54 protein-coding genes (2 of these 54 running past the window's edge) are annotated in these 54,943 nt (G+C 67.3%); 35 read left to right on the plus strand and 19 right to left on the minus strand.

The genetic code is table 11. From position 1 onward, the window contains the following. Positions 1-1,531: the 5' portion of a YifB family Mg chelatase-like AAA ATPase gene (locus C8C94_RS19785; protein WP_121421927.1), read on the minus strand. It extends 14 nt beyond the left edge of the window; 1,531 of the gene's 1,545 nt are visible here — the first part of the coding sequence; it begins with the start codon at positions 1,529-1,531; its stop codon lies off the left edge, out of view. Positions 1,532-1,755: 224 nt separating this feature from the next. On the opposite strand from C8C94_RS19785, the gene C8C94_RS19790 reads away from it, so the two are divergent. The 10 genes from C8C94_RS19790 to C8C94_RS19835 all read left to right on the plus strand — a co-directional run bounded on the left by C8C94_RS19790 (position 1,756) and on the right by C8C94_RS19835 (position 10,931). Then, positions 1,756-2,487: a TorF family putative porin gene (locus C8C94_RS19790; protein WP_121421928.1), complete on the plus strand. Its 732-nt coding sequence runs from the start codon at positions 1,756-1,758 to the stop codon at positions 2,485-2,487. 46 nt (positions 2,488-2,533) lie between these two features. Further along, the gene (gene glnK, locus C8C94_RS19795) at positions 2,534-2,872 is read left to right on the plus strand and encodes a P-II family nitrogen regulator (protein WP_010466918.1); all 339 of its coding nucleotides are present in this window, start codon (positions 2,534-2,536) and stop codon (positions 2,870-2,872) included. A gap of 36 nt (positions 2,873-2,908) precedes the next feature. Beyond that, positions 2,909-4,447 (plus strand): ammonium transporter, encoded by a 1,539-nt coding sequence (gene amt / locus C8C94_RS19800; protein ID WP_121421929.1) that lies wholly within the window; start codon positions 2,909-2,911, stop codon positions 4,445-4,447. Positions 4,448-4,709: 262 nt separating this feature from the next. Beyond that, positions 4,710-5,846 (plus strand): glycolate oxidase subunit GlcE, encoded by a 1,137-nt coding sequence (gene glcE / locus C8C94_RS19805; RefSeq protein WP_121422999.1) that lies wholly within the window; start codon positions 4,710-4,712, stop codon positions 5,844-5,846. 47 nt (positions 5,847-5,893) lie between these two features. Continuing rightward, a complete protein-coding gene (locus tag C8C94_RS19810) occupies positions 5,894-6,694 on the plus strand; it encodes a YoaK family protein (RefSeq protein WP_055399803.1) in 801 nt (266 codons plus the stop codon). Between the two features lie 41 nt (positions 6,695-6,735). Next, positions 6,736-7,986, plus strand: a complete 1,251-nt coding sequence (gene glcF, locus C8C94_RS19815; RefSeq protein WP_121421930.1) for a glycolate oxidase subunit GlcF — start codon at positions 6,736-6,738, stop codon at positions 7,984-7,986. A gap of 132 nt (positions 7,987-8,118) precedes the next feature. Continuing rightward, positions 8,119-8,985, plus strand: coding sequence for a ProQ/FINO family protein (locus C8C94_RS19820; RefSeq protein ID WP_121421931.1), 867 nt, complete (start codon positions 8,119-8,121; stop codon positions 8,983-8,985). Positions 8,986-9,172: 187 nt separating this feature from the next. Continuing rightward, complete coding sequence (locus C8C94_RS19825) at positions 9,173-9,460, plus strand: DUF2798 domain-containing protein (RefSeq protein WP_121421932.1); 288 nt, start codon at positions 9,173-9,175, stop codon at positions 9,458-9,460. Between the two features lie 186 nt (positions 9,461-9,646). Beyond that, the gene (locus C8C94_RS19830; protein WP_121421933.1) at positions 9,647-10,135 is read left to right on the plus strand and encodes a GyrI-like domain-containing protein; all 489 of its coding nucleotides are present in this window, start codon (positions 9,647-9,649) and stop codon (positions 10,133-10,135) included. A gap of 61 nt (positions 10,136-10,196) precedes the next feature. Then, positions 10,197-10,931, plus strand: coding sequence for a YafY family protein (locus C8C94_RS19835; RefSeq protein WP_055399814.1), 735 nt, complete (start codon positions 10,197-10,199; stop codon positions 10,929-10,931). A 271-nt stretch (positions 10,932-11,202) separates the two neighbouring features. Here C8C94_RS19835 and C8C94_RS19840 read toward each other — a convergent pair whose 3' ends face one another. Beyond that, on the minus strand, positions 11,203-12,147 hold the full coding sequence (locus C8C94_RS19840; RefSeq protein ID WP_121421934.1) for a LytTR family DNA-binding domain-containing protein: 945 nt from the start codon (positions 12,145-12,147) through the stop codon (positions 11,203-11,205). A gap of 180 nt (positions 12,148-12,327) precedes the next feature. Here C8C94_RS19840 and C8C94_RS19845 point away from each other — a divergent pair, with 180 nt between their 5' ends. Then, complete coding sequence (locus tag C8C94_RS19845; RefSeq protein WP_121421935.1) at positions 12,328-13,533, plus strand: acyltransferase; 1,206 nt, start codon at positions 12,328-12,330, stop codon at positions 13,531-13,533. Between the two features lie 100 nt (positions 13,534-13,633). Here C8C94_RS19845 and C8C94_RS19855 read toward each other — a convergent pair whose 3' ends face one another. The 3 genes from C8C94_RS19855 to lplT all read right to left on the minus strand — a co-directional run bounded on the left by C8C94_RS19855 (position 13,634) and on the right by lplT (position 16,590). Continuing rightward, complete coding sequence (locus tag C8C94_RS19855; protein ID WP_121421936.1) at positions 13,634-14,122, minus strand: glutathione peroxidase; 489 nt, start codon at positions 14,120-14,122, stop codon at positions 13,634-13,636. A gap of 74 nt (positions 14,123-14,196) precedes the next feature. Continuing rightward, the gene (locus tag C8C94_RS19860; protein ID WP_121421937.1) at positions 14,197-15,093 is read right to left on the minus strand and encodes a DMT family transporter; all 897 of its coding nucleotides are present in this window, start codon (positions 15,091-15,093) and stop codon (positions 14,197-14,199) included. 192 nt (positions 15,094-15,285) lie between these two features. After that, positions 15,286-16,590, minus strand: a complete 1,305-nt coding sequence (lplT, locus tag C8C94_RS19865) for a lysophospholipid transporter LplT (RefSeq protein WP_055399829.1) — start codon at positions 16,588-16,590, stop codon at positions 15,286-15,288. A 135-nt stretch (positions 16,591-16,725) separates the two neighbouring features. On the opposite strand from lplT, the gene alr reads away from it, so the two are divergent. Together alr and C8C94_RS19875 are read left to right on the plus strand one after the other, a co-directional pair. Then, positions 16,726-17,841, plus strand: a complete 1,116-nt coding sequence (gene alr / locus C8C94_RS19870) for an alanine racemase (RefSeq protein ID WP_121421938.1) — start codon at positions 16,726-16,728, stop codon at positions 17,839-17,841. A gap of 128 nt (positions 17,842-17,969) precedes the next feature. Then, the gene (locus tag C8C94_RS19875; protein WP_121421939.1) at positions 17,970-18,854 is read left to right on the plus strand and encodes a hypothetical protein; all 885 of its coding nucleotides are present in this window, start codon (positions 17,970-17,972) and stop codon (positions 18,852-18,854) included. 125 nt (positions 18,855-18,979) lie between these two features. Here C8C94_RS19875 and C8C94_RS19880 read toward each other — a convergent pair whose 3' ends face one another. Next, positions 18,980-19,453, minus strand: coding sequence for a MarR family winged helix-turn-helix transcriptional regulator (locus C8C94_RS19880; RefSeq protein ID WP_055399835.1), 474 nt, complete (start codon positions 19,451-19,453; stop codon positions 18,980-18,982). Between the two features lie 68 nt (positions 19,454-19,521). Between C8C94_RS19880 and C8C94_RS19885 the strand changes: the two genes are divergently transcribed. Further along, on the plus strand, positions 19,522-20,343 hold the full coding sequence (locus C8C94_RS19885) for a siderophore-interacting protein (protein WP_121421940.1): 822 nt from the start codon (positions 19,522-19,524) through the stop codon (positions 20,341-20,343). Here the strand turns inward: C8C94_RS19885 and C8C94_RS19890 are convergent. Further along, a complete protein-coding gene (locus C8C94_RS19890; RefSeq protein ID WP_121421941.1) occupies positions 20,327-21,214 on the minus strand; it encodes a LysR family transcriptional regulator ArgP in 888 nt (295 codons plus the stop codon). The genes C8C94_RS19885 and C8C94_RS19890 overlap by 17 nt on opposite strands. A 77-nt stretch (positions 21,215-21,291) precedes the next feature. On the opposite strand from C8C94_RS19890, the gene C8C94_RS19895 reads away from it, so the two are divergent. Together C8C94_RS19895 and C8C94_RS19900 are read left to right on the plus strand one after the other, a co-directional pair. After that, entirely contained in the window at positions 21,292-21,900 is a 609-nt protein-coding gene (locus C8C94_RS19895) for a LysE/ArgO family amino acid transporter (protein WP_121421942.1), read from the plus strand. A 74-nt stretch (positions 21,901-21,974) separates the two neighbouring features. After that, on the plus strand, positions 21,975-23,555 hold the full coding sequence (locus C8C94_RS19900) for an ABC transporter substrate-binding protein (protein WP_121421943.1): 1,581 nt from the start codon (positions 21,975-21,977) through the stop codon (positions 23,553-23,555). Positions 23,556-23,630: 75 nt separating this feature from the next. On the opposite strand, the gene C8C94_RS19905 is transcribed toward C8C94_RS19900, so the two are convergent. From C8C94_RS19905 to hpaI, 3 genes are all read right to left on the minus strand, one after another. Beyond that, positions 23,631-24,254, minus strand: coding sequence for a glutathione S-transferase family protein (locus tag C8C94_RS19905; protein WP_121421944.1), 624 nt, complete (start codon positions 24,252-24,254; stop codon positions 23,631-23,633). 76 nt (positions 24,255-24,330) lie between these two features. After that, positions 24,331-25,308, minus strand: a complete 978-nt coding sequence (locus tag C8C94_RS19910; RefSeq protein ID WP_121421945.1) for a 2-dehydropantoate 2-reductase — start codon at positions 25,306-25,308, stop codon at positions 24,331-24,333. A 64-nt stretch (positions 25,309-25,372) separates the two neighbouring features. Further along, positions 25,373-26,203, minus strand: coding sequence for a 4-hydroxy-2-oxoheptanedioate aldolase (gene hpaI, locus C8C94_RS19915; RefSeq protein ID WP_121423000.1), 831 nt, complete (start codon positions 26,201-26,203; stop codon positions 25,373-25,375). 115 nt (positions 26,204-26,318) lie between these two features. Between hpaI and radA the strand changes: the two genes are divergently transcribed. The 7 genes from radA to C8C94_RS19950 all read left to right on the plus strand — a co-directional run bounded on the left by radA (position 26,319) and on the right by C8C94_RS19950 (position 32,676). After that, positions 26,319-27,695 carry a DNA repair protein RadA gene (gene radA, locus C8C94_RS19920; RefSeq protein ID WP_121421946.1) on the plus strand — a complete coding sequence of 459 codons (1,377 nt, stop codon included), beginning with the start codon at positions 26,319-26,321 and terminating at the stop codon, positions 27,693-27,695. A 49-nt stretch (positions 27,696-27,744) separates the two neighbouring features. After that, positions 27,745-28,164, plus strand: a complete 420-nt coding sequence (locus C8C94_RS19925) for a hypothetical protein (RefSeq protein WP_055399853.1) — start codon at positions 27,745-27,747, stop codon at positions 28,162-28,164. A gap of 127 nt (positions 28,165-28,291) precedes the next feature. Then, the gene (locus C8C94_RS19930) at positions 28,292-29,230 is read left to right on the plus strand and encodes a branched-chain amino acid transaminase (protein WP_121421947.1); all 939 of its coding nucleotides are present in this window, start codon (positions 28,292-28,294) and stop codon (positions 29,228-29,230) included. Between the two features lie 5 nt (positions 29,231-29,235). After that, complete coding sequence (locus C8C94_RS19935) at positions 29,236-29,442, plus strand: zinc-finger domain-containing protein (RefSeq protein ID WP_055399857.1); 207 nt, start codon at positions 29,236-29,238, stop codon at positions 29,440-29,442. A 3-nt stretch (positions 29,443-29,445) separates the two neighbouring features. Next, positions 29,446-30,261 carry a glycosyltransferase family 2 protein gene (locus tag C8C94_RS19940; RefSeq protein WP_121423001.1) on the plus strand — a complete coding sequence of 272 codons (816 nt, stop codon included), beginning with the start codon at positions 29,446-29,448 and terminating at the stop codon, positions 30,259-30,261. Next, positions 30,261-31,526 (plus strand): O-antigen ligase, encoded by a 1,266-nt coding sequence (locus C8C94_RS19945; RefSeq protein WP_055399862.1) that lies wholly within the window; start codon positions 30,261-30,263, stop codon positions 31,524-31,526. Before C8C94_RS19940 ends, C8C94_RS19945 begins: the two co-directional genes overlap by 1 nt. Before the next feature lie 175 nt (positions 31,527-31,701). Further along, complete coding sequence (locus C8C94_RS19950) at positions 31,702-32,676, plus strand: glycosyltransferase (RefSeq protein WP_121421948.1); 975 nt, start codon at positions 31,702-31,704, stop codon at positions 32,674-32,676. Between the two features lie 281 nt (positions 32,677-32,957). Here the strand turns inward: C8C94_RS19950 and C8C94_RS19955 are convergent, their stop codons facing one another. Further along, complete coding sequence (locus tag C8C94_RS19955) at positions 32,958-34,121, minus strand: nitronate monooxygenase family protein (RefSeq protein ID WP_121421949.1); 1,164 nt, start codon at positions 34,119-34,121, stop codon at positions 32,958-32,960. Positions 34,122-34,164: 43 nt separating this feature from the next. Beyond that, complete coding sequence (locus C8C94_RS19960) at positions 34,165-35,034, minus strand: LysR substrate-binding domain-containing protein (RefSeq protein WP_121421950.1); 870 nt, start codon at positions 35,032-35,034, stop codon at positions 34,165-34,167. Positions 35,035-35,232: 198 nt separating this feature from the next. Between C8C94_RS19960 and C8C94_RS19965 the strand changes: the two genes are divergently transcribed. Together C8C94_RS19965 and C8C94_RS19970 are read left to right on the plus strand one after the other, a co-directional pair. Then, entirely contained in the window at positions 35,233-36,426 is a 1,194-nt protein-coding gene (locus C8C94_RS19965; protein WP_233573613.1) for a YbfB/YjiJ family MFS transporter, read from the plus strand. 52 nt (positions 36,427-36,478) lie between these two features. Continuing rightward, on the plus strand, positions 36,479-38,386 hold the full coding sequence (locus C8C94_RS19970) for an ankyrin repeat domain-containing protein (protein WP_121421952.1): 1,908 nt from the start codon (positions 36,479-36,481) through the stop codon (positions 38,384-38,386). A 52-nt stretch (positions 38,387-38,438) separates the two neighbouring features. On the opposite strand, the gene C8C94_RS19975 is transcribed toward C8C94_RS19970, so the two are convergent. After that, positions 38,439-39,677, minus strand: a complete 1,239-nt coding sequence (locus C8C94_RS19975) for an ATP-binding protein (protein ID WP_121421953.1) — start codon at positions 39,675-39,677, stop codon at positions 38,439-38,441. 47 nt (positions 39,678-39,724) lie between these two features. Further along, positions 39,725-40,447, minus strand: coding sequence for a response regulator transcription factor (locus C8C94_RS19980; protein ID WP_055401574.1), 723 nt, complete (start codon positions 40,445-40,447; stop codon positions 39,725-39,727). 280 nt (positions 40,448-40,727) lie between these two features. On the opposite strand from C8C94_RS19980, the gene C8C94_RS19985 reads away from it, so the two are divergent. Both C8C94_RS19985 and C8C94_RS19990 read left to right on the plus strand, forming a co-directional pair. Continuing rightward, positions 40,728-41,408 (plus strand): response regulator transcription factor, encoded by a 681-nt coding sequence (locus C8C94_RS19985; protein ID WP_121423002.1) that lies wholly within the window; start codon positions 40,728-40,730, stop codon positions 41,406-41,408. A 13-nt stretch (positions 41,409-41,421) separates the two neighbouring features. Beyond that, entirely contained in the window at positions 41,422-43,335 is a 1,914-nt protein-coding gene (locus C8C94_RS19990; RefSeq protein WP_158603837.1) for a sensor histidine kinase, read from the plus strand. Here C8C94_RS19990 and C8C94_RS19995 read toward each other — a convergent pair. Continuing rightward, a complete protein-coding gene (locus tag C8C94_RS19995) occupies positions 43,217-44,635 on the minus strand; it encodes an AmpG family muropeptide MFS transporter (protein ID WP_121421955.1) in 1,419 nt (472 codons plus the stop codon). The genes C8C94_RS19990 and C8C94_RS19995 overlap by 119 nt on opposite strands. Before the next feature lie 130 nt (positions 44,636-44,765). Here C8C94_RS19995 and C8C94_RS20000 point away from each other — a divergent pair, with 130 nt between their 5' ends. Beyond that, entirely contained in the window at positions 44,766-45,617 is an 852-nt protein-coding gene (locus C8C94_RS20000; protein ID WP_055401567.1) for a M48 family metallopeptidase, read from the plus strand. Between the two features lie 138 nt (positions 45,618-45,755). Here C8C94_RS20000 and C8C94_RS20005 read toward each other — a convergent pair whose 3' ends face one another. Together C8C94_RS20005 and C8C94_RS20010 are read right to left on the minus strand one after the other, a co-directional pair. Further along, positions 45,756-46,820, minus strand: coding sequence for a GGDEF domain-containing protein (locus C8C94_RS20005; RefSeq protein WP_121421956.1), 1,065 nt, complete (start codon positions 46,818-46,820; stop codon positions 45,756-45,758). A gap of 299 nt (positions 46,821-47,119) precedes the next feature. After that, entirely contained in the window at positions 47,120-47,758 is a 639-nt protein-coding gene (locus tag C8C94_RS20010; protein WP_121421957.1) for an MBL fold metallo-hydrolase, read from the minus strand. 174 nt (positions 47,759-47,932) lie between these two features. Between C8C94_RS20010 and C8C94_RS20015 the strand changes: the two genes are divergently transcribed. The 4 genes from C8C94_RS20015 to C8C94_RS20030 are packed head-to-tail and all read left to right on the plus strand — an operon-like array spanning position 47,933 to position 52,057. After that, positions 47,933-49,663 carry a PAS domain-containing methyl-accepting chemotaxis protein gene (locus tag C8C94_RS20015; RefSeq protein WP_121421958.1) on the plus strand — a complete coding sequence of 577 codons (1,731 nt, stop codon included), beginning with the start codon at positions 47,933-47,935 and terminating at the stop codon, positions 49,661-49,663. Between the two features lie 12 nt (positions 49,664-49,675). Next, the gene (locus C8C94_RS20020) at positions 49,676-51,124 is read left to right on the plus strand and encodes a CheW domain-containing protein (RefSeq protein WP_121421959.1); all 1,449 of its coding nucleotides are present in this window, start codon (positions 49,676-49,678) and stop codon (positions 51,122-51,124) included. A 40-nt stretch (positions 51,125-51,164) separates the two neighbouring features. Beyond that, positions 51,165-51,662, plus strand: a complete 498-nt coding sequence (locus C8C94_RS20025) for a GAF domain-containing protein (RefSeq protein WP_055400728.1) — start codon at positions 51,165-51,167, stop codon at positions 51,660-51,662. A 20-nt stretch (positions 51,663-51,682) separates the two neighbouring features. After that, the gene (locus tag C8C94_RS20030) at positions 51,683-52,057 is read left to right on the plus strand and encodes a response regulator (protein ID WP_233573527.1); all 375 of its coding nucleotides are present in this window, start codon (positions 51,683-51,685) and stop codon (positions 52,055-52,057) included. 33 nt (positions 52,058-52,090) lie between these two features. Here C8C94_RS20030 and C8C94_RS20035 read toward each other — a convergent pair whose 3' ends face one another. Further along, positions 52,091-53,008, minus strand: coding sequence for a LysR family transcriptional regulator (locus tag C8C94_RS20035; protein ID WP_121421960.1), 918 nt, complete (start codon positions 53,006-53,008; stop codon positions 52,091-52,093). Positions 53,009-53,119: 111 nt separating this feature from the next. Between C8C94_RS20035 and gstA the strand changes: the two genes are divergently transcribed. From gstA to C8C94_RS20050, 3 genes are read left to right on the plus strand one after another with little or no spacing between them, the layout of a single operon-like run. Further along, positions 53,120-53,728 carry a glutathione transferase GstA gene (gene gstA / locus C8C94_RS20040; RefSeq protein ID WP_121421961.1) on the plus strand — a complete coding sequence of 203 codons (609 nt, stop codon included), beginning with the start codon at positions 53,120-53,122 and terminating at the stop codon, positions 53,726-53,728. 32 nt (positions 53,729-53,760) lie between these two features. Beyond that, on the plus strand, positions 53,761-53,988 hold the full coding sequence (locus C8C94_RS20045) for a 4-oxalocrotonate tautomerase family protein (RefSeq protein ID WP_121421962.1): 228 nt from the start codon (positions 53,761-53,763) through the stop codon (positions 53,986-53,988). Continuing rightward, complete coding sequence (locus C8C94_RS20050) at positions 53,985-54,362, plus strand: nuclear transport factor 2 family protein (RefSeq protein WP_121421963.1); 378 nt, start codon at positions 53,985-53,987, stop codon at positions 54,360-54,362. Before C8C94_RS20045 ends, C8C94_RS20050 begins: the two co-directional genes overlap by 4 nt. A gap of 144 nt (positions 54,363-54,506) precedes the next feature. On the opposite strand, the gene C8C94_RS20055 is transcribed toward C8C94_RS20050, so the two are convergent. Beyond that, a protein-coding gene (locus C8C94_RS20055) for a GspE/PulE family protein (RefSeq protein ID WP_121421964.1) crosses the window boundary here: on the minus strand, positions 54,507-54,943 show its 3' end. The gene runs 1,468 nt beyond the window's last position; 437 of the gene's 1,905 nt are visible here — the last part of the coding sequence; its start codon lies off the right edge, out of view; it ends in the stop codon at positions 54,507-54,509.

The following is a 54,943-nucleotide window of genomic DNA, read 5'->3' on the forward strand; positions in this document are numbered from 1 at the left end:
GCAACACGCGCCGGTATTGCACGGCCTCGGCCACATGGCCCACTTCGGTCGAGGGTGCACCCGTCAGGTCGGCAATGGTGCGCGCCACCTTCAGCGCACGGTGCGTGCTGCGGGCCGACCAGCCCAAGCGGGCGGCGGCGGTGTTGAGGAATTTGGCGGCGGCATCCTGCAGGTGCAGGTGGGTGTCGATCTCCTGGCCCTGCAGCGCCTGGTTGGTCTTGCCTTGCCGCGCCAGTGCAACGGCGCGGGCCTGCGCCACGCGTTCGCGGATCGCCTCGCTGGGTTCGCCCGCGGGTGCCTGCACCAGCTGATCGGCGGGCAGGGCGGGCACCTCCACATGCAGGTCAATGCGGTCCAGCAGCGGGCCGCTGAGCTTGGCTTGGTAGCGGTTCACCTGGTCGGGCGTGCAGCGGCACGCGCGCTGGGTGGAGCCCAGGTAGCCGCAGGGGCAGGGGTTCATGGCCGCAATCATCTGGAACCGGGCGGGGAAATCCGCACGCTGCGCCGCTCGGGAGATGGTGATGTGTCCTGTCTCCAGCGGTTCGCGCAGGGCCTCCAGCGCAGCGCGCGGAAACTCGGGCAGTTCGTCTAGAAACAAGATTCCGTTGTGCGCCAACGAAATTTCGCCGGGCCTGGGGGGTGATCCGCCGCCCACCAGGGCCACTGCGCTGGCGGTGTGGTGTGGCGCGGCTGTGGGCCTGTGGCCCCACTGGTCGGTGCGAAAGCGCCCGGCCAGGCTGGCAATGGCGGCGCTCTCCAGCGCCTCGTCCACGGTCATCGCGGGCAGCAGCCCCGCAAACCGCAGCGCCAGCATCGACTTGCCCGACCCCGGTGGCCCGGCCATGAGCACGCTGTGCCCGCCAACGGCAGCAATCTCGAGCGCGCGTTTGGCGCTGGCCTGGCCTTTCACGTCGCACATGTCGGGCCCTGCTGTGCTCGCCGCCATGGGGGTGGCCTGCAGGCGGGTCCAGCCGTCGTTGGCCACGTCGGCATCGCCCGTAGCCACGCTGCCCGGCGGCAGGAAGGCGCGCACCACATCCAGAAGATGCCGTGCGCGCACCACCTGCGCGGCGGGCACCAGGGCGGCTTCTTCAGCGCTGCCGGGGGGCAGCACCAGTTGCGCGGTGATCTGCTGGGTCTGCAGCGCCAGGCTGGTGGCCAGCGCGCCGCGCACGGGGCGCAGTTCGCCCGACAGCGACAGCTCGCCCGCAAACTCATAGCCCGCAAGACGGCTTGCGTCCACCTGCCCGCTGGCGGCGAGGATGCCAAGCGCAATCGGCAGATCGAAGCGCCCTGAGTCCTTGGGCAGATCGGCTGGTGCCAGGTTCACCGTGATGCGCTTGTTATGCGGGAACTCCAACCCCGCGTTCTGCAGCGCCGAGCGCACCCGTTCGCGGGCCTCCTTGACCTCCACCTCGGCCAGGCCCACCAGCGTGAAGCTGGGCAAACCATTGGCCAGATGCACTTCGACGGTGACAGAAGGCGCCTGCAGCCCCAGAAGGGCGCGGCTTTGCACCAAAGCAAGACTCATGAAGCGGTTTCTCCCCAGATGGGTGCGTTTTATGGTTTTTTAGCGCGGCCTTGTTGTGTAGTGCACCAACAAGGTGCAGCATGGTCCGCGCGCACACCGTCACTGTACTTGGGGATCGGTGTAACGCAACGCAACGGCGATGTGAGGGCGATGCAATGGTTGCACTGGCGTGGCACGGTCCGTGCTTAAAACGCTCGTCCCTACTTTGTCCAACCGGAGGAAACATGACCCGCGCCATCATCAAGACCCTGGGCGTTGCCCTTGTTGCAACCCTTCCCATGCTGGCCAGTGCCCAGCTCACCGGCAATGTCAGCCTGACCACCAACTACAAGTTCCGTGGCCAGGACCAGGACGTTTCCAAGTCCAAAGCGGTCAAGCCTGCACTGCAAGGCGGTTTTGACTACGCCTTCGGCGACACCGGCTGGTACGTGGGCAACTGGAACTCCAGCGTGGACTGGCTGGCCAACAACTCGCTCGAATCCGACCTGTACGGCGGCTACAAGTTCAAGGCTGGCGGCGCCGACCTGGACGTGGGCGCCCTGACCTACATCTACCCTGGCAACAGCAACGGCAACACCACCGAGTTGTATGGCGCGGCCACCATGGGCCCCTTCACTGCCAAGTATTCGCACACCATCTCCAAGGACTACTTCGGCTTTGCCGGCGCCAAGGCTGGCTCGGGCCTGAAGGGCCGCAACACCGGCTACCTGAACTTCGCGTTTGCGCAGGAAGTTGCCCCCAGCGTGACGGTGAAGGCCTCGGTCGGCTTCACGCGCTTTGCCAGCGACATCAAGGACCTGGGCGTGCCCAACTACATGGACTACAGCGTGGGCGGTGCCTACGACTTCGGCGGTGGCCTGTCGCTGGGCGCTGCCGTGGTGGGTGCCAACAAGAAGGCCTTCTTCGGCCACGTCAACAAGTCGCGCGTGATCGTCACGCTCACCAAAACCCTGTAAGCAAGTCTCAATGGGCGCTTGCTGCGCCCATGTCGGAGGAACCAAAATGAAAATGGTGACAGCCATCATCAAGCCCTTCAAGCTGGACGAGGTGCGTGAAGCGCTTTCGGACATCGGCGTGCAAGGCATCACGGTCACTGAGGTCAAGGGCTTTGGCCGCCAGAAGGGCCACACCGAGTTGTACCGCGGCGCGGAATACGTGGTTGACTTCCTGCCCAAGGTCAAGATCGAAGCCGCTGTGGCGGACGACCTCGTGGACCGCGTGATCGAGTCCATCGAGAGCGCCGCCCGCACCGGCAAGATCGGCGACGGCAAGATCTTCGTGACCCACCTGGAGCAGGTGGTGCGCATCCGCACTGGCGAAACCGGCAAGGAAGCGCTGTAAGGGCGCGGCCGTACTACATCCAAGAAGAGAAACGCCATGAAAAAACTGCTTGCTTCCTTCATTCTGGGGCTGGGTCTGCTGACCATGGGCAACTTGTCCCTGGCACAGGCGCCCGCCGCCTCCGAGCCGGCTGCTGCCGCGCCCGCTGCTGCCGCAGAAGCCCCGGCTCCTGCTGCTGCCGCAGCCCCCGCAGCGGCAGCAGCCGCCGCTCCCGCAGCTGCCGCCGAGGCACCCGCTCCTGTCCCCAACAAGGGTGACACCGCCTGGATGATGACCTCCACCATCCTCGTGATCCTGATGGTCCTGCCCGGCCTGGCGCTGTTCTACGGTGGCCTGGTGCGCAGCAAGAACATGCTGTCCGTGCTCATGCAGGTGATGGTCACGTTCTCGATGATCGTGGTGCTGTGGTTCATCTACGGCTACAGCCTGGCCTTCACCGAAGGCGGCGCGTTCATCGGTGGCTTTGACCGCCTGTTCATGAAAGGCATCTGGGACAACGCCGCAGGCACGTTTGCCAACGCGGCCACGTTCAGCAAGGGTGTCGTGATTCCTGAAGTGGTGTTCGCCGCCTTCCAGGCCACGTTCGCCGGCATCACCTGCGCCCTGATCGTCGGTGCGTTCGCAGAGCGCATCAAGTTCAGCGCCGTCATGATGTTCATGGTGCTGTGGTTCACCTTCAGCTACCTGCCTATTGCCCACATGGTGTGGTTCTGGATGGGCCCTGATGCCTACGCCTCCAAGGAAGTGGCCGACGCCATGACCGGCAAGGCTGGCCAGATCTGGCAGTGGGGTGCTCTGGACTTCGCTGGCGGTACCGTGGTGCACATCAACGCTGCTGTGGCGGGCCTGGTGGGCGCGTTCATGGTGGGCAAGCGCATCGGTTACGGCAAGGAAGCCATGGCGCCTCACAGCCTGACGCTGACCATGGTCGGTGCCTCGCTGCTGTGGGTGGGCTGGTTCGGTTTCAACGCCGGCTCTGCCCTGGAAGCCAACGGCTTTGCCGCCCTGGCCTTCATCAACACGCTGGTGGCCACCGCCGCTGCCGTGCTGGCATGGTGCATCGGCGAAGCGCTGATGCGTGGCAAGGCTTCGATGCTGGGTGCAGCATCGGGTGCCGTGGCCGGCCTCGTGGCCATCACGCCTGCCGCTGGCAACGTCGGTATCGGCGGCGCCCTGGTGATCGGCCTGGTGGGCGGTTTTGCCTGCCTGTGGGGTGTCAACGGTCTCAAGAAGCTGCTGGGCGCGGACGACTCGCTCGACGTGTTCGGCGTGCACGGCATCGGCGGTATCGTGGGTGCCCTGCTGACCGGCGTGTTCAACGCCCCTGGCCTGGGTGGCCCTGGCTACGTGGCCGACTGGGTGACGGCAACGATGGTGACATCGGCCGACTACTCCATCGCCGCGCAAGTCTGGACACAAGCCAAGGCTGTGCTGCTGACCATCGTGTGGTCGGGTGTGGTCTCCTTCGTCGCCTACAAGATCGTTGACCTCACGGTGGGCCTGCGTGTCACGGAAGAAGACGAACGCGAAGGCCTGGACATCACTTCGCACGGCGAGACGGCGTACAACCGCTGATCCGCCTGCACCCCACGCGCTGCGGTGTCTGGTGGCACCGCAGCGTCGCAACAAGAACAAGCGAGTCACTCCTCTGGTTGTTGAGCCCGCCGGCAACGGCGGGTTTTTTTCGTACCGGTGGGGGGGCTCGCTGTTGGCTTTGGCAGGGTTGCCAAGGCATGTTCCCCCAGACAACTTGCCCGCAGGCCCGAGTCCTTTGCACGCGCCCTGTTCAAAAAATTCACGCACTGCGGGTGTAGCACCGGACATGGCTGCCGCTACGATGCAAGGCATGGACCTCGCCCTTGCCCAGATCACCGAACGTGTGCGCACCGCCGCCGCCGACCAGACCCCCTTGCGCATCCGTGGCGGGGGCACCAAGGATTTTCATGGCCTCGCACTGCATGGCGAAGTGCTCGACACGCGGGTGCTGCGCGGCATCGTGAGCTACGAGCCGAGCGAGCTGGTTGTCACCGTGCGGGCGGGCACCCCGTTGGCTGAGTTGGAAGCCGCGCTGGCCGAACAAGGCCAATGCCTGCCTTTTGAGCCCCCGCATTTCGCCAAGGCCTCCTCGGATGCCGCCACCGTGGGCGGCATGGTCGCGGCAGGCCTCTCAGGCCCCGCCCGCGCCAGCGTAGGGGCTGTGCGCGACTATCTTCTGGGCGTGACCCTGCTCAACGGCAAAGCCGAGCTGCTGACTTTTGGCGGACAGGTCATGAAAAACGTGGCGGGGTATGACGTGTCCCGCCTCATGGCCGGTGCCTGGGGCACGCTGGGTTTGCTGACCGAGGTCAGCCTCAAGGTGCTGCCCGTGGCGCCCGGCGAGGCCACGCTGCGGTTTGACGACATCAACCAGGCCGACGCATTGCGCAAGCTGCACGCCTGGGGCGGCCAGCCGCTGCCCCTGAACGCCAGCTGCTGGGTGCAAGACGGTGGCGTGGGCACGCTCTATGTGCGCCTGCGCGGCGCCGTGGCGGCGGTCGAGGCCGCCTGCAAAACGATGGGTGGCACGCGCATGGACAACGCCACGGTGGCTGCCGACTGGACGGCCTGCCGCGAGCAGACCCTGCCCTGGTTCACCGCACGTGCTGCACAGCCCGGCCACGCCCTGTGGCGCCTGTCCGTGCCCGCCACAGCCCCGGTGCTGAGCTTGCCGGGCGGCGCGCAGCCGCTGGTCGAGTGGCATGGCGCGCTGCGCTGGGTGCAAGCGCCCGAATCCGCAGGCGACGCCCTGCGCGAAGCCGCTCGGGCTGTGGGTGGAAATGCTTCTATTTTTGTAGCTGCTAGCGCAGGTGGCGCAAGCGCCAGCGGCACATTTGACCTTCATTCCAAGGCGCTGGATTACATCCACGCCCGGCTCAAGCACAGCTTTGACCCGGCTGGCATCTTCAACCCCGGCCGCATGGCGCGGGCCTGGTAGGCGGGGTCAGTTCCATCACCACCACCGTTTTCACCGTCACCTTGGCCATGCGACGCCTTCGCCACCTCACCGGAAACCGCCGCACGGTCGCCAGCAACCGGGTGCTGGGCCTGCTGCTGGCGTTCAATGCGGGGGCCGTCAATGCAGGGGGCTTTCTGGTGGTGCACCTGTACACCTCGCACATGACCGGCTTTTTGTCCTCGCTGGCCGACAACCTGGTACTGGGCCAGATGAAGATCGTGCTAGGTGCCATCGGTGCGCTGTGGGCCTTCATGTCGGGCGCAGGCACCACGGCCATCATGATCAACTGGGCGCGCCAGCGCAAGCTGCGCAGCACCTTTGCCCTGCCGCTGGTGCTGGAGTCCGTGCTCATGCTGCTGTTCGGCCTGGTGGGGGCCATCACGCTCACCTGGCCCACACCGTTTGCCGTGCCGCTGGCGGTGTTGCTGCTCTCCTTCATCATGGGCCTGCAGAACGCCACGGTGACCAAGATGTCGTCGTCGCAGATCCGCACCACCCATATGACGGGCGTGGTGACCGACCTGGGCATCGAGATGGGCAAGATGCTCTACTGGAACCGCACCGGCACTGCGCCCGAATCACAAGTGCGCGCCAACCAGGCCCGGCTGCGGCTGTTTGCCGGGCTGGTGGGCATGTTCCTGGTGGGCGGCATTGCGGGCGCGGCGGGCTTCAAGCATGTGGGCTTTGTGTTTGTGGTGCCGCTGGCGCTGGTGCTGCTGGCCCTGTCGCTGCCCCCGCTGTGGGCCGACCGCGCAAGGCTGCGCCACCCCTTGCGCAAGCCGCTGGCGCTGGAAGCGCCCTTGGACCCACCGACCGCGCCGCGCTGAATCGGCCCTGATCTTTCTGTCTTTTCGCCCAGGCATGCACCATGCAAACCCAGCTCTCTCCTGAATACCGCGCCCGCGCCGATGGCCTGGAGGCCGAATCCATCCTGCGCAAGTGCGTGCACTGCGGCTTTTGCACCGCCACCTGCCCCACCTACCAGCTGCTGGGCGACGAGCTGGACGGTCCGCGCGGCCGTATCTACCTCATCAAGCAGGTGCTTGAAGGCGAGACCCCCACGCGCAAGACCCAGATGCACCTGGACCGGTGCCTGACCTGCCGCAACTGCGAAAGCACCTGCCCCAGCGGCGTGCAATACGGCCACCTGGTGGACATCGGCCGCAAGATCGTCGACGAAAAGGTGGCCCGCCCCGTGGGAGAAAAAGCCCTGCGCTGGGCGCTGAAGGAGGGCCTGCCTTCGCCGCTGTTCGCCCCCGCCATGAAGGCCGGGCAACTGGTGCGCGGCCTGCTGCCCGCATCCCTCAAGGCCAAGGTGCCCGCGCCCCAAAATGCCGGCGCCTGGCCCACACGCGAGCATGCCCGCAAGGTGCTCATGCTGGCGGGCTGCGTGCAACCGGCCATGATGCCCAACATCAACACCGCCACCGCCCGCGTGCTGGATGCAGTGGGCATCCAGACCGTGATCGCGCCCAAGGCTGGGTGCTGCGGCGCCGTCAAGTTCCACCTCAACGACCAGGAAGGCGGCAAGGCCGAGATGCGCGCCAACATCGACGCCTGGTGGCCGCTGGTGGAGCAGGGGGTGGAGTCCATCGTCATGAACGCATCCGGCTGTGGCGTGACGGTCAAGGAATACGGCCACATCCTCAAAGACGACACGATGTACGCGGCCAAGGCCGAGCGCATCAGCGCCCTCACGCGCGACCTGTCGGAACTGCTGCCCGCCCTGCTGCCCGAGCTGGCCCACAAGCTCGCTGGGCGCGTGCAAAAGCCCGACACGCTGTTCGCCTACCACCCGCCCTGCACGCTGCAGCACGGCCAGAAGCTGCGTGGCGGGGTGGAGATGCACCTGAACCAGCTGGGCTTCAAGTTGCGCACGGCGCGCAACGATGCCCACCTGTGCTGCGGCTCGGCGGGCACCTATTCCGTGCTCAACCCCGAGCTGTCGTACCAGCTGCGCGACCGCAAGCTCGGCGTGCTCGGCGAGGCCTTTGGCGATCAGCCACCGGACATGATCCTGTCGGCCAACATCGGCTGCATCACGCACCTGCAAAGTGGCACGGGCACACCCGTGCGGCACTGGGTGGAGGTGCTGGACGAGGCGCTGCGCGCAGGCTGACCCTCCCATGCCCTGCTGCACAGGCACAGGGTAATTCAGGCCTCTGTCAGGGGCTGTTTTGCGCCCGCCGACCCAACGCTGGCATGATCGAGGGTTTTGTCGCCCCCATTTTTGCCCCGGAACTGCACCGCCATGACCGACTCCGTGTCCGCACACGAACAACCCCACACAGCCCCTGTCGAACCCTTGGCAGCGCCTGTGGCAGCCGCGCCCACGGAGGCTGGGGCTCCCCCCCAGCGTACAGGGGGCTCGCGCCGTGGTGGCCGCAACCGCCGCAATGCTGACGGGCGCCAGGCGCCCCGGAGCGCGGAGGGTGCCGAGGGCGCCACCGTGCCAGCTGGCGCCCCGGGCCCGCGTGCGCCCCAGCGTGTTCACCCCGCGCTGGAACAACTGGCGGGGCTCTATCCCCATCTGTTTGGCGCCGTGTTCCGCCCGCTCAAGCGCGGCATCTTCCAGGACCTGCTGGCTGCGCACCCCGAGCTATTTGAGCGCGAGGCGCTCAAGGTGGCTCTGGGCATCCACACCCGCTCCACACGGTATCTGCAAAGCGTGGCGGCGGGCGACAAGCGCCACGACCTGCAAGGCCAGCCTGTGGAAGACATGGCGCCCGAGCATGTGCACCACGCGCTGCTGGAGGTCTACCGCCGCAAGAAGGCCCGCGCCACCGATGACCTGCTGCCCAAGCTGCGCAACCGCATGATCGCCGCGTTCGAGTCCTCGGGCCTCACGCGCGAGGCGTATACCGAGCTGGTGCAAAGCCGCGACGAGGCCGCCAACGCCATCCTCGAAGAAGCCTTTGCCGAATGGGCAGCCCGCAATGCCAAGGACGAAGCCCTGCTGCGCGCCTTTGAAGCCAGCGGCCAGACGCTGGAGGCCTTTGCCGACATGTACGGCATGGTGCCTCGCACTGCGGCCCAGCAGGTCGAACGCGCGCGCCGCCTGGCCGCCGCGCGGGCCCAGGCCACCGTGGCTGCGGCGCCTGCGGGCCAAAGCAGCTAAGGCCAGCGCGGCCCGGGCCGACGGGGCCTAGAATCTCCCCGCGACCCGGTTCATGGGTTGCCGTAAGCGTTTACGTCAATCAACGTGCCAACCAACACCGGCCCTGCCGGGGTTGTGGTCCCTGGCCTGCATCTGCTGCAGGGTGGGGGCGGCACCTTGCTTGACCGGTCTGCTTTCTGGAATTTCAATGAACCAACCTTCCTCGCTCCCGCCGTCGTCCCGCCAGACCTTCCTCGGGCTGCGCAGATTGCCCGCACGCTCGGCGGCCTGGGTCATGCCACTGCTGCTGTCGCTGCTCATGACCTTCATCGTGTCCCTGATCAGCACCGTGCGCGTGGCGGGCTTCTCGCTGGACCTCCCGCGCCTGTGGCTGAGTGCCTGGGCGCTGTCCTGGGTAGTGGCCTTCCCCACGCTGTTGCTGGTGCTGCCTGTGGTGCGCCGCATCACGGCGGCTATCGTCGAGCAGCCGCGCTGATCGATCGCGTGGCGGGCGGTGGGCACCCTCACGCCGCCCATGTGCTGCGCCCACCCGGAGTCACCAGCGTGCGTGCACGCTACTGACATCAGGTTGTCAGTAGCGTGCACGCACCATGCCTCTCCTGCACGGCGCCCAGCGGCCCGCGCGCCAATTCCATTCATTGAAGACCAGAGAGGACCCGCCATGACAAACACCCCCGCAATAATCCAGATTCCAGCATTCAGCGTGGCCGGCATCGCCGTGCGCACCCGCAACAGCGAAGAGATGAACCCCGCCATCGCGCGCCTCGGAGGCCTGTGGAACCGTTTCTTCAGCCAGAGCTGGGAGCGCAAACTGCCCAGCCGGGGCGACGATGGACGCATCTTCGGCGTGTACAGCGGCTACGAGTCGAACGAGCACGGCGCCTTTGATGTGACCGCCGGTGTGGCCGTGGCCGACCCCGATGGGGCCCAGGCCGTACCCGGCGCCACCCGCGTTGACATTCAGGCTGGCGACTACCTGGTCTTTACCGGCCAGGGCGATATGCCCCAAATGGTGATCGACACCTGGGTGCGCATCTGGCATTACTTTGCCGAGAACCCACAGGTGCAACGCCGCTTTGGAACCGACTTCGAGGCCTATGAGGGCCCGGACCAGGTGGCCATCCATATCGGAGTGCTGCTTCAAAATTAATAGCTTGTAGCGCTTGATGGATAAGCGCTAGGGCCTTAGAACTCTGCAAAAATAAACCACCATGCGCCGCGCCGACCGCCTGTTTCAGATCGTCCAGCTCATCCGGGGTCGGCGCTTGTCCACGGCCGCCTTCCTGGCCGAGCGGCTCGAAGTCTCGCAGCGCACCATCTACCGCGACGTGGCGGACCTCCAGCACCAGGGCGTGCCCATTGAGGGCGAAGCCGGTGTGGGCTACCGCCTGGGCGCGGGTTTCGAACTGCCGCCGCTGATGTTCAGCCAGGGCGAGGCCAACGCCCTGGTGGCCGCCGCGCGCCTGGCCCAGGCCTGGCTCGACGCCGGGCTGGCGCGCGAGGTCGAAGGGGCGCTGGGCAAGATCCTGTCGGTGCTGCCCCCCGCTGCCCGCGTGGCGGCCGAGGCGCAGGCGCTGTATGCGCCATCGGTGGGGCTGGACCCGCGCGTGCAGGCCACCCTGCAGGCCCTGCGCGAGGCTGTGCACAGTCGCCACGTGGTGCAGATCAACTACGCCGACGTACACGGCCGCCCCAGCCTGCGCCGCCTGCGCCCGCTGGGTTGCTTCTACTGGGGCAAGGTCTGGACGCTGTCGGCCTGGTGCGAGCTGCGCAATGACTTCCGGGGTTTTCGCATCGACCGCATCGTGGATCTGGTGGTGCTCGACGAACAGTTCCGCCAGGAGCCTGGCAAGACCCTGGCCGACATGCTGCGCAAGGTGGAGGCGGAGATGGCCGCCTGCCCGCCCGAATGGGGGGCTGCGCAGACGCCGGGGCTCAATGCGTGAAGTGAAGCACCCCCTGAGTCGCTTCGCGCCTTCCCCCTCTCTCTCCTCGCTGCGCGAGTCGGGAGGGGGACGCCCCCAGCGCGGCGGGGCGGCCCTTGCGCGGGGGCACTGGCCTTGGCCGCGCCAGTTTTATGCGTGGAGGGTGGCACGCAGCACAATGAATAGCTGACATCGATTCGCGTTTGATCGCCGCAAGCCGTCCACGCTCAGCGTGAAGGGTTGTGTTTTGTGAACGCAGTCGGGTATGGGGCTTGAACAGCTCCCGAGGTATTTAGCCCGCGCGGGGTGCCAGCCCGTCCCGGTAGCGCCGGCTGCAGGGCACGCTGCTCCCATCCTTCATCACCAGGCGCGCGTCGCCGCTGTCCAGCGGCTCGATCACGGCGATGGCGTCCAGGTTGACCGCGTAGCTGCGGTGCACGCGCACGAAGCGTGACGGGTCCAGCTGGGTGAGGAAGTCGGTGAGCGTGGAGCGCAGCAGGTAGTCGTGCCCATTCACATGCAGGCCCACGTAGTTGGCCTGGGCCTGCAGCCAGGCGATGTCGCCTGCGGCGATCAGGAACTCGCGGCGCAGCTTGCGCACCAGGAAGCGTTCGGGGCGTTGTGCGGGCGGGGCGTGCGGGGTTTCGGGCGTTGATGCCGGGGCTTGCGCGGCGGGCGTTTCGGGCACGTCCTGCACTTGTGACGCGGGCGGTTCGGGGGCATCCAGCACGCGCGCCTCGCCCTGCAGGCGCAGCAGCAGGAAGCGGTAGCTGACCAGCGCGCACACCGTGAGCGCGTAGCTGCGCACGTCTTTCAGGTATTCATACCCCCACTGCGCCCACCAGCTTGGCGGCTGGTAGCGCTCGCCCAGGGCCGCATAGCCCGCATGGCGCAGCGCCCACATGCCCGCCAGGTGCACGGTGCAGTAGGCCACGCTGGCCAGCACGTGCCAGGGCAGATGGCGCCGCAGCGTGCCCCAGCGCAGCATAAAGCGCCGCTCGAACGCCACCACGGCCGGGATCAGCGCAGCCACCACAAGCGCGCTCGTCAGCTCCCACAGCAGCGGCTCCCACGCGGCCACGGTCCGCCCGGCGCTGCGCAGTTCGATCCGGGTCACCACCGTGTTGAAGGTCGCCTGCACCAGCAGCACCACGGCCCAGAAGCTGACTTCCGCACGGCGCCGCAGGGCGCGGTCGTGGGGGTAGCGGTCGATCCAGGCGGGCGCGGGGGCGGTCATGGGTGGCAAGTGTAGGCAGGGCCGTGCGCCGCCGGGCGGGAGTTTCCCTGGGGCGGTTTCTTTTCGTCCCTCCTGCCCGCCACTGGTCCCAGTGGCACCCCAGCCCGTCCCCCGGCGGTGCCGTGAGAAGGGGCGGGGCCGCAGCATCGGGCCCTGTGCCCACCCTGTCTGCGTTGTGCCATGTCTACACCTTCCTGTGCCTCCACCCCCGTCCGCCGCCATGACATCGACGCGCTGCGGGCGCTGGCCTTTGCCCTGGTCATCCTGTACCACGTGGCCATGTATTACGTGGCCGACTGGCACTGGCACCTCAAAAGCCCGTACGTGGCGGAATGGCTGCAGGCGCCCATGCGCGCGCTCAACCTCTGGCGCATGGACCTGGTGTTCCTGGTCTCGGGCCTGGCCTTCGGGCTGGTCCGGCGGGGGCAGTCGGTGGCGGGGCTGGTGCGGCTGCGCAGCCTGCGCCTGCTGGTGCCGCTGGCCTTTGGCATGGCCGTCATCGTGCCCTACCAGCCCTACGCGCAGGGGGTGGCCAACGGGCTCATCGCGCCGGGCTTCGGCGCCTTTCTGCTGCGCTACTACAGCGGCAGCACCTGGCCGCCGGGCGCATTTGACGGCTGGCACGCGGGCGTCACCTGGAACCATCTGTGGTACCTGGCCTACCTGTGGGCCTACACCGTGGTGCTGGCGGCGCTGCTGCCCTTGGCCGAATCCGCCGCCGGGCAGCGCCTGCGCCGTGCCTTCACCGGGCTGCGGGGCGCTGCACTGATGGTGGTGCCCGTGCTGCCGCTGGCGCTGTATTCGGTGCTGCTGTGGCCGCATTTGCCGCCCACGCACGACCTGGTCCATGACGGGTGGCTGCACGCCGTGTACTTCACGGTGTTTGTCTACGGCTACTGGATCGGGCTGGATACCGGTCTGTGGGCCGAACTGGTGCGCCTGCGCTGGCGCACCCTCGGCCTGGCGCTGGTGCTGCTGGTTCTGTACCTGGGTCTGCTGGGCCTGGCGCAGCAGCACGGCGTGCGGTCCGCGCGCTGGCCGCTGCGCGTGCTGGCAGACGTGTACCTGTGGGCGGCCCTGCTCACTATCCTGGGTTGGGCCCATCACCGCCTCAATCGGCCCTGGCCCTGGCTGCGCTGGGCCAGTGAGTCGGTCTACCCCTGGTACCTGCTGCACCAGACGGCCATCATCGTGCTGGTGGTGTGGCTGGCGCCTGCGCAGCTGGGGCCGGTGGTGGAGCCGCTGGCCCTGGTGGCCGGGACGGTGGGGCTCTGCTGGGGGCTGACGGCGGTGGTGCGGCGCGTGGGGTGGTTGCGGCCGCTGTTCGGGTTGCCGGGCCAGGGCGAAAAGCCGTTGGTCAAACGGGCCCCAGCAAGCCTGGGATAGGACGCACGACCACGACCACGACCACGACCACGACCACGACCACGACCACGACCACGACCGCTGGTGCGATGAGCACCCTGCATCGATGGCTGCGTTGGGATCAACCCGCCAGCGCTGCCTCGATATCCCCCGCCAGCTTCTTCGGCGCATCCTGCGGCGCATAGCGGCGGATCACGCGGCCATCCTTGCCGACCAGGAATTTGGTGAAATTCCACTTGATCGCCTTGCTGCCCAGCAGGCCCGGGGCTTCGGCGGCCAGCCACTGGTACAGGGGCGAGGCATTGGCGCCGTTCACGTCGATCTTGGCCATCATCGGAAAGCTCACGCCGTAGTTGAGCTGGCAGAAGCTGGCGATCTCGTCGTTGCTGCCGGGGTCCTGGCTGCCGAACTGGTTGCAGGGAAAACCCAGCACGACGAGGCCCTTGTCGGCGTATTGCTTGTGCAGATCTTCGAGCCCGCCGAACTGGGGCGTGAAGCCGCAGGCGCTGGCGGTGTTCACGATGAGCAGCACCTTGTCCTTGTATTGCGACAAGGGCACGGTCTTGCCGTTCATCTGCTGGGCTTCAAAGTCGTAGATGCTGGTGGGCATGCGGAACCTCCGGGGTTGGGATTGACGGGCCATGGTAGCCCCTGCTGCCCATCCGCGTGCGGCGCGTGGCCTGCTCAGTGGGCCGTGGCGCCGGGGCGGCGAAACTGCAGCGCCGCGAGCAAGGATGCCAGCAGGATCAGCGCCCCACCCAGCACGGTCCGCGTGCTCAGGGTGGAGGCGCCCAGCAGGGCCGACGACACGCTGGCAAACATCACCTCCGAGAGCATCACCAGCGCCGTGGTGCCCGCCGCAAGGCGCGCGGCGCCGAACTGCAGCGCCCAGTTGCCCAGCATGAGCACCCCCGCCAGCAGCAGGCCGGTGACGACCCAGGTGGTGTTGGGGGCAGGGAAGGGCTCCACCACCCCCACTTGCAGCCCGATGCAGGCCACCACCAGCGCCATGAGCATGCAGCCGCCGAACATGGTGACCATGCGCGCAGGCCCCGGCACGGCGTGCAGGCGGCGCAGCGTGACGTTGGTGAGCGCGAACATGAAGCCGCCCAGCAAGGCCAGGCCATCGGCCAGCGACAGGTTCTGTAGCAGGCGCGTGGCGGGTGCGCCCTCGGGCAGCAGCACCAGCACCACGCCTGCAAAGGCCAGCGCCAGGCGCAGCAGCGCCGAGGGCGTGGGGCGCTCGCCCAGAATGCGCCAGGCCAGCAGCACGGCCCAGGCGGGCATCAGGTAGAACAGCAGGATCACGCGCACCACGTCGCCAATGGTCACGGCCCAGTTGAAGGCCACGTTGTTCAGCCCCGAGGCCAGCGCCAACAGCCACAACTGCGGGTGCGCCCGCACCTGCGCCAGGATCCCCGGCCGCCAGGCCAGCAGCGCCACCAGCACCACGGCGTACATCGACGCCGTGGCCCACAGCGGATGCAGCCCCGCCTGGTGCATGCGCTGAAACGGCCACCACGCCAGGCCCCAGACGAAGGCGTTGAACAGCAGGGCGGCAAAGGGCAGGGGAGATTGCATTGAGAGTAAAAATAGGCTCTAGCGCTTTATGGATAAGCGCTGGAAGCTATAAATTATGTAGCAATTTGCGCCAAGTCACACAGCGCTCAAAACAGGCACGCCCCAAGGCCAGTGCACCCGTGGAACTGGCTCTGCCAGGCCACCGGGTGCGTCCCCCTCAGGGGGAAGGCGCCGAAGGCGACTCAGGGGGATTCAGTGGTGCGTATCGTGCCGCGCAATGTCCAGCAAGTGGTTCACTTCGTCGCGGTAGTTGATGCAGTTGCGCTGGTGCCAGCGGCGGATGATCCACATGATCCCGGCCACAACAAGGCCGAAGGTGATGATCGCGCCAAACACCGACAGCCCCAGCTTGAGCGACAGGCTGTAGAACGCGCCCAGGCCCAGGATGCAGGCCTGTTCGTTGAAGTTCTGCACAGCAATCGACCGGCCCGCGCCCATCAGGTTGTGGCCCCGGTGCTGCAGCAGCGCGTTCATGGGCACGACCAGGTAGCCGCCCAGGCCGCCCAGCAGGATGAGGAAGGGGATCGCCAGCCAGATGTTGCTGATGAACACCATGAGGATCAGCAACAGCCCCATGCCAATACCCAGCGGGATCACCTTGGTGGCCATGTCCAGGCGCATGCGCATGGACGCCACCACCGCGCCCACGGCCGTGCCGATGGCCACCACACCGGTGAGGGCCGAGGCCTGCGTGGTGTTGTAGCCCAGCGCCACGGCCGCCCAGGCCAGCACGATGAACTTGAGGTTGCCGCCTGCGCCCCAGAACAGGGTGGTGGTGGCCAGCGAGATCTGGCCGAGCTTGTCGCGCCACAGGCGGCCGTTGCAGGCCCAGAAGTCGGGCAGCAGATTGAGTGCGTTGGCCAGCACGCTGCGCGAAGGGTCGGCGCGCAGGGGGCGCATCTCCACCCCGGTGTGCGGGATGCGGGTGTTGAACCAGGCCGCCAGCGCATACACCGCAATCAGTGCGGCGATGGCGGATTCAGCGGGCGTGTCCACGCCGGTGTCGATCATGGGGATGTCGATGCCCAGCAGCATGTGCGACAGGTGCTGCCCCACCAGCTGGCCGCCAAACAGCACGCCGAGGATGATGGACGCGATGGTGAGCCCCTCGATCCAGCCATTGGCCTTGACCAGTTGCGAGGCCGGAAGCAACTCGGTGAGGATGCCGTATTTGGCGGGCGAGTAGGCCGCCGCACCCAGCCCCACCACCGCATAAGCCATGAGCGGGTGCGAGCCAAACAGCATCATGAGGCAGCCCACCACCTTGATGGCGTTGCTGACAAACATGACCTTGCCTTTGGGCAGGGCGTCGGCAAAGGCGCCGACAAAAGGCGCCAGCACCACATAGAAGAGCGCAAACATGGGCACCAGGGCGGCGCGCTGCCACTCGGGGGCACCTTCTGTACGCAGAAGCTCCACGGCGGCCACGAAAAGTGCGTTGTCGGCCAGCGAGCTGAAAAACTGCGCCGACATGATGGTGTAAAAACCGCGCTTCATCGAATGGCTGGTGGCAGCATCAGTTCGGCTGATGCCCTGTTAAATGTGGGGACCCTGGCAAGTGACGGACGGTTATATCACGCGGATAAACGGCCACGGTGCCAGAATCCGGTGCTTCCCACCCGGTCAAACCCCATGCCCCGTCCCATTGCCGCCACCATCCACACCGCCGCCCTGCACCACAACCTGGAGCGTGTCCGACAGGCGGCCCCTGATGCCAAGGTCTGGGCCGTGGTCAAGGCCAATGCCTACGGGCACGGCATCGAGCGCGCGTACGAAGGCCTGCGCGGCGCCGATGGTTTCGCGCTGCTGGACCTGGCCGAGGCCGAGCGCGTGCGCCACCTGGGCTGGCGCGGGCCCATCCTGCTGCTCGAAGGCGTGTTCGAGCCGCGCGACCTGGAGCTGTGTTCGCGCCTGGGCCTGTGGCACGCAGTGCATTGCGACGAGCAGATCGACATGCTGGCAGCCCACAAGACGCAGGTGCCGCACCGTGTGTTCCTCAAGATGAACTCGGGCATGAACCGGCTGGGCTTCGCGCCGCAGCGCTTTCGCGCGGCCTGGGCGCGCCTCAATGCGCTGCCGCAGGTGGACGAGATTTCGTTCATGACCCACTTCAGCGACGCCGATGGCCCCCGGGGCGTGGCGCACCAGCTGGCCGTGTTCAACACCGCAGCGCAAGACCTGCCGGGTGAGCGCACGCTGAGCAACAGCGCCGCCACCCTGCGCCATGCGGCGGACGCACGCGTGCGTGCCGACTGGGTGCGGGCCGGCATCGCGCTGTATGGCAGCGCCCCCGACTACCCGGAGCACACCGCCACCCACTGGGGCATGCGCCCCACCATGACCCTCGCCACCCGCCTCATCGCTACGCAGCAGCTGCAGGCGGGCGACACCGTGGGCTATGGCTCGCGCTTCACGGCCGAGGGGCCGCTCTTGATTGGCGTGGCGGCCTGCGGCTATGCCGACGGCTACCCGCGCCACTGCGACACCGGCACACCCGTGCTGGTCAACGGCATCCGCACGCGGCTGGTGGGGCGGGTGAGCATGGACATGATCACAGTGGATCTCACGCCGCTGCAGCAGGCGGGCGTGGCCGCAGGGTTTGGCGCGGAAGTCACGCTGTGGGGCCAGGCCAGCAACGGCACGGTGCTGGGTGTGGACGAGGTGGCCGCCGCTGCGGGCACCGTGAGCTGGGAGCTGCTGACGGCGCTGGCCCAGCGGGTGCCGGTGTCGGTGGACGGCAACGCCTGATTCGTCGACAAGTTCACGCACGGCCGTATGCAGGGCTGCAGCGGCGCGGCAAACTGGTGTGAAATGGCGCGGTTCTGGTCGCGCACGCGGCTGGCGATCACCCACTTTTCACCGCAGGCGTTCCCTCCATGGCCACTTCCCGCAGCGACCGCAGCAGCAACACCAGCAACCACGGCAAGAAGAAAACCTCTACCTGGCGCTCCGTGCGCATGCCGCACCACGGCACGGTGGCGCGCACCCTGCAGCAGCGCTACAGCCTGCGCTGGCATGGGCTGCTGATCGGCAGTTTCACGCTGCTGCTGATGTGGTGCACCTCCCATGTGCAGATGCTGCTGGGCGTGGAGTCGCTGGCGCTGCGGTATTTCGTGACCCTCTCGGTCGGCTACCTGGGCTACCTGCTGGTGTTGCGCGCCTGGGCGGCGCGGCTGGTGCGGCAGGAACGAGCATCCCATCACGACGGCAGCAGCCTGGATGTGCCCGATGTGTCCTGGCCCAGCGGGTCGTCCGGCGGTGGCAGTGGCCAGGTGCCGCTGCCGCGCACCGGCGGCGGTGATTTTGGCGGCGGCGGCGCATCCGGTGACTTTGGCGGTGCGTGGACGCAGGGCCTGTCCAGCGGGGGCTCCGGCAGCGATTCCAGCGCGCTGGGCGACCTGGCCAGCGGCGCCGCCGACGCCATTGGCAGCGCCGACGAAGGCGCGGTGGTGGTGGTGCCCGTGGTGGCGATTTTTCTCATCGGCGCGGCGATCATCTTTGGCGCGGGCTCGCTGGCCATGCTGTTCTTTGGTTGGGACTTGCTGCTCACGGTGGCGGTCGAAATCGCCTTCTCGGTGGCCACCGCCCGTGCCGCTGTGGGCGTGGAGCGCGAGGGCTGGCTCACGGCTGCCGTGCGCCTGACCTGGAAGCCGCTGCTGGGCGCGCTGGTCTGCGCCGTGGTGCTGGGCGCCACCATCGACCATTTCATGCCCGGCGTGCAGTCGCTGCCCCAGGCCGTGCGGGTGATCCAGGGGCAGTGATGGAAAAAATGGAATGCAACCAAATTGATAGCTATAAATGTAGATCCATCAAGCGCTAGGCCCCGGTTTTCACCATTTTTCCCTCTTGGAGCGGGGGCGGGCCTCCTGCGTCTCCCTTCCCGTCGCTAGCTGCGGCAGTCCCGGCCGCCCTGGCAGCCGGTGTCGATGGCGTCCAGGTTGCTGCGTACCTGTGCCAGCAGGGCGAGCAGCTGGGCCTGCGTGGCGTCGTCACACCCCTTGAGCAGCGACGCCGCCAGCCCCCGGCGGGCGTCGCGCAGCGCCTGGTGCAGGGCCGCACCCTGGGCGCTCAGGCGCAGGCAGCGGCTGCGCTTGTCCTCGGCATTCGGTGCGCTCTCCAGCCAACCCTTGTCCTGCAGCATCCCCACCATGCGGGCCACCTGTGCCTTGTCGGCACCGCTGTGCGCCACCAGTTCGCGCTGCGTGGTGCCAGGGTGGCGCCCCACGAACATCAGCGCCCGCACTTCGTTGTGCGTCAGGTCGGGGTGGATGGCGGCCATCGTGCGCACCATGTGCGCCCGGTAGGCATGCAGCAGGTCGTGCATGGCTTCAAAGACATCGGCGGGTGCGTGGGTGGTCATGGCGATATGTGGTTGACAAAATCAACCAATGCGAAGATCATTGGTTGACTAAATCAACATTTTAAGCCATGAACGCACCTCTGCCTACCGCCACTCCCCCGGTTGACTCCGCACACCTTGCCGTCGAACGCGTCCGCCACCCATTGCAAGCCCGCCACCTCCAGGTGGTGCGGCGCACCGCCGTCAGCCCCGGTTTCGTGCGGCTCACCCTGGCCGGGCCCGAGCTGGCCGGGTTTGTGAGCGCGGGGTTCGACGACCATCTCAAGCTCATCCTGCCTCAGCCGGGCCAGGAGCGCCCCTCGCTGCCGTCCCTGCACGACGGCCGCCCGGTTTTCCCCGATCCGCGCCCCGTGCTGCGCGACTACACCCCTGCACGTTATGACGCCGCCACGGGCGAGCTGGACATCGAAGTCGCCCTGCACGACGCAGGCCCCGCCACTGACTGGGCCGCCAGTGCCGCCGTCGGCCAGTGGGTGGGCATTGCCGGGCCCCGCGGCAGCATGGTGGTACCCACCGGGTTTGACTGGCACTGGCTGCTGGGCGACGAAACCGCGCTGCCCGCCATCGCCCGCCGCCTGGCCGAGCTGCCCGCCCACACCCAGGCCACGGTGCGCATCCAGGTGCGCAACCCAGCCGACCAGCGCGTGCTGGCCAGTGCGGCACAGCTCGACCTGCAATGGGTGAGCGCGCTGCCCGCCGCCGTGGAAGCGCTGGCCCTGCCAACCGGCGCCGGGTTTGTCTGGGCAGCCGGCGAACACAGCGAGATGGCCGCCGTGCGCCGCGCCATGCTCGCCAAGCCGGGTGTGGATGCCAAGCGCATGCGCATCTCCGCCTACTGGAAACGTGGCGCCGCCGACCACCACGAAGACCTGGTCAGCGCAGCAGGGTAAGCCCCGCCGCCCGCTGCACTGCTGCGGTCATGTGGTGCAGCGCCTGCACGTTCAGGCGCCAGGATTGCCAGTACAGCGGCACGTCCACCGGCTTGCCTGGAATCAGCTCGACCAGCGTGCCAGCCTCCAGGTCGTGCTGCACCATCGGGTCGGGCGTCATGCCCCAGCCCAGTCCGGCCCGGGTGGCCATGACAAACGCGTGCGCCTCGGGCAGCCAGTGCACGGGCGACGTGAGTTTGCGGCGCGTGATGCGCCCCACAAACCGGGCCTGCAGCGCATCCTTGCGGTTGAACACCAGCATGGGCGCCGTAGCCAGCGCAGCAGCGGTTACCCCTTGAGCAAAGTAGCGCTGCATGAACGCGGGGCTGGCCAACGCCCGGTAGCGCAGCGTGCCCAGCGGCAGCACCTTGCAGCCCTGCACGGGCTGCGGGTCGGCCGTCACGGCGGCCATCACGCGGCCTTCGCGCAGCAGGTTGGCCGAATGGTCCTGGTCCTCCACATGGATGTCGAAGGTGATGCTCTGGCCCTCGGCCGCCTGGGCCATGGCGTGCGGGAACCAGGTGGCCAGCGAGTCAGCATTGACGCCAATGGCCAGGCGCGTGGACGTGTGCTGCCCACCGCCAATGGTGGCCAGCGCGTCGGACTCGCTCAGTGCCACTTCGCGTGCGTGCCGGTACAGCGCCCGCCCGGCTTCGGTGGGTGTGCAGGGCGTGGCGCGGCGCACCAGCACCTGGCCCACGCGTTCTTCCAGCAGCTTCACGCGCTGTGAAACCGCCGAGCGGGTGACGTGCAGCGCGGCGGCGGCCCGCTCGAAGCTGCCCTCGTCGATTACGGTGGCGAAGGCGTTGAGCTGGGCAGAGTCGAGGCGCATGGTGCGTTAGCCATTTTGACGGATCGTTAAAAAGTATAGCTGGCGTGACGAGAATGCGATCCCCACAATCCACGCCCATGAGCACCACTGCCTTTCTTCACGGATTCACTTCGACGGCCCTTCTGATCATGGCCATTGGCGCGCAAAACGCCTTTGTGCTGCGCCAGGGCCTGCGGCGCGAGCATGTGATGCCGGTGGTGCTGGTGTGCGCGCTGTCCGATGCGTTGCTGTTGCAGGCGGGCGTGTGGGGCATGGGCGGGGTGCTGCTGGCGCGGCCCGAGTGGGCGCAGTTCATGCGCTGGGCGGGCGCGCTCTTCCTGGCCGCCTACGCCGTGCAGGCCGCCAGCCGGGCCTTCAAGCCCGCCCAACTGCTGGTGTCCGCCAATGGGCCGGGCGCCAGCCTGCGCACCACCGTGCTCACGGTGCTGGCGCTGACCTGGCTGAACCCGCATGTGTACCTGGACACCGTGCTGCTGCTGGGCACCATGGCCACCCCGTACCCCACCTGGGGCCGTGCCACCTTTGCCGCCGGGGGCTCGCTGGCCAGCGCCTTGTGGTTCCTGACCCTTGGGTTTGGCTCGCGCTGGCTGGCGCCTTTGTTCGCATCGCCCGGTGCGTGGCGGGTGCTGGACGCTGGCACGGCCGTCACGATGATGGGTTTGGCCATGGTGATGGTTCTAAGCTAACAAATACAAGTTCGTTACACGGAGAAGCGACTTGCGCCATAGTGGGGGACTGACTGACCTGGAGTGATTCCCCCATGCGTTTCAAGACCCTCTTGCTCGCGGCCGCGCTGGCCACGGCGCTTCCGATGGCTGTGCAGGCCAAGACCTTCCGCTGGTCCCGCTCGGTGGATATTTCCACCTGGGACATCCACACCCAGAACGTGGGCGTGAACAACACGATGCACGGCGCGGTGTACGACACGCTGGTCGAATACAACAGCAAGACCTTTAAGCCCGAGCCGTCGCTCGCCACCGAGTGGAAGCTCATCAAGCCCACGCAGCTGCGCCTGACGTTGCGCAAGGGCGTGAAGTTCAGCGATGGCAGCGAGTTCACGGCCGACGATGCCAAGTTCTCGCTGGAACGGGCCAAGGCCAAGACCTCCAACTTCGCCGTCTACACCCAGGGCATTGACCGCGTGGAAAAGGTTGATGCCTACACCATCGACATCCACTCCGACCTGCCCAACCCGGTGCTGGTGAACCAGCTGACCGAGCTGCGCATCATGAGCCGCGCCTGGGCCGAAAAGAACAAGTCGGTCGAGCCCAAGGACATCAAGACCAAGGATGAAACGTACGCCCACCGCAATGCGCTGGGCACCGGCCCGTACCAGCTCAAGCAGTGGGCACCCGACCAGCGCGTGGTGCTGGAGCCCAACCCGAACTGGTGGGGCAAGGGCAAGTACCCCACCAACCTGACCGAGATCGTCTACACCCCCATCAAGGCCGACGCCACGCGCACGGCGGCGCTGCTGTCGGGTGAGATTGACTTTGTGATCGACCCCAGCCTGCAGGACCTAGCGCGCATCAAGCAGACGCCCACCCTGCAGGTGCTCGAAGGGCCGGAGTACCGCACCATCTTCCTGGGTCTGGACCAGTTCCGCGACGAGCTGCCCGGCTCGGATGTGAAGGGCAAGAACCCGCTGAAAGACCTGCGCGTGCGCAAGGCGCTGTACCAGGCGATCGACATCCAGTCCATCCAGCGCGTGGTGCTGCGCGGCCTGGCCCAGCCCACGGGCACGCTGATTGCCAACCAGGTCAACGGCTGGACCAAGAAGGCCGATGTGCGCTATCCCTACGACTCCAAGGCCGCGCAAAAGCTGCTGGCCGACGCGGGCTACCCCAACGGGTTTGAAGTGGACTTTGCCTGCAGCGCGGGCCGCTACATCAACGACGAGCAGCTGTGCCAGGCCATCACCTCGCACTGGGCCAAGGTGGGCGTGAAGGCCAAGCTGCGCTCGCTGCCGTTTGCCACCTACTTCCCGATGATCCAGCGCAACGAAGCCAGCATCTACCTGCTGGGCTGGGGCGTGCCCACGTTCGACGCGTTCTACAGCCTGCAGTCGCTGGTGCGCTCGCCCGGCGCGGGTGGGGATGGCAACTTCAACCTGGGCCGCTTTTCCGATCCGCAGATGGATGCGCTGATCGAGCGCGTGAAGAAGGAAACGGATGCCACCACGCGCAACGGCCTGATCGAGCAGGCGCTGATCAAGGAGCACGAGCTGGTGTCGCACATCCCGCTGTACAACCAGGTGATTCCGTGGGCGGGCACCAAGAAGGTGGACATCATCCACCGCGCCGACAACCGCATCGACTGGCGGTATCTGAAGGTGAACTGATCCCGGTTGCCAGCAAAAAGCCCCGGTGCTTCGAGCCAGAAGCACCGGGGCTTTTTTGCGTCCGCAGGTGGCGTATCAGGCAAGTGCGCGCTGCACGGCGGGGCGCTGCAGCATGCGCTGCGTGTGTGCAAACACCTTCGGGAACTGGGCGATGTCCACGCCATCGCTGTGCAGCCAGGTGCCGATGGTGAACAGGTAGCCGTCGGCCACGGTGTATTGCTCGCCCATCACCCAGGGCCCCTGGTCCGCTTGCGGCAGGTAGTGGGTTTCGATGAGGTGAAAGCACTCGGTCATGTTCTGTGGCACCTTGCGCTGCATGGCAGCGTGGGCTTCGGGCTCGTCCGCCCAGCGGCTGGCGCGGGGGCGGTGGGCGTGGGCGATGTGCACCGTGGACGCGAGGTAGCTGTGGAACTCTTGCAGGCGCGCAAAGCCATGCGCGTCGGCGGGCGCCAGGCGCGCCTCTGGAAAGCTCTGCGCCACATAGGCCAGCAGCGCCGGGGTTTCGGTCAGGGTGCCGTGCGGCGTGGCCAGCGCGGGCACGCGGCCCTTGGGGTTCACCGCCAGGTATTCGGGCGTGCGTTGCTGGCCAGCGGCGAAGTCCACGCGCACCAGGTCGTAGGGGGCGCCCGCTTCTTCCAAAGCGATGCGAACGGCCTGCGCGCAGGTGCCGGGGGTGTAGTACAGCGTGAGTTGGGTCATGGTTGGTTTGCTATGAATTAAATAGCTGTTGACGCATATTCCACTAGCGCCTGCAGCCGATTTTGCTTGAAATGACTCAGTACAGGCCACGCGTGCGCGCCATCAGCCGCGTGAGGCCCAGCAGGGCGTCGGTGTGCGGCGTGGGCGTGCCGGTGATCTGCCCCAGCTCGCGCACCGCGCCCACCAGGGCGTCGATCTCCATCGGCTTGTTCGCTTCCACGTCCTGCAGCATCGAGGTCTTGAACGCGCCCAGCTTGCGCGTGACGGCGTGGCGGTCCTCGGGCTGCTGGTCAATCGGCAGGCCCAGTTGGTCGCCGATGGCCTTGGCTTCCAGCATCACGGCGCTGACAAAGCCGCGCACCAGGTCGTCGTCCAGGATGCGGTCGGTGGTGGCGCCGGTGAGGGCGCTGATGGGGTTCATGGTGAGGTTGCCCCACAGCTTGAACCAGATGTCCTTCTGGATGCAGTCGCTCACTTCCACATCGATGCCGCCGCGCTGCAGCGTGTCGGCCAGTGCTTGCAGGCGCGGGCTGCGGCTGCCGTCCGGCTCGCCCACGATGAGGCGGTTGCCAAAGTGCTGGCGGACGAAACCCGGAGCCTCCAGCGAGCAGCTGGTGTGCACCACGCTGCCCACCACGTTGCGCGCCGGGATGGCCTGGGCAATCACGCCCCCCGCGTCCACGGATTCGAGGGCACGCCCCTGCGCGGCTCCGCCGAAGCCGTCGAGAAACCACCACGGCACGCCGTTCATGGCGGTTAGCGCGACGGTGTCGGGCCCGAGCAAGGGCGCCATGGCGCGCGCCACGTCGGGCAGGCCCGGGGCCTTGACGGCGACCACGACCAGGTCTTGCACGCCCAGCGCTGTCGGGTCGCTGTGGGCCGTGACGGGCACCTGCGCCAGCGTGCCGTCCGCGCGCCGCATGCGCAGCCCGTCGGCCTGCAGGGCGCGCAGCGTGTCGCCGCGCGCCACCATGCTGACCGGGTGGCCCGCTTGCGCCAGGGCCACACCCAGCCAACCTCCGATGGCGCCTGCGCCGTAAATACAAAATTTCATGGTGGTCGTGCCTTTGTCTTCCGGTGAGTGTTGTGGTGAATCGGTGTGTGGTGTCTTGTGGGCTTCAGTAGCCCGCAGGGCGCGCTGGTGTGCCCCCAGCGTCGGCGCGAAAGCGCGCCAGCAGATTCTGCGCAGCGCTGGCCAGCAGCATGGTGTCCACGCCCACGGCCACAAACAGTGCGCCCGCCGCCAGCCACTGGTGCGCCTGGGATTCGGTGGTGGCCAGAATGCCTGGCGCCTTGCCCGCACGCAGGATGCGGGTGATGCCGTCGTGGATGGCGGCCTGCACGTCTGGGTGCCCTGGGTTGCCGGGGTGGCCCATGGAAGCCGACAGGTCTGCCGGGCCGATGAACACGCCGTCCACGCCGGGCGTGGCGGCAATCGCATCGAGGTGGGTCATGGCCTCCACCGTCTCGGCCTGCACCAGCAAGCAGATCTGCTGGTTGGCCTCGTGCACATACTGGGGGTAGGCCTGCCAGCGTGACGAGCGGGCCAGCGCGCTGCCCATGCCGCGCACGCCCTCGGGCGCGTAGCGCGTGGCGCGCACCAGCTGCTGGGCTTGCTCGGCCGTGTCCACCATGGGCACCAGCAGGGTCTGTGCGCCGATGTCCAGGTACTGCTTGATCAGTGCCGTGTCGCCCACGGGGACGCGTGCGATGGGGTGGGGCGCCTGCACGCCGGGGGGCAGCGCGCTGCTGGCGCTGGCGATGGCCTGCAGCTGGTGCAGGATGGAGCGCAGGTCATTGGGCGCATGTTCGCCATCGACCAGCAGCCAGTCGTAGCCGGTGCCCGCTAGGATTTCGGCGCTGTAGGCATCGGCCAGCCCGAGCCACAGGCCGATCTGCGCCTGGCCCTGGGCCATGGCCTGTTTGAAGCGGTTGGTGGGTGTCTGCAATCTGAACTCCATGCGGCAGTGCCAAGCCCGCCATCGTACGGGCTGTTGCTATTCCAGTGGGCATGGCCGCTATAGTCGGCTGCCCCGCTTTTGAGTCTGCCCACACCCACCCACCATGGCCAAAGAAAAAACCACGTTCACCTGCACCGAATGCGGCGGCACCAGCCCGCGCTGGCTGGGCAAATGCCCGGCCTGCGGCGCCTGGAACACGCTGATCGAATCGGTGGCCGAGGCCGGGCCGGGCAAGAACCGCTACAGCGGATCGCAGTTTGCGGGCTTGGCCCAGGCGCAGGCCGTGATGCCGCTGTCGGCCATCGAGGCCAGCGATGTGGAGCGCACACCGAGCGGCATCGACGAGCTGGACCGGGTGCTGGGCGGCGGCATTGTCGAAGGTGGTGTGGTACTGATCGGTGGCGACCCGGGCATCGGAAAATCCACCCTGCTGTTGCAGGCGCTGGATGCGCTTCAGCGCGCAGGGCTGCCCACCTTGTATGTGACGGGTGAGGAAAGCGGTGCCCAGGTGGCCCTGCGCTCGCGCCGCCTGGGGCTCGACCACAGCCAGGTCAACGTGCTGGCCGAGATCCAGCTCGAAAAGATCCTGGCGACCATCGAGTCCATGCAGCCTGCGGTGGCCGTGATCGACTCGATCCAGACCGTGTACTCCGACCAGCTCACGTCCGCGCCCGGCTCCGTGGCGCAGGTGCGCGAATGTGCGGCGCACCTCACGCGTTGTGCCAAGGCCTCGGGCGTGGCCATCGTGCTGGTGGGCCATGTGACCAAGGAAGGTGCGCTGGCGGGGCCGCGCGTGCTGGAGCACATGGTGGACACGGTGCTGTACTTCGAAGGCGACACGCACAGCCAGTTCCGCCTGGTGCGGGCCATCAAGAACCGCTTCGGCGCGGTCAACGAAATCGGCGTGTTTGCAATGACCGAGAAGGGCCTCAAGGGCGTGAGCAACCCCAGCGCCATTTTTTTGAGCCAGCATTCCGAGCCCGTGCCCGGCAGCTGCGTGATGGTGACGCTGGAGGGCACACGCCCGCTGCTGGTGGAGATCCAGGCCCTGGTGGACAGCGGTGGCCCCAGCCCCCGGCGCCTGTCCGTGGGCCTGGACAAGGACCGCTTGGCCATGCTGCTGGCCGTGCTGCACCGCCACGCGGGGGTTGCGTGCATGGACCAGGACGTGTTCGTGAATGCCGTGGGCGGCGTGCGCATCAGCGAGCCAGCGGCCGACCTGGCGGTGATGCTGTCCATCACCTCCAGCCTGCGCGGCAAGGCGCTGCCGCGCGGCTTTCTGGCGTTTGGCGAGGTGGGGCTGGCGGGCGAGGTGCGGCCCGCGCCCCGCGGCCAGGAGCGCCTGAAGGAAGCTGCCAAGCTCGGTTTCAGTGTGGCCGTGGTGCCCAAGGCCAATGCGCCCAAGAAACCCATTGAGGGGCTGACCATCCACGCGGTGGAGCGGGTGGAAGAGGCCATGAACGTGGTGCGGGGCTTGTAAGCAATGCCCACAGCCACACACGGTTGAGGCCGTAAGACAATCCCAGCCTATGAATCTGCGCAATATCCTGGTGCCCTTGGGGGCGGTGGCCCTGGTCGGGTTTGGTTTTACAGCCTACGGTTGGGCCGGTGTGGCGGCCGTGGTGGGCGGGCTGGTCATGTGGGCCCTGCTGCATTTCACGCGGCTGGTGAATGTGATGAAGAAGGCCGCCAAGCGCCCCATCGGCTATGTGGGCAGTGCGGTCATGCTCAATGCCCGGCTGGTTGAGGGCGTGAACCTGATGCATGTGGTGGCCATGACGCAGGCGCTGGGGGAACTGCTGTCGCCCGAGGGCGCTGACCCCGAGGTGTACCGCTGGACAGACGGCACCCAGTCGCATGTGACCTGCGAGTTTCGCCATGGCAAATTGGTGAAATGGACGCTGGTGCGGCCGGAGGGCGAAGCGGCCGCCACTCCCCCCCAAGGCTGACCGCTGCACAGGCCCTTGCCCTTGGCGGGGCACCATTTGCTGCACTGCACCCTGGTGCCCCGGTTCCTGGCCCGCTGCGGCCCCGTAAAATCCCGATTTTGCGACCCACAGCAACCAAAGGATTCCCATGAGCCCCGTAGTTCCCTCGATGGCCGACCGTGACGGCAAGATCTGGATGGACGGCCAGATGGTCGATTGGCGCGACGCCAAGATCCATGTGCTGACCCACACCCTGCACTACGGCTGCGGCGCCTTCGAAGGCGTGCGCGCGTACAACACGGCCAACGGCACGGCGATCTTCCGACTGGAAGAGCACACCGACCGCCTCTTCAACAGCGCCAAGATCCTGCGCATGAAGATCCCGTTCACCAAGGAAGAAGTGAACGAAGCCCAGAAGGCTGTGGTGCGTGAAAACAAGCTCGAATCCTGCTATCTGCGTCCATTGACCTGGATCGGCTCGCAAAAGCTGGGTGTTTCGCCCAAGGGCAACCAGATCCACCTCATGGTGGCCGCCTGGGCCTGGGGCGCCTACCTGGGCGAAGAAGGCATGAAGCGCGGCATCCGCGTCAAGACCAGCAGCTACACCCGCCACCACGTCAACATCACCATGACGCAGGCCAAGGCGGTGAGCAACTACACCAATTCCATCCTCGCCAACATGGAAGCGCTGGACGACGGCTACGACGAAGCACTGCTGCTCGACAGCTCTGGCTTCGTGTCCGAAGGTGCGGGCGAAAACATCTTTGTCATCAAGAACGGCGTGATCTACACGCCCGACCTGTCGGCCGGTGCCCTCAACGGCATCACCCGCAACACCGTGTTCCACATCGCCAAGGACCTGGGCCTGGAGATCGTGCAAAAGCGCATCACGCGCGACGAGGTGTACATCGCCGACGAAGCGTTCTTCACCGGCACGGCGGCTGAAGTGACCCCCATCCGCGAACTCGACCGGATCGAGCTGGGCAGCGGATCACGCGGCCCCATCACCGAAAAAATCCAGAGCGCCTTCTTTGACATCGTCAACGGCCGCAACTCCAACTACGCCCACTGGCTCGCGAAAGTCTGAACACCATGTCCCAAGCCGCCATCGAACTCCTGGCCAAGGACCTCAATGCCCAGGGTGGGGTTTTCTGCCCCAGCCCCAAGGCCGATATGAAAATCTGGAACAGCCACCCCAAGGTGTACCTGGATGTGGCCCGCACCGGCGAGGCCAAGTGCCCGTACTGTGGCACGGTGTACCGCCTGAAGGCGGGCGAGCACGTACACGCTGGCCACTGATTGATGCCCGTGGGAACCGGCGGCGCATCGGCGCCGCCCACGTTGACCGTGGCGGTGCTGACCCACAACGAGGCGCACCGTATTGAGGCCTGCCTGAAAAGCGCCGCGTTCGCCGACCAGCTGTTGGTGGTGGACAGCGGCAGCACGGACAACACCGTGGCCATCGCCCAAAGCCTGGGTGCCGAAGTCCACAGCTATCCCGACTGGCAGGGCTTTGCCGTGCAGCGCAACCGGCTGCTGGCGCATTCGTGCGGCGACTATGTGTTTTTCCTCGACGCTGACGAGGTGATGACACCCGCGTTTGCGCAGGAACTGCAGGCCATCGTCCGTTCGGGCGAGCAGGCAGTGTGGACCATCCGCTGGCGCATGGTGGCCTATGGGCACGAGCTCAAGTATTTCCGGTCGCAGTCGCAGATCGAGCGCCTGTTTGTGCGTGCGCTGGTGAAGGAATACACCGGGGTGGTGCACGAGCAGGCCCAGCTCCATGCCCTGCCCGGTGGCGCAGCGGTGCCGCGTCGCCTCATCAAGGCGCGGCTGCTGCACTACTCACGCACCACGGTGCGCGGCAGCCTGGAGAAGCTTACCCAGTACGTGATGCTCGGTGCCGCCAAGCGGGCGGAGGCGGGCAAACGCGGCGGGGTCTTGCGGGGCCTGGCGTCGGGCGGGTCGATGTTCTTGCGTCTGTATGTGTTCCGGCTGGGCTTTTTGTGTGGCGGCGCGGGCTTTCTGTACTGCCTGTTTGTGGCGCTGGAGGGCTTTTTCCGGTACGCCGCCCTGCATTACGACCGCGACAGCCTGACGGGGCGGGTGATTCGCTGATGACGTCTCCGCAGGATACCCACCGCTGGTTTTCCCGTTGCGCCAGCATTGGCGCGTTCATGGTCCCGGGGCTGGCGCTGTGGCTGCCCTCGGGCTATTCCTACGGCGCCGTGCTGCTGCTGCTGGCCACGCTGGCCAGCGCGCCGCTGTGGTGGCGCCGCCCTGCGCCGCGTGCCGCCTGGTGGCTGACGGCGGCTTTTTCGTGCATGGCTGCGCTGTGGATGCTGGATGTGGGCGCCACCTGGGGCTGGGGCAGCATGGATCGGCCGGTCAAATACCTCCTGGCCTTGCCTTGCATCTTTTTCCTGATGACGTTCGAGCCCCGTGCCGCCTGGCTGTGGATGGGGGTGGCGGTCGGCGCAGTGGGCAGCGGGCTGGTGGCGCTGTACCAGACCTTCGTGATGGAGCTGCCGCGTGCCAATGGATTTACCAACGCCATCCAGTACGGCAACCTGAGCATGCTGCTGGCCGTGATGAGCGGCCTGCTGCTCGTCGTGCAATGGAAGCGCTGGTGCCTGTGGCAGCGGTTGCTGCTGGCCAGCGCCATCGGGCTGGGTGCTGCCGGCTCGGTGCTCTCCCAGTCGCGCGGCGGCTGGCTGGCGCTGGTGCTGTTGCTGCCCGTGTGTGCCTGGCTGCTGGTGCGCACCACCGGGCAGCGGCGCGTGTACTGGGGCCTGTGTGCGCTGGCGCTGGCGGCGGCGGCGCTGTCGCAGGTGCCTGCGGTGGAGCAGCGGGTGGACGAGGCGCGCCAGGAAGTGCAGGTCTACAAGGACCACGGTGACGGCCGCAGCTCGGTTGGCCAGCGGCTGGCGCATTGGCGCCTGGCGTGGCAGATGGGCTGGGACCGGCCCTTCACCGGCTGGGGCCGGGCCGGGTACACCGACGAGAAGGCCCGGCGCGTGGCCGCCGGGCTGGCGCATCCCGTGGTGCTCGAATTTGGCCATGCGCACAACGAAATCCTGGACCTGTTTGCCAAACGCGGGCTGCCTGGCGTGCTGTTGCTCATGGCGTTCTACGGCATTCCGCTCGCGATGTTCTGGCCCACGGCGCGGCGCATTCGCGACGGTGCCGGCAAGATGGACAAGGAGTCGCTCTCGCTGTGCCTGGTGGGTGTGATGGTGCCCCTGTCGTACATCGGTTTTGGGCTCACGCAAGTGTTTCTGGCTCACAACAGCGGCAACATGTTCTACCTCTTCATGTGCCCCCTGGTGCTGGCGGCCCTGCACGAGCGGCGCACGCGCATGGGCTGCCCAAGACCGCTTTAGATGAAGCACCCCCTGAGTCGCTTCGCGCCTTCCCCCTCTCTCGCTGCGCGGGAGGGGGACGCCACCCGTGGCCTGGCAAAGCCAGTTCCACGGTGGCACTGGCTTGGGCCGCGCCAGTTTCATGGTCTGCGGGTGTCGCGTAGCGCCATGGAAAACTGAGACGAAAGATTTCCCTATGCACATTCTGCTCATCAACAACTCCCCCATCCCCGTCTACGGCTACGGCGGTACCGAGCGTGTGATCTGGGATCTGGGCAAGACGCTGGTGCAGCTTGGCCACCGCGTGAGCTATCTGGTGCCCGATGGCTCCAGCTGCGACTTCGGGCATGTGCTGCCCATCCGCCCCGACGCACCGTGGGAGGGCCAGATCCCGGCCGATGTGGACATTGCGCATTTCCAGTTCAACCCCCGCACCGAGCTGAGCCGGCCCTATCTGGTCACCGAGCACGGCAACGCGCGCAAGCCCAAGCCGCTGCCGCTGAACACCGTGTTCCTCTCGCGTGACCACGCCGCGCGTTACGGTTCCACCGAGTTTGTCTACAACGGACTCGATTGGAGCGGCTATGGCCCTGTGGACTTTGACCGCCCACGGCCCCACTACCACTTTCTGGGCAAGGCGGCCTGGGGCGTGAAGAACGTGCGCGGCGCGATCAAGGTGGCCAAGATGGCTGGCGTGGAGCTGGACGTGCTGGGCGGAGACCGCATCAACTTCAAGCGCGGCTTTCGCTGGACGCTGTCGCGCAAGATCCACTTTCACGGCATGGTGGGCGGCACGCAGAAGACCAGCCTGCTCAATGCCTCGCGCGGGCTGATCTTTCCGGTGCGCTGGCACGAGCCCTTTGGCCTGGCCGTGATCGAAAGCCTGTACTTCGGCTGCCCGGTGTTTTCCACGCCCTACGGCGCATTGCCCGAGCTGGTGCCGGTGCACTGCGGCGTGCTGTCGGCCGAAGCCTCCGTGCTGGCCGAGGCGGTGCGCAACAACCGCTTTGACGCCCGCGCCTGTCACCAGCATGTGGTCGATCACTTCGGCGCCGAGCGCATGGCCCGCAACTACCTGCGCATGTACGAGCGCGTGCTGGCGGGTGAGAAGATCAACGCCCAGCCGCCTGTCATCCTGGGGCCTGCACGCGAACTGCCCTGGAAGAACTGAAACCCCCCTGAGGCGCTGCGCGCCTTCCCCCGCAGGGGGACGCACCCAGTGGCCCGGCAAAGCCGGTTCCACGGGTGCACTGGTGTTGGGACCGCGCGGATTTTGACGCCGCGCCCGTCTCCCCACCCCCGGCCGTTCGGGCTGAGCCTGTCTACGCCAGGGTGCACACCTGGTCAGATGGCTCGGCACACGTGTGGCTGACTGGTGCGGTCTAATGTTTAGCCGAATTGGCCTCTAGCGCTTATCTATAAATCGCTAAATGCTATCAAAATAATAGCATTTTACGGCTGCTCCACGCCCAGCGCTCCCACGGCTGCCAGCGCAGCCCGCCATTCCGCTTCCAGCACGGCCACGAGCGCCGCCGCTGGCATGGGGCGCACCGCCGCCACGCCCTGGCCGGCCCACAGTGAGAGGTAGTCCGCCCGCCCCGCCTCGGCAGACGCCCGGCGCAGCGCGCCGGTGAGGGCGTTCTGCACCGGGTAGGCTGGCACATCGGCCTCGTGCGCGTGCAGCCGCTGCAGCATCGTGTTGACGATGCCGCGCGCCGGGCGGCCCGAGAAGACGCGGGTGGTACGCGTGTCCGTGCCGGTGGCGTGGGCCAGCGCATCACGGTAGGCCGGGCCGATGCCCGACTCGTCGCAGGCCAGGAAGGCCGTGCCCATCTGCACCGCCTCGGCGCCCAGAGCCTGCGCCGCGGCGATGCCTCGCCCGTCCATGATCCCGCCGGCCGCGATCACCGCCACGCCCCGGGGGCGCAGCGCATCCACGCACTGCGGGATGAGGGCCATGGTGCCCACCATGGACGCCGCAAAGTCGGCCTGCGAGGGGCCCTTGGCGGCAGGGGCCTTTTCTGCGGGCGCAAGGCCCTCGGCCTGCAGACGGCCCGTGGGCAAAAAAGTGCCCCGGTGGCCGCCCGCCTCCATGCCCGATGCGACCACCGCGTCCGCGCCCACATCGGCCCAGGCCACGGCCTCGGCCACGGTGGTGGCCGTGCCGATGACGGTGCAGCCCGCGCTGTGCAGCCGCTCGACCTGCGCGGCGTTCAGGATGCCGAAGGTAAAACTCGCTACGGCCGGGCGCGCTTCGACCAGGGCGTCGAACTGGGCCGCAAAGTCCTCGCACCAGCGCGCGGGCACGGCGGGCGTGAGGCCGAACTCCGCATACAGCGGCGCCAGACGGGCCACGGCCTGCTCCACCGTGGCCGCATCGGGCGCGGGCGTGTCCTGCACGAAGAGATTGAGCCCGAAGGGCCGGTCGGTGCGCCGCCGCACCTCGGCCGCCGCCTCGGCCATGGCGGCGGGCGAACGCATGCCGCAGCCCAGGGTGCCCAGCCCGCCCGCCGCAGACACGGCGGCAGCCAGCGCCGGGGTGTCGGCACCCGTCATGGGCCCCTGGATGATGGGCAGGCGCAGGGAGAGGGCGGTGCGCAGGCTGGGGTGGGGCATGGTGGCGTTCCGTTCGCTAAAAAAGGGAAGAAGAGAAGGGTTGTCAGTCGGGCAGCACTTGCTGCAGCGCATCCAGCGCCGCGGACCGGTAGCCGTGGCGCCACACCAGCAGCGTCTGCAGGGTGGTCAGGGGGTGCTGGGCCAGCAGCGCGGCGTGGGGCGAGAGCTGGAGCACCGAGCGTGGCACGATGCCCACGCTGCCACCCCCCGCCACGCTGGCCAGGATGGCGTGGTACGAGCCCAGTTCCAGCGTCTGCATGGGCGGGGTGCGGGTTGCGAACCAGTCCTGCGCCACCCCCCGGTAGGTGCAGCCAGGCTCGAACACCGCCAGCGTGCCGGGCACCACATCCTGCGGGCCGGACACGGGCGGATGCCCCGTGGGCAGCACCAGGATCAGTTCCTCGGCGAACACGGGGCTGGCTTCCAGCGCAGGGTCGGGCGACTGCCCTGGCGGCCAGGCCACCAGCACGGCGTCGAGCGCATGGGCGCGCAGCCGCTCCAGCAGTTCGCGCGTGGGGGCGGTCGACAGCTCCAGCGCCACCCCGGGCCACTGGCGGTGCAGTTGCGCCAGCGGGGCGGGCAGGCGGCTGGCGGCGGTGCTTTCCATCGAGCCCAGGCGCAGGCGTCCCGTGGGCTGGCCTGGCCGCACGGCCTGCCGAGCCTCCTCGGCCAGCGCCAGCAGCCGGTCAGCGTAGCCCCGCAGCACCTCGCCCTCGGGCGTGAGCGCCATGCGCTTGCCCTCGCGCAGGAACAGCGGAGTGCCCAGGTCGGCCTCCAGCTGGCGCACCCGCGTGGTCACATTGGACTGCACGCGCTGCAGCCGCTCGGCCGCGCGCGTGACGCTACCCTCTGCCGCCACGGTGCGGAAGATGTCGAGGGCGGCCAGATCGAGCGGGGGGGATGCTTTATCCATCTTGAAAAAGTATGAATGTCAAAAATTCAATCTCTTGCTAAGATCATAAGACCCCGCATCCGACGCCGCAACTCCCGTCCCATCGTCCCACCGCGCAATCGCCCCCATGCCGTGACCCAGGCCACTTCTTCTTCCACGCTTGCATCCATCCGCCGTGGCGACACCGGCTCCTCCGCGCTCCAGGTCGCACTGGCGGGCATGGCCGCGCTGGCGGCCGCCATGGGCATCGGCCGCTTCGCCTTCACACCGCTGTTGCCCATGATGCTGCACGACGGCGTGGTGGACATCGCCACCGGCAGCTGGCTGGCCACGGCCAACTACGCGGGCTACCTGGGGGGTGCGCTGCTGTACATGGCCTTGCCCTGGCTGGGCCGGCGCCTGAACGCGGTGCCTGGCAATGCAGCCCTGGTGCGCAGCGGGCTGGTGGCCACGGTGCTGCTCACGGCCGCGCTGGCCTTGCCATGGCCCTGGCTGTGGCCCCTGATGCGGTTGCTGGCCGGTGTGGCCAGCGCCATGGTGTTCCTGGGCACGGCCAACTGGTGCATGGGCCGGCTGGCCCACCTGGGGCATCCCGCCCTGGGCGGGTTGATCTTTTGCGGCCCGGGCCTGGGCATCGTCGCCACCGGCCTGCCCACCAGCGCCATGGTGGCAGCGGGCTGGAGCGCCGCCATGGGCTGGGCGGTGTTCGCCGTGCTTGCCGCCTTGCTGTGCGCGCTGGTGTGGCCGGTGGTGCGGGGCAGCGAAGCCTCCTCGGTGGTGCCAAGCGCCGCAAGCACGGTGGCCACGGCGCCACCTCCGCCCGCGCCGCATCCGGCAGCCGAGCGCGCCCTGCTGGCGCTGGCCTATGGCCTGGCCGGCCTGGGCTACATCGTCACGGCCACCTTCCTGCCCGTGATCGCGCGTGCCGCGCTGCCTGCAGGCTCGGCCTGGCCCGACCTGTTCTGGCCCATCTTCGGCGCGGGTGTGGCGCTGGGGGCGCTGCTGTCCACGCGCATTCACCCTGCGCGGGACCGGCGCCTGCTGCTGGCGGGGGCCTACCTGTTGCAGGCGGCGGCCATCGGCCTGGGCCTGCTCTGGCCCGGCCCGGCGGGCTTTGCATTCGGTAGCCTGCTGCTGGGCCTGCCCTTCACGGCCATCACGTTCTTTGCGTTGCAGGAGGCGCGACATCAGTGGCCCCAGGCTGGCGCAGGCTTCACCGGCCTGATGACCGCGCTTTACGGCATCGGCCAGATCGCGGGGCCGCCCATGGCGGCTGCACTCTTGGCGCGCGCGGGCTCGCAGGCGCAGGGGTTTGACTGGGCGCTGGGTGTGGCGGGGGCTGCGCTGGGGTTGGGGGCGGCGCTTTACGGCTTTATGGCGTGGCACTGGCGGGAAGTGCATCAAAAAAAGTAGCTGCTAGCGCTTGCTGTATAAGGCTTGGCTGCCCATCTGACCCAAAAATACCGTGAAGCGCCTCGACCTGACCCTGGCCGCGCAGCCTTTGGCGCAAACCCTTTCCACGTTGGCGGGCCGCGTCCCCGCGCGGCAGGCGCAGGCCCTGGCGCTGCTGGCTGACCATCAACGCTGGGACGCCCTGCTCGCGCTAGCCCGGCTGTGGGGGCGGCCGGGTGCCAGTGAACTGCTTCGGCCCAAGGGGTTCACTCCGTTTCTGTACCGCGCCAGCGCCTGCGCCGCCGCGTCCGTGGCAACGCTCGATGGCCTTCGCCGCCTGGGCGGCCTTCCAGGCAGCGACGCCCAGGTGGCCGCGCAGGCCCGCGAGTTGGCCGAGTGGGAGCGCGGCAAGTGGCCTGCTGCGCCCTCCACTTTGCATGCCTGGCTCAATGAAGGGTTGCGCTGGGCGGTGTCCGGCGGCGATGTGGCGCGTGTGGAGTGGTGGGTGGCAGTGGGGGCTGACCTGCACCACCACGATGCCAAAGGCGACAACGCCATCCAACGGGCCCGCACACCGGAAATGCTGGACTGGCTGCTGGTTCAGGGCGTGTCCACGGATGGGACATGCCGCCACGGGGGCCGCGTCGCCTGCAGCGTGGTGCGCTGGGGCCGTTATGAGGCGCTGCGCTGCCTGCAAACGCATGGCCTGGACATGGAAAAGCTGGATTGGCCGCCGTTGCACCGGTTGGTGGCGCTGGGCACGGCGAAGGAGGTGGGCTCTGCGCTGCAGGGGCCGGATGGTGCGGCTCTGCGCATGCAGCTTGAAGTCCGCGACGGCTGGAACCGCACGCCCGCCATCCACGCGGCGGCACAAGGTGCGGTGGACAAGCTCGCACTGCTGCGCGACGCAGGCGCCGACTTGCAGGTGAAGTGGCGCGATTTACCGCTGCTTCAGTGGATCATCGACTCCCGCCAGCCCGATGCGCTGCGCTGGTGGCTGGCCCAGCCGGGAGCGGATGTGGAAACGCCGCTGGGCGGCCTACGCGACACTCCCTTGCTCGCTGCGGTCGAGAACGACGACCTGCCCATGGCCAGTGCGCTGCTGCAAGCTGGCGCCGACCCTCAACGTTACAACGACAACAACGGCTGTCCCATCAACAGCGCCCGCAGTCGCGCCATGCTGGAGCTGCTGGTCGCCCACGGCGGCCAGATCCAGCACCTGGGCCGCGATGGCACGCGCCTCTGGCTGGGCCAGCCGCTGTGGGACGAGCGCGAGCCAGGCTGGCTCGTCACCTGCACGCCCGACGAGTTCAAGCAGCACCACACGCCCCGCCCAGGGCGGCACAACGGCGAGGACGTCACCACCGCCTTTCACCTTGCCATGCTGGAGTCGGGTGAAAGCGCATATGGCGCGGGCGAGGCGTTCGGATTGAACCGCAGCTTCAGCGATACACCCTGGCAGCACATCTGGAACGCCGACCGCTTCGGCCAAAGCCTGACCGGCCTGCCCGATGGTCGCTGGGTGCAGATCGGCGGAGAGCATGAGGACGGCTACGACCCCGACTTCTTCATCTACGCGGATGTGATCGTCCACACCCCGCCCAGCGAGCCGGGTGGCGCCTGGGACCGGCGCGTGTTCGCCTACCCGGAGGATGTGTTCCCGCCCACCGACTCCCACACCGCCACCCTGGTGGATGGCCGCATCATCGTCATCGGCTGCCTGGGCTACCCCGCGCAGCGCCGTCCTGGCGAGACGCCTGTCTACGCATTGGATGCGCACACCTTTCAGATGCAGAGGCTCGATGTCACGGGCACCGGGCCGGGCTGGCTGCACAAGCACCAGGCGCAGCGGGTGGCGCCGAGCGTGGTGGAGGTGTGGGGTGGAGAGCGCTGCACCGGCGCCGACCAATGGCAGGCCGTGCCGGGGCGTTGGCGGCTCGACCTGGCGCAGCTTCAATGGCAGGCCGTTGCTGGATCGTAAAAATTCAGGTCGATTTGGTTGCTAGCGCTTATCTGTAAAGCGCTAGAAGCTACTATTTTTGTAGCGGTAGCCGCAGCACAAAGCAGGCCCCAGGGGCGCCATCCGGCCGGTCCTCGCAGTGCACCGTGCCGTTGTGGCGCCCTGCAATCGAGCGCACCAGCGCCAGCCCCAGGCCCACGCCGCCTGCGCGTTCGCTGGCGCCGGGCAGGCGGTAGAAGGGCTCGAAGATGCGTTCGCGGTGGGTCACCGGCACGCCGGGACCCCGGTCGCACACGCGCACCTCGGCGTGACCCTGGCGGCGTTCGACCACCAGGGTGATCTCGCCGGTGCTGTAGCGCCGGGCGTTTTCCAACAGGTTGCGGATGGCGCGGCGCAGAAGCTTGGGGATGCCGCGCACGTCCACGGAGTCCGAACTCACGTCCAGATCGGCGTCCACGCGTGCACACTCTTCGGCGGCCAGGCCGATCAGATCCACCAGCTCCACAGTACCCACATCGGCTTCGCGTGCATCCAGGCGACTGGCCAGCAGGATCTCGTCCACCAGCTGGTCCAGCTCGGCAATGTTGCGCAGGATTTCCTCACGGAACGCGGGCGAGGGCTGCTGACCGCCCATCAGCTCCAGCCCCATGCGGATGCGGGTGAGCGGTGAGCGCAGTTCGTGCGAGGCGTTGGCCAGCAGCGACTTGTGCGACTTGACCAGCGTTTCCACGCGCGCAGCGGCGGCGTTGAACTGGCGCGCGAGGTCGGCCACTTCGTCCTGCCCTTGCTCGGGCACACGCACCGACAGGTCACCCTCGCCAAACTTTTGCACGCTGCGTTGCAGGGCTTCGAGCCGCAGCGTGAGGCGCCGGATGATGGGGTACACACCCACGGCCACGGCCAGGCCCACGATGCCCAGCAGCCACAAAAAGCCGAACGGTGGCCGGGTCCAGAACGCGGCGTCGCCCTGGTTCGGACCTCCGGGTCGGCCGCCCCGATCGCCGCGTGGCTGGCGAGGCGCCATCTGCAGCAGAAAGACCTGCCCGGTGTCCGATTGGATCTGGAATTCAATGCCTTCGCCCGGCTCGCTGGGCTGGCGCGTGGCCAGGCCCTTGAGCACCTGCGTGCCGTTGGGATCGCGCAGCACCATCTCGCGCGAGGGCGGCACGAACGGCTGGGCGTTTTGCGCCTTTTGTTCCTCGGCCATGCGCCAGGCCCAGCCCACGGTCAGCGTCAGCACCGCGATGCCGCCGACCACGGCCAGCCAGATGCGCAGGTACAGACGGCGGGAGAAGGGGGTGGAAAGGGACATTCAGCAAAAGTGGAGGTGCGCGCCGCAGCGGGGCCGCGCCCTACCGGTCAGTCTTGTTGTTTCGCAAAAACGTAGCCCACGCCACGCACCGTGAGGATGCGGCGCGGGTTCTTGGCGTCGGCCTCTATGGCGGCACGGATGCGGCCCATGTGCACGTCGATGGAACGGTCAAACGCCTCCAGCTCGCGGCCGCGCACGGCCTCCATGATCTGGTCGCGCGTGAGCACCCGGCCCGCGCGCTCGGCCAGCGCCACCAGCAGGTCGAACTGGTAGGAGGTGAGGTCGGCCAGCTCGCCTGCCACGGTCACGGTGCGGGCGTCGCGGTCGATCTCCAGCGTGCCAAAACGCAGGACCTGCGTGGCCGCCGTTGCATTGCCGCCATCGGTGCGGCGGCGCAGGATGGCGCGGATGCGGGCCAGCAGCTCGCGCGGCTCAAACGGCTTGGGCAGGTAATCGTCGGCACCCAGCTCCAGGCCGATGATGCGGTCCATGGGGTCGCCCTTGGCGGTGAGCATGAGCACCGGCACCTGGGCCGCATGGCCTTGCAACGAGCGGATGCGCCGGCACACTTCCAGGCCGTCCATGTCGGGCAGCATGAGGTCCAGGATCACGAGGTCGGGCAGCGGCCCGGCGTCGGGTCCCTGCAGCTGCGCTAGGCCACTCTTGCCGTCCGCGCGGTGCGTGACCTGCAGGCCCGACTGGCCCAGGTACTCGCCCACCATCTGTGCGAGGCGGGCGTCGTCTTCGATCATCAGCAGTTGGGAACTCATGGGGGCAGTGTAGTAGCGGGTGGCTTCATGGTCGCCAAGGGCTGTCTCGGTGCGTTGTCGGCCATGTAAACCTCCCGTAAAGCCACCAAGCCCGTGCAGCCGTACGACCGCGGTCAAACTTGCCCTGCCGCGCGGTCCCGCCCGGGCCGCTTGTGTTGCACGCATGCCATGCGCAGGAGGCGCAGCTTCTTCTTGTGTGGGCACTGCTTTGCCCCTACGCTCGGAGCATGAATTCCCCCTTCCTTACGCCGGGATGCCACGGCGCCAGCCCGCCGTCCGCATGACGCTCCCGGAGCCTCGCCTTGCCCCGTCCGGGCGCGACATCTCCGTGGCGATCGTGGAGGACGATCCGCGCACGCGGCGGCGGTTCGAGCACGCGCTGGCGCGGGCCGACCGCCTGTGGCTGGCCTACTCTGCGGGCACGGTGGGCGAGATGGTGGCTTGGCTGCGCGACAACCGTGTGGACGTGCTCCTCGTGGACCTCGGGTTGCCCGACGGCTCCGGCCTTCAGGTCATCAGCCATTGCCGCAAGCTTTCGCCCGGAACCGAGATCATGGTCATCAGCATGTTCGGTGACGAGGCCAACATGATGCGCGCCTTCGAAGCCGGCGCACGCGGCTACCTCCTCAAGGACGGGACCGAAGACGATCTCGCCGACCACGTCCTGAGCCTGAATGCCGGCGGATCGCCCATGACCCCCATCATCGCGCGCCAGTTGCTGACACGTCTGTCGCCCGCGCCAGCGACGACCAGTGCGCCTCCCGCCGATGCGACCTTGACGGCGCGGGAGCGGGATATCCTCGCCAAGCTTGCGCGCGGCTACACCTACGCCGAAACCGCAGAGATCCTGGGCATCTCGCCTTCCACGGTCCAATCGCATGTCAAGAACATCTACAGCAAGCTGGCGGTTCATTCAAAGACGGAGGCGATTCACGAGGCGCGGCAGCTGGGGCTTCTGTAGCAGGCTACCGGGCATGCCGCGGGAGGCGCCGCTGCGCGTGCTCTGGATTGCGGTGCTGTGGGTGCTTCTCGGCGGCACGGTGCAGGCCCAACCGGAGGTAGGGACGATTGCGCAGGCCCATGCGTACCTCGAACCCGATGGCGCCGAACCCTGGGCGGGGCTGGTGGCGCTTCCGCATCTCTGGGACAAGGCCTACCCCGGCAAGTCCGGGCGCGCGCGCTACCTGCTGACGCTTCCCCCCGTGCCGTCCGATGGAATCCTCAGGGGGGTCTATTTTCCCCGGGTGGGCAACCAGGTCGAAGTCTTCGTCGGCGGCGATCTGATTGCACACCGCGGCGTGCTGGGCGACGGCCGCACCGATGCGACCAAGGCGCCGCTGTGGGTGCCCGTGCCTGCGCGCCTGTTGTCCCCAAGCGTCCCCACCGTGCTGGAGGTTCGTGTAGCCGTGCAAGCGGTGCGCTGGGGTGGACTGGCCGCACCGCGCTTCGGGCCCGAGGCCGTGCTTCAGCCGCAGTACCGCGAGCGCTATGTCTGGCGGCAGTGGGGCGCAGTGGCCGTGGTGTTTGCACTGGCCCTCACGGGCGTGATTGCCGCAGGGCTATGGCACCTCAACCGGGAGCCGGTGTACGGCTATTTCGCGCTGTGCGCGCCGTTCGGGATGCTGCGCTTCGGCGACCGGCTGTGGAGCACCTCGCCCCTGGGATGGCCGGTGTGGGGTGGCATCGTGGCGCTCTCGCTGGCGGTGCACGTCCTGCTGCTGGTGCGCTTCTCGCTGGCTTTGATCGGCCGCGACGGGCTCGGGGCCCGGCGGGCGTTCTGGGTGCTGCTGCTCGCTGAAACCCTCCTGGTGTCAGCAGCTTTTGGCCTGTTCCAGCCGGAGTACTGGACCGCCGCCCTGGGATTGCTGTTCGTGCCTGCGGTTGGGGCCTATGTCATCGCTGCACGGGAAGCGATCGTGGCCCGCAAGCCCGAGGCCATCGCCTTCTGTATTGCCAGCTTCGTTCCCATAGGCGCGGGCCTGTACGACTTCCTGGAGATCCGCATCGCGACAGAAAGCGTGGGGCGCTCTTCGTACCTTCCGCTGGCGACCATGCTCTTCGTGCTCCTGATGGGCTGGCTCATCCTGGATCGTTATGCCCGCCAGGTGCGTGCATACCAGGCCCTGAGCAATTCCCTGGACGAGAAGGTGCGCCAGCGTGAGCGTGAGCTGGAGGTCAGCTACGCGCTCCTGCAGCAGGAGCATGAGCAGCACGCGGCCCTGCAGGAGCGCCAGCGCATCATGCGCGACATCCACGACGGCGTGGGGTCGCAACTCGTAGGGCTGCTCAGCCTCATTGGCAAAGGCCGGTCCAGCCGCGCCGAGCTGCGTGAGCATGCTCACGCAGCGCTCGATGAACTGCGCATGGCCGTGGACGCCATGCAGCCGGTGGACGGTGACCTGGCCACCGTGCTGGCCACGCTGCGCTACCGGCTGCAGCCGCGGCTGGCCGCCTCGGGCATCTCGGTCGATTGGCAGGTGGACGAAGAACTGCCCACGCTGGAAAGCCTCACGCCGCACAGGGTGCTTCAGATCCAGCGCATCCTGCTGGAGGCATTCACCAACGTGCTGCGGCATGCGCAGGCCACCCGCGTACGGGTCAGCGCGCGCCAGCAGCCGGGGCCGGCACGCCAGCCCGATGATGAGTCGCCGTGTCTGGTACTGGAGATCGCCGACAACGGCATCGGCATGCCCGGCCCGGCTACAGCCGGGGGCCAGGGCCTGGCCAACATGCGCGCACGCGCGCAGGCTATCGGCGCGCACCTGGATGTCACGTCTGTGCCGGGCCAGGGGACGTGTGTGCGGATTGCGTTGCTGGGGGAGCCTGCACCCGCGATGCCAGCCACACCAGCACCAGCACCGGCAACCCCAGCAGCGCCGTCGATGTGAAGAACTGCGCATAGCCAAACGCATTCACGTAGTCGCCCGAGAAACCCGCCACAAACTTGGGCAGCAGCAACATCATCGAGCTGAACAGTGCGTACTGCGTGGCCGAGTAACTCACGTTCGTCAGGCTCGACAGATAGGCAATGAATGCGGCCGACGCAATGCCGCTGGCCAGGTTGTCGGCCGACACCACGGCAATTAACGCCGTCACGTCGTGTCCGTGGCCCGCCAGCCACGCGAACAGCAGATTGCTGGCCGCGCTCAGGATGGCGCCCAGCATCAGGATGCGCATCACGCCAAACCGCATCGACAACACGCCGCCCACAAAGGCGCCGGCCAGCGTCATGATCACGCCGTAGATCTTGGTCACGGCGGCGACCTCGTCCTTGGTGAAGCCCATGTCCACATAAAACGGGTTGGCCATGATGCCCATCACCACATCGCTGATGCGGTACACGGCGATCAGCGCCAAGATCAGCGCCGCGTGCCAGCCGTAGCGGCGCAGAAAATCGGCAAAGGGCTCCACCATGGCGCTCTGGATCCACTCCGCCGCGTTGCGCGCAGGGGGCAGTTGCACGGGCGCGGGCTCGCGTGAGAACAGCACGGTGACCACGCCCACGGCCATCGAGGCCGCCATCACCAGGTACGCCACTTGCCACGCGCTGTTCTGGTAGGCCGCAGCGCCTTGTGCGATGGCCTGGCCCACGGCGGGCGCCACCTCGGAGCGCGCTGCAATCCACAACACGCCCGCTCCGGCCCAGATCATGGCCAGGCGGTAGCCCGTCTGGTACGACGCTGCCAGCGCCGCCTGGTGGTTGGCGTCGGCGGATTCGATGCGAAACGCATCGAGCGCGATGTCCTGCGTGGCCGAGCCAAATGCCACGGCCAACGCGCACCACACGATGGGCCCCAGGGTCTGGCGCGGGTCGGCCAGCGCCATGCCGATGAGCCCGCCCACGATCAGCGCCTGCGACAGCAGCAGCCAGCTGCGCCTGCGCCCCAGCGCGTTTGTGAGCAGCGGAATCGGCAGCCGGTCTACCAGTGGCGCCCACACCCACTTGAAGCCGTAGGCCAGGCCCACCCAGCTCAGATACCCGATGGTGCTGCGGTCAATACCCGCCTCGCGCAGGCGAAAGCTCAGCGTGCCCAGCACCAGCAGCAGTGGCAGCCCGGCCGAAAAGCCGAGCGTCAACATGCGCAGGCTGGCGGGCTCCAGGTACACGCGCAGGGTCTGCAGCCAGGGCGTGCGGGGCGGCTTTTCCGGGGTGAGGTTGGGGGCGGATGAAGTGGAGGTGTCTGACATGGTCGCGCGGAGGTTTTGTCTATCATCGCCGACACACCCTTGTAGCCAGCCTGCCGGCCTCCATCTGCGCGGCAGACTCTGGTGTGTTGTGTGCCAGCTCTGCTCATTATTCCTTCTGGGATCGCCTTGTATGTGTCTTTTCTGCCCCGCTCCCTCTGTTGCGCCCTCGTCCCCGTGGTCGGCGCGCCGCGCCTTCCTGCTGGCGGCAGGCGCCAGCGCTGCGGCGCCAGTGCTCGCGCAGGTCGAGGTGGGCTCGGCATCCAGCCTGCGCAAGCTGGTGCCCGCTGAAACGCTGGAAAACTCCGCCGCCCAGCAGTACCAGCAGATGCTGCAGCAGGCCAAGGCCAAGCGCGCGCTGGCACCCAGCGACCACCCGCAGCTGCAGCGCCTGCACGCCATCGCCAAGCGGCTGATTCCGCACACCATGCCGTGGAACGACCGCGCCAAACAATGGCGCTGGGAGGTCAACCTCATCGGCAGTTCGCAGATCAACGCCTTCTGCATGCCCGGCGGCAAGATTGCGTTCTACACCGGCATCCTGGACCAGCTCAAGCTCACCGACGATGAGACCGCCATGATCATGGGCCACGAAATGGCCCACGCCCTGCGTGAACACGCGCGCGAGCGCATCGCCAAGACGCAGGGCACCAACCTGGCACTGCGCCTGGGCTCGCAGCTGCTGGGGCTTGGCGACCTGGGCCAGGCGGCGGCGGGGCTGGGTGGGCAGCTGCTCACGCTGCAGTTCAGCCGCTCGGACGAGACGGATGCCGACCTGGTGGGGCTGGAGCTGGCCGCCCGCGCAGGCTACCAGCCCTCGGCCGCCGTAAGCCTGTGGCAGAAGATGGGCAACGCCAGCGGCAGCAAGCAGGGCGGGCTGGCGTTTTTGTCCACACACCCTTCAGGCCCCGCGCGCATCCGTGAGCTGGAGGTGAATGTGCCCAAAGTGCAGGGCCTGTACGAGGCGGCGCGGCGCAACGGGTAGTCGTGGACGGCGGGTGGGTGGCAGAGGCGCGCCATCGAAAGGTGCCTGGGAATCCTGATGCTACTGTTTTAATAGCTTATAGCGCTTGATGAGTAAGCGATAGGGGCTAATTTGACTAGGAATCTGGCTGCCGTGGAGCTATGCCACGCTCACCCGGTTGCGGCCCGCGTTCTTGCTTTGGTACAGCGCCTTGTCGGCGCGTGCAATGGCAGCTTGCAGGTCTTCGGCGCTGTGCACCTGGGCCACGCCAAACGACATGGTCAGCGCGATGGGCGCCTGGCCCACGTCCAGTGGCGTTTGCTCGATGGCGGCGCGGATGCGTTCGGCGGTAGCGCAGGCGGCGTCCAGCGGGCTGGCGGGCATCAGCGCCAAAAACTCCTCGCCGCCCCAACGCGCCAGCACGTCCCCTTCGCGCAGGTTGGCGGCCAGCACTTTGGCCATGGCCACCAGTACCTCGTCACCCACGGCGTGGCCGTATTGGTCGTTGATCCGTTTGAACAAGTCCACATCACACAGCAGCAGGGTCACTGGCGCGCCGTCGCGCTGGCTGCGCGCCAGCGCGTTGGTGGACAGGGCTTCGAAGTGGCTGCGGTTGGCCAGGCCGGTCAGCGGGTCGAGCGTGGCCTGCTTGCGCAAGCGGGCCTCCGCGATCAGGATCGTGCGGCGGTAAAAGGCCGACAGCGCGGCCGACATGGCGAACACCAGGCAGATGTGTACCCAGTTCACGATGTTGACGCTGCGGGCGGGCAGAGGGTCGAGCGGGCCCAGGTGGCTGCTCAGTGCATGCAGGCCCAGGTAGTACGCCAGCAACGCCAGCACCATCGGCGCGGCATACCCGCGCGTATTGGCAATCACGATGGCAGGAATGAACATCAGCAGGTAGTAGTGAAATCCGCTGTCCCAGCCGATGAGCAGCGATCCCAATGCCGAATGCCCCACCACCTCCAGCCAGATCAGCACCAGCCCGGCCACGTTGTAGCGTTTCTGTATGAGCCGGTATGCGCCCAGGTACATGCCGATGCTGATCACGTTGATGGCCGCCAGGGGCAGCGAGCCCAGCCACAGAAACAGCACGATGTAGCCCACATCAATGGCCGCTGCGGTCAGCGCCACCCGCTGCACCATGGCCCAGTAAGCCTTGCCCGCCAGGCTGGAGCCGCGCTGCGGTGCTAGGGGAGGGCGTGGCTTGAAGGTGGGGTTCATGGCGCGAAAGCGGGGCGGGGAGGATGGAGCCTGGGCAAGGGTGCCACAAGCTGCTTACAACACGATACATCGTAAGCATGCAGACCATCGGCGGTCCGCAGAACTGGCCGCTTTTGCCGCGCATATCCGCCCCGGGCGGGCGCCTGGGTGGGGCGAGGCGACCTCCTAAAAGGAGAATGTAGTAGTCAAATTTTCCGCTAGCGCTTGTCCATCAAGCGCTGGCAGCTATCAAAAAGATACTAGTGAGGCGATGTGCAGCGAAGCACTGCGGGACGTTTCTGAGGCTCTTCAGGCACGTCTCAGGTCCCGCCCACGTAGGGATTGCTCTGGCGCTCTCGCCCAAACGTGCTCTCCGGACCGTGCCCGGGGATGAAAACGGTCTGGTTACCCATGGGCCACAAGCGCTGGGTGATGCTGTCGATGAGCTGCTGGTGGTTGCCCTGTGGAAAGTCGGTGCGGCCCATGCTGCCCGCAAACAGCACATCGCCCACAAACGCCCGGTCGATCTGCGGCGCGTGGAATACCACATGCCCGGGGGTGTGCCCGGGGCAGTGGCGCACGTTCAGGGTCTCGTTGCCGATCTGCACCGTGTCGCCATCGTGCAGCCAGCGCGTTGGCGTGAAGTGCTGCGCGGGCGGAAACCCAAACATCGCGCTTTGCTGCGGCAGGCCGTCAATCCAGAACTGGTCACCCGGGTGCGGGCCGACGATGGGCAGCGAAAGCCGCTCTGCCAGCTCGCCCGTGCCGCCCGCGTGGTCGATGTGGGCGTGGGTGAGCCAGATCTGTTCGAGCGTGAGGCCCAGGCGCTGGATCTCTGTCAGCAGCACCTCCAGGTCGCCGCCGGGGTCGATCACGGCAGCTTTGTGGGTGGCGTCGCACCAGACGAGGGAGCAGTTTTGCTGGAACGCGGTGACGGGGATGGTGAGGTACCGGAGCATGGGGTTGGTTGTGCCAGAAAAGCAAAATTAAGCCATACTCGTTCAAGCGTTTCATCTGGTTGCATTTGCCGCCAGATGCTGGCGGCTCGCCGCCACCGCGCAAAGGGCTCTACCCCGAATCCCTCATCCAGGCGATCAGCCCGTGGCGCTTGGGGCCCCAACCGACACTTCACCATGAACATTTCTACCGAAACCCTCCCATCCACCCCCCAGGAGGCCGCGCGCACTGCTGCTTTGCTGGCGGCGCTAGAGCATGTGCAGGCCGTGGTCGAGTTTGACCTGGAGGGCCGGGTGCTGCGGGCCAACAGCCTGTTTCTGAACCTGATGGGCTACAGCGCCCATGAGGTCCTGGGCCAGCACCACCGCATGTTCTGTCCGCCCGAGGTGACGGCCAGCGAGTCGTACCGGGCACTGTGGGAGGGACTGCGCGCAGGGCAGGTGCGCGAGGATGTGTTTTTGCGGGTCACCAAGGCGGGCAAGCCGGTCTGGCTGCAGGCCTCTTACAACCCCGTGCGGGATGCCGAAGGCCGTACGGTGGGTGTGGTCAAGCTGGCCACCGACATCACCGCGCAGCGGGCACAGCAGGCAGACTTTGAGGGCAAGATCGCAGCGATCCATCGGGTGCAGGCTGTGATCGAGTTCGACCTGACGGGCCGGATTCTGGACGCCAACACGAACTTTCTGGACACCTTCGGCTATGGGCGTGACGAGGTCGTGGGCCAGCACCACCGCATGTTCTGCCAACCCGAGTTTGCAGCCTCCAGCGAATATGCAGACCTTTGGGCGCGCCTGGGCCGTGGCGAGTTCTTTGCCGGGCGCTATCGCCGCCTTTCCAAGGAGGGCAAAGAGATCTGGCTGCAGGCTTCGTACAACCCGATCCTGGATGTCACCGGCAAGCCGTACAAGGTGGTCAAGTTCGCTGTCGACATCACGCACGACATGACGTCGGCCGCCGAGACCAAGGGCAAGATCGACGCCATCAGCCTGTCGCAAGCGGTGATCGAGTTCGATATGCAAGGGAACGTGCTGGTGGCGAATCCGAACTTCCTGCGCACCATGGGCTACACACTGGCAGAAATTCGCGGCCAGCACCACAGCATGTTCTGCGAGCCCGGCCTGGTGCAAAGCCGGGCTTACCGCGACTTCTGGGCGGATCTGGGCGAGGGCAAGTTCCAGAGCGCACGCTACCGCCGCATCGGCAAGCACGGCGCAGAGGTCTGGATCCAGGCCACGTACAACCCCATCCTCGATGTCGATGGCCGCCCCTACAAGGTGGTCAAGTACGCGATCGACATCACCGCACAGGTGCAGCGCGAGCGTGCGGTGGCGCAGAAAGTGCAGGACATCACCGCCGTGCTCCATGCCATGAGCGATGCGATCAAGCGGCTGGCGCGCAGTGCCGGCCGCTCCACCGAGCTGGCCGAGCAGACCCAGCGCGAGGCGGGCGACGGCAGCGGGCTGGTGCGCCGTTCGCGGGACGCGATCCTCGCCATCGAGCGTTCATCTTCGGACATCCATGAAATTGTGGACACGATCAGCGAGATCTCCAGCCAGACCCATCTGCTGGCCTTCAACGCGGCCATCGAGGCCGCGCGCGCTGGCGAGCAAGGGGTGGGCTTTTCGGTGGTGGCGGACGAAGTGCGCAAGCTGGCCGAGAAGTCGTCGCTGGCCGCGCGCGAGATTGCCAAGCTGATCCACCAGACCGTCAGCCGCGTTGCCGAGGGCAGTCGCCTGTCCGAGGAGGTGGATGCGGCGTTCTCGCGCATCCTGGGCGCGGTCGAAGCCACAACGCGCTCGATCAGCGAGATCCGCATTGCGACCGAGGAGCAGGAGCATTCGACGCAAGATGTGGCCCGGCTGCTTGAAGACTTGCAGGGCCGTGGCAGCCCGCGCCAGGCGGATTGAGCCTTGCTTGCGATGCAGGACCTGAACCCGCCCCCGGCCACTACCAGCCCTGCGGTGATTCCGCATGTGCATGTGCGTGTGGGCGGCTGCGATATCGCCGTTCCCATTGAACAGGTTCGCCAGGCCGTACCGCTGCCGCCGCAGGGCCTGACGGTGCTGCCGCGCCGCAGTGGCGCGTTGCTGGGTGTCGCCGATGTGGCGGGTGCGGCCGTGCCCATCGTGGCGCTAGAGCGCTGGCTGCCGCTGTCGGCGGCGGACGATGAGGACAACAGCGCTTCAAGGCTGCTGGTGCTGCAGCATGCAGATGCCCTGGTGGGCGTGCGCGTGGACGCCGTGCTGGGCGTGAAGCCAGTGGCTGCGGAAGGCGTGCGCAGGGTGCACCACACGCCGGACGACAACGAGCTGTTCGAGTCGGTGGTACCCGCGTCTGCGGCGGCCCCCACGCTGTGCATTCTGGAAGTGGCACGGCTGATGCGGCTGGCCCAGGCCTGGTGTGCGGCGGCGGAGCTGGCCCCCGCAAGGTCTGCGGGCGCAGCGGCGTTGGCGGCGCAAAGGTCGGGCGCCAGAGCGCAGCGGTTCGCGGTGTTCCTGATCGGACGGGAGCGGTGGGCGGTGCCTGTGGCCGCCGTGCAGCAGGTGGTGCCCCTGCCTGCGACGGATCTTGCGCTGGGGCGCAATGACCGCACCTGGGCCATTGGCCAGTGGCGGGAGCGCAAGCTGCCGCTGGTGGACATCAGCCAAGGCCGCCAGGCCAGCGATCGCCAGGCGGCACCGTGGATGGTGCTGGTGGGTCAGGGGCCGCTCGTGCTTGGGCTGACGGTGTCGGAGTGCGAGCAGTTTGTCGATGTGGCACCCGACGAGGTAGCCCGCACGCCCGAGGATGCCGTGATGGCCGGTGTGGTCCTGAGACCCGATCTGGGCAAGTTGCAGATACTGGATGTTGACAAGCTGTTCAGCCTCACCCCGGGTGCATCGATCAGCCGTGTCGCCCCTGCCGCATCGGCGCCTCGCAACGGCGCCGTGTCTTCAGACGCTGCCGAGCCCGTGCCTTATCTGGTCTTCGATGCCGATCAGCGCTATGCCTCTCCGGTCGAGGGTATTGTGGGTGTGGTGGAGATACCTCCGCAGGCCCGGGACGATCTTCGTCAGGGGCGGCAGGCCGTTCTTGCCTGGCGTGACCAGACCATCCGTGTCGTCAACCTGCCCGCCATTGCCCGGTCGGCGGCGGCGCCCGACCCGCTCTTGGCGGTACTCGTCCAGGCACCCGGGGACAGTGCAGCACCTATCGGCATCGGCATCCGCAGCCTGTGCGACTGGCTGCCCGCGCACAGCGCTCGGCGCAGCGGCATGCGCATGGGTGCCATGGGGGAGCTGGGGCTGATCAATGCACAAGGCGCGGTGGACGACCACGCCAATCTGGTGGTCGTCGATCTTGCTCAGATGGCCTATCTGCTGGGCTGAGCTGCCAAAACACCACCCTACCGCCAACACAGGATTCACCATGACCCCCGCACCCCTTCCTGCTGATGAGGACGAACGACTGAACGCCTTGCGCGCCCTGTTGCTTCTGGATACGCCGCCCGAAGAGCGCTTTGACCGCCTCGCACGCTTTGCCGCCGAGCAGCTGGGTACGCCCATTGCCCTGCTCACGCTGGTGGACGGGCAGCGTCAGTGGTTCAAGTCGCGTGTGGGCCTGGATGCCACAGAAACTCCGCGCGAGATCTCTTTCTGTGGGCACGCCATCCTGAAGGATGAGCTGTTTGTGGTCGAGGATGCCAGCAGTGACCCGCGCTTTTCCGACAACCCGTTGGTGACCGGAGACCCCCACATCCGCTTTTATGCGGGGGCGCCGCTCAGCGCCCCGGGTGGGCACCACATTGGCACGCTGTGCGTGATCGACACCGTGCCGCGCACCCTGGGGCGGGTGGAACGGTCGATTCTGGATGCACTGCGCCGTCTCGCCAACGAGACCTTGGCGGGACAAGAGGGCGAGGAATGACCGCGCCGCTGCCCCGGATCTTGCTGATCGAACCCCAGTTCGTGCTGCGGCGCACCATGGTCATGGTGGCCCGCGATCTCGGCATGGTGGATTTCCACGAGGCCAGCAGCGTGGGCCGGGCCCGCGCGATGCTGGCAGCCGACGCTTTTGATGGAATGGTCCTGGACCTCCAAGAGGGCCCGCAGGCCCTGGAGCTACTCAGCGATCTCCGGCAGGGTCGGTTCGCTGCGCCGCGCGATGCGCGGGTGGTGGTGCTGGCGGGCGGTGGCAACCCAGTGGACGTCGAACGTCTGCAGGGCCTGGGAGTGGCGCGGGTGCTGGGCAAGCCGGTGCGCATCAGTGAACTGCTCGACGCCATCGTGGGCGTGCAAGAGGAGGGTGCGCCCGCATCCTGACCCGTCTGTTTGCGCCCTGGTCACGGGGGAGCTTTATCGCGCAGCGAGCCGCTGCACCAGGAAATCCACCAGCACGCGTACGCGCAGCGGCATGTGCCGGTTGGCGGGGTACAGCAGCGAAAACGGGCGAGAGGCATCGGCATGGGCGGGCAGCACCTCCTGCAAGGCGCCGCCGTGCAGATCGGCTTCCACAATGAAACGGTAGGTCTGCAGCAGCCCTGCGCCTGCACGCGCCAGGGTCACGGGGCCCAGGATGTCGTCGGCGCAGCGCAGGTGGCCTTGGGTGGGCACCTCCACATCGCGCCCGGCGGCGTCGCGCAGTATCCATGGCACCGCCTGGCCGCTGCTGGGCAGCACAAACTGGATGCATTCGTGCGCCGCCAGGTCGGCGATGGCATGCGGCGTGCCGCAACGCGCCAGGTACGCCGGGGCAGCGACCACCACCAGGGCGGCGTCCTCCAGCTTGCGCGCCACCAGCCCCGAGTCGATGGGGGCTCGACCGCGCACGGCCAGGTCAAAGCCTTCTTCGGTGAAGTCCACGTTGCGGTTGCTCAACTGCAGCTCCAGCTCCACGTCGGGGTAGGCCTGCGCAAATGCGGGCAGCAGGGGCAGGATGCGGCAGTGCCCGTAGGAGGTGGGCAGGCTGAAGCGCACGAGGCCTGCCGGGCTTTGCTGTTGGCCCGACAGCTCGCGTTCTGCCTCGGCCAGCTGGCCCAGCGCCTGGCGGCATTGCTCGTAGTAGCGCTTGCCTGCGTCGGTCAGCCGCACCTGGCGCGTGGTGCGCTGGAACAGCCGCACGCCCAGGCGCGCCTCCATGCGCGCCACCGATCGGCTCACGGCCGCCGCCGTCAGCCCGGCCGCCTGGGCGGCGGCCGTGAAGCTTTGCCACTGCGCGGTCAGGCAGAACAGTTCGATGCTGCCCAGCTTCAGGTCGTCAAATTGGCGCGCCATGTTCTGTTTATTACTTGATGTAATCAGTGAAATTCCGGACGCCTAGTTTATTGCTGTTTGCATCCTCAATACCATTGCTTCATCTTTCCACCACGCTCCAAAGGCAACCCCATGAAGCTGTACTTTTCTCCCGCCGCCTGCTCCCTGTCGCCCCACATCCTGCTGCGCGAATGTGGCCTCACTTTCGAATTGGAAAAGGTCGATACCGAGCGCCACCGCACGGCAGACGGGCGCGATTTTTATGCCATCAACCCCAAAGGCCAGGTGCCTGTGCTGGAGCTGGCGGACGGCTCCCGCCTCACCGAAGGCCCGGTCATTGCGCAATACATCGCCGACCAGGCCCAGGCCACGCAGCTCATGCCCGCAGCTGGTACGCTGGCGCGCTACCGGGTGATGGAGTGGCAGAACTACGTGAGCACCGAGCTGCACAAGTCCTTCACGCCCTTGTTCCACGCCGGGCTGGACGACAACGCCAAGGCCACGCTGGCCGCTCTGCTGCGCAAGAAGATGGGCTGGCTGGACGCGCAGCTGCAGCACGGCCCCTACCTGACGGGCGAGCACTTCACGGCGGCCGATGCCTACCTTTTTGTGGTGCTGGGCTGGGCCAAGTTCGTGAAGCTGGATATCAGCGACCTGGCCCATCTGCAGGCTTTCCTGCGCCGTGTGGCCGCGCGCCCCGCCGTGCAGGCCGCGATGCGGGCCGAAGGGTTGCTGGGCTGAGAGGCCATTGCTTCATCCCAAGGAAAATAGCCATGCCTTACATCAACATCAAAGTGACCCGTGAAGGCGTCAGCAGTGCGCAAAAAGCGGCGCTGATCCAAGGCGCAACCGATTTGCTGGTGCGCGTTCTGAACAAGGAGCCCGCCACCACCTTTGTGGTAATCGACGAGGTCGAGACCGACAACTGGGGCGTGGCGGGTGAAACGGTGACCGTGCGCCGCCAGCGCGCTCGCGCCGCCGCCGACGGGAGCGCGCCATGAGTGACCCGCGCTTTGACGCAGTCGCCGCCGTGCTGCAGGAATATTTCGACGGTCTGTGCCACAGCGATACACAGCGCCTGCGCCGCGTGTTCCACCCGCAGGCGGTCTATGCCTGCGCCACGGCCGAGCCTGCGCTGATCCTGCGCATGGAGGAATATTTCCCCATCGTGGACCAGCGCCCCTCGCCCGCCAGCCGGGGCGAGACGGTGCAGGAGCGCATCCTGTCCATCGAGTTTGCCGGGCCGGTGACCGCTTTGGCCAGGGTGGAATGCGCCATCCTGCCCAAGCACTTCACCGACCTGCTGACCCTGATCCACGTGGACGGGCGCTGGCAGATCATTGCCAAGGTGTTTCACTACGAGCTGGATCGCTGAGGCGGCGGTGCGCGCAAGCCGGTGGGCGAGTTCCTCTTCTCGGAAGGACTCATTGATTGATAGCTTCTAGCGCTTGTCAGATAAGCGCTAGAGCCCAATTTGGCTAAAAAACCGGCGGCAGGCATCACCGGCGGTGGGCCCGCCTCACAGGTTGGTTGCCGCGACCACTTCCGACATGTCGGTCAGCCCCTGCAGCACCTTCTCGATGCCGTCCTGGCGCAGGGTCAGCATGCCAGCGGCCAGTGCCGAGTGGCGGATGTCCGAGGCGGGGGCGCGGTGGCGGATGTGCTGGCGAATAGTCTCGTCGCTCATCATCAGCTCATGGATGCCCAGCCGGCCGTGGTAGCCATGGCCTTCGCACTTCGTGCAGCCCACATGGCGCCACAGGCGCAGCTCGCCCTGTGCGCCGCCGTGCTGCTGGCGCCAGCGCGCCACCTGTGCTTCGCGGGCCTCGGGGGAGTTGTTGGTGCCACTGTCCAGGTACTGCGATGCCAGGCCCAGCAGCGTGTCGTGGTCGGCCACACGCGGCTCGCGGCAGGCTGTGCACAGGCGGCGCACCAGGCGCTGGGCCAGGATGGCGA

It is taken from the genome of Acidovorax sp. 94, from assembly GCF_003634645.1.
In the GTDB taxonomy this organism is placed as follows: Bacteria; Pseudomonadota; Gammaproteobacteria; order Burkholderiales; family Burkholderiaceae_C; genus Acidovorax; species Acidovorax facilis.

Excerpts from the sequence above, each read along its gene's own strand:
- C8C94_RS19790 (WP_121421928.1), top strand. The coding sequence starts at position 1,756 with ATGACCCGCGCCATCATCAAGACCCTGGGCGTTGCCCTTGTTGCAACC.
- glnK (WP_010466918.1), top strand. The coding sequence starts at position 2,534 with ATGAAAATGGTGACAGCCATCATCAAGCCCTTCAAGCTGGACGAGGTG.
- amt (WP_121421929.1), top strand. The coding sequence starts at position 2,909 with ATGAAAAAACTGCTTGCTTCCTTCATTCTGGGGCTGGGTCTGCTGACC.
- glcE (WP_121422999.1), top strand. The coding sequence starts at position 4,710 with ATGCAAGGCATGGACCTCGCCCTTGCCCAGATCACCGAACGTGTGCGC.
- C8C94_RS19810 (WP_055399803.1), top strand. The coding sequence starts at position 5,894 with ATGCGACGCCTTCGCCACCTCACCGGAAACCGCCGCACGGTCGCCAGC.
- glcF (WP_121421930.1), top strand. The coding sequence starts at position 6,736 with ATGCAAACCCAGCTCTCTCCTGAATACCGCGCCCGCGCCGATGGCCTG.
- C8C94_RS19820 (WP_121421931.1), top strand. The coding sequence starts at position 8,119 with ATGACCGACTCCGTGTCCGCACACGAACAACCCCACACAGCCCCTGTC.
- C8C94_RS19825 (WP_121421932.1), top strand. The coding sequence starts at position 9,173 with ATGAACCAACCTTCCTCGCTCCCGCCGTCGTCCCGCCAGACCTTCCTC.
- C8C94_RS19830 (WP_121421933.1), top strand. The coding sequence starts at position 9,647 with ATGACAAACACCCCCGCAATAATCCAGATTCCAGCATTCAGCGTGGCC.
- C8C94_RS19835 (WP_055399814.1), top strand. The coding sequence starts at position 10,197 with ATGCGCCGCGCCGACCGCCTGTTTCAGATCGTCCAGCTCATCCGGGGT.
- C8C94_RS19840 (WP_121421934.1), bottom strand. The coding sequence starts at position 12,147 with ATGACCGCCCCCGCGCCCGCCTGGATCGACCGCTACCCCCACGACCGC.
- C8C94_RS19845 (WP_121421935.1), top strand. The coding sequence starts at position 12,328 with ATGTCTACACCTTCCTGTGCCTCCACCCCCGTCCGCCGCCATGACATC.
- C8C94_RS19855 (WP_121421936.1), bottom strand. The coding sequence starts at position 14,122 with ATGCCCACCAGCATCTACGACTTTGAAGCCCAGCAGATGAACGGCAAG.
- C8C94_RS19860 (WP_121421937.1), bottom strand. The coding sequence starts at position 15,093 with ATGCAATCTCCCCTGCCCTTTGCCGCCCTGCTGTTCAACGCCTTCGTC.
- lplT (WP_055399829.1), bottom strand. The coding sequence starts at position 16,590 with ATGAAGCGCGGTTTTTACACCATCATGTCGGCGCAGTTTTTCAGCTCG.
- alr (WP_121421938.1), top strand. The coding sequence starts at position 16,726 with ATGCCCCGTCCCATTGCCGCCACCATCCACACCGCCGCCCTGCACCAC.
- C8C94_RS19875 (WP_121421939.1), top strand. The coding sequence starts at position 17,970 with ATGGCCACTTCCCGCAGCGACCGCAGCAGCAACACCAGCAACCACGGC.
- C8C94_RS19880 (WP_055399835.1), bottom strand. The coding sequence starts at position 19,453 with ATGACCACCCACGCACCCGCCGATGTCTTTGAAGCCATGCACGACCTG.
- C8C94_RS19885 (WP_121421940.1), top strand. The coding sequence starts at position 19,522 with ATGAACGCACCTCTGCCTACCGCCACTCCCCCGGTTGACTCCGCACAC.
- C8C94_RS19890 (WP_121421941.1), bottom strand. The coding sequence starts at position 21,214 with ATGCGCCTCGACTCTGCCCAGCTCAACGCCTTCGCCACCGTAATCGAC.
- C8C94_RS19895 (WP_121421942.1), top strand. The coding sequence starts at position 21,292 with ATGAGCACCACTGCCTTTCTTCACGGATTCACTTCGACGGCCCTTCTG.
- C8C94_RS19900 (WP_121421943.1), top strand. The coding sequence starts at position 21,975 with ATGCGTTTCAAGACCCTCTTGCTCGCGGCCGCGCTGGCCACGGCGCTT.
- C8C94_RS19905 (WP_121421944.1), bottom strand. The coding sequence starts at position 24,254 with ATGACCCAACTCACGCTGTACTACACCCCCGGCACCTGCGCGCAGGCC.
- C8C94_RS19910 (WP_121421945.1), bottom strand. The coding sequence starts at position 25,308 with ATGAAATTTTGTATTTACGGCGCAGGCGCCATCGGAGGTTGGCTGGGT.
- radA (WP_121421946.1), top strand. The coding sequence starts at position 26,319 with ATGGCCAAAGAAAAAACCACGTTCACCTGCACCGAATGCGGCGGCACC.
- C8C94_RS19925 (WP_055399853.1), top strand. The coding sequence starts at position 27,745 with ATGAATCTGCGCAATATCCTGGTGCCCTTGGGGGCGGTGGCCCTGGTC.
- C8C94_RS19930 (WP_121421947.1), top strand. The coding sequence starts at position 28,292 with ATGAGCCCCGTAGTTCCCTCGATGGCCGACCGTGACGGCAAGATCTGG.
- C8C94_RS19935 (WP_055399857.1), top strand. The coding sequence starts at position 29,236 with ATGTCCCAAGCCGCCATCGAACTCCTGGCCAAGGACCTCAATGCCCAG.
- C8C94_RS19940 (WP_121423001.1), top strand. The coding sequence starts at position 29,446 with ATGCCCGTGGGAACCGGCGGCGCATCGGCGCCGCCCACGTTGACCGTG.
- C8C94_RS19945 (WP_055399862.1), top strand. The coding sequence starts at position 30,261 with ATGACGTCTCCGCAGGATACCCACCGCTGGTTTTCCCGTTGCGCCAGC.
- C8C94_RS19950 (WP_121421948.1), top strand. The coding sequence starts at position 31,702 with ATGCACATTCTGCTCATCAACAACTCCCCCATCCCCGTCTACGGCTAC.
- C8C94_RS19955 (WP_121421949.1), bottom strand. The coding sequence starts at position 34,121 with ATGCCCCACCCCAGCCTGCGCACCGCCCTCTCCCTGCGCCTGCCCATC.
- C8C94_RS19960 (WP_121421950.1), bottom strand. The coding sequence starts at position 35,034 with ATGGATAAAGCATCCCCCCCGCTCGATCTGGCCGCCCTCGACATCTTC.
- C8C94_RS19965 (WP_233573613.1), top strand. The coding sequence starts at position 35,233 with ATGGCCGCGCTGGCGGCCGCCATGGGCATCGGCCGCTTCGCCTTCACA.
- C8C94_RS19975 (WP_121421953.1), bottom strand. The coding sequence starts at position 39,677 with ATGTCCCTTTCCACCCCCTTCTCCCGCCGTCTGTACCTGCGCATCTGG.
- C8C94_RS19980 (WP_055401574.1), bottom strand. The coding sequence starts at position 40,447 with ATGAGTTCCCAACTGCTGATGATCGAAGACGACGCCCGCCTCGCACAG.
- C8C94_RS19985 (WP_121423002.1), top strand. The coding sequence starts at position 40,728 with ATGACGCTCCCGGAGCCTCGCCTTGCCCCGTCCGGGCGCGACATCTCC.
- C8C94_RS19990 (WP_158603837.1), top strand. The coding sequence starts at position 41,422 with ATGCCGCGGGAGGCGCCGCTGCGCGTGCTCTGGATTGCGGTGCTGTGG.
- C8C94_RS19995 (WP_121421955.1), bottom strand. The coding sequence starts at position 44,635 with ATGTCAGACACCTCCACTTCATCCGCCCCCAACCTCACCCCGGAAAAG.
- C8C94_RS20000 (WP_055401567.1), top strand. The coding sequence starts at position 44,766 with ATGTGTCTTTTCTGCCCCGCTCCCTCTGTTGCGCCCTCGTCCCCGTGG.
- C8C94_RS20005 (WP_121421956.1), bottom strand. The coding sequence starts at position 46,820 with ATGAACCCCACCTTCAAGCCACGCCCTCCCCTAGCACCGCAGCGCGGC.
- C8C94_RS20010 (WP_121421957.1), bottom strand. The coding sequence starts at position 47,758 with ATGCTCCGGTACCTCACCATCCCCGTCACCGCGTTCCAGCAAAACTGC.
- C8C94_RS20015 (WP_121421958.1), top strand. The coding sequence starts at position 47,933 with ATGAACATTTCTACCGAAACCCTCCCATCCACCCCCCAGGAGGCCGCG.
- C8C94_RS20020 (WP_121421959.1), top strand. The coding sequence starts at position 49,676 with ATGCAGGACCTGAACCCGCCCCCGGCCACTACCAGCCCTGCGGTGATT.
- C8C94_RS20025 (WP_055400728.1), top strand. The coding sequence starts at position 51,165 with ATGACCCCCGCACCCCTTCCTGCTGATGAGGACGAACGACTGAACGCC.
- C8C94_RS20035 (WP_121421960.1), bottom strand. The coding sequence starts at position 53,008 with ATGGCGCGCCAATTTGACGACCTGAAGCTGGGCAGCATCGAACTGTTC.
- gstA (WP_121421961.1), top strand. The coding sequence starts at position 53,120 with ATGAAGCTGTACTTTTCTCCCGCCGCCTGCTCCCTGTCGCCCCACATC.
- C8C94_RS20045 (WP_121421962.1), top strand. The coding sequence starts at position 53,761 with ATGCCTTACATCAACATCAAAGTGACCCGTGAAGGCGTCAGCAGTGCG.
- C8C94_RS20050 (WP_121421963.1), top strand. The coding sequence starts at position 53,985 with ATGAGTGACCCGCGCTTTGACGCAGTCGCCGCCGTGCTGCAGGAATAT.